The sequence below is a fragment of the Shewanella sp. UCD-KL21 genome (assembly GCF_001957135.1).
GTDB lineage: Bacteria > Pseudomonadota > Gammaproteobacteria > Enterobacterales > Shewanellaceae > Shewanella.
In genome coordinates this window covers 57,672-115,342 of record NZ_MPHK01000010.1, presented here as the reverse complement: position 1 = coordinate 115,342, position 57,671 = coordinate 57,672, and the positions used below count along the sequence as shown (strand labels likewise).

45 protein-coding genes, 1 tRNA gene and 1 riboswitch (2 of these 47 cut by a window edge) are annotated in these 57,671 nt (G+C 42.1%); of the genes, 28 read left to right on the top strand and 18 right to left on the bottom strand.

What is annotated here, in order from left to right:
• Positions 1-55: the end of a thiopurine S-methyltransferase gene (locus BM739_RS11090; RefSeq protein WP_076540592.1), read on the top strand. The gene continues 608 nt to the left of window position 1, outside the view; only the last 55 of its 663 coding nucleotides appear in the window; its start codon lies beyond the left edge, outside the window; it ends in the stop codon at positions 53-55.
• Positions 56-138: 83 nt separating this feature from the next.
• On the opposite strand, the gene BM739_RS11085 is transcribed toward BM739_RS11090, so the two are convergent.
• Together BM739_RS11085 and BM739_RS11080 are read right to left on the bottom strand one after the other, a co-directional pair.
• Positions 139-1,182 carry a porin gene (locus BM739_RS11085; RefSeq protein ID WP_076540590.1) on the bottom strand — a complete coding sequence of 348 codons (1,044 nt, stop codon included), beginning with the start codon at positions 1,180-1,182 and terminating at the stop codon, positions 139-141.
• Positions 1,183-1,625: 443 nt separating this feature from the next.
• Positions 1,626-2,663, bottom strand: a complete 1,038-nt coding sequence (locus BM739_RS11080; protein WP_076540667.1) for a porin — start codon at positions 2,661-2,663, stop codon at positions 1,626-1,628.
• Between the two features lie 398 nt (positions 2,664-3,061).
• Here BM739_RS11080 and tcdA point away from each other — a divergent pair, with 398 nt between their 5' ends.
• Together tcdA and BM739_RS11070 are read left to right on the top strand one after the other, a co-directional pair.
• Positions 3,062-3,856, top strand: coding sequence for a tRNA cyclic N6-threonylcarbamoyladenosine(37) synthase TcdA (gene tcdA, locus BM739_RS11075; RefSeq protein ID WP_076540665.1), 795 nt, complete (start codon positions 3,062-3,064; stop codon positions 3,854-3,856).
• A gap of 278 nt (positions 3,857-4,134) precedes the next feature.
• Complete coding sequence (locus BM739_RS11070) at positions 4,135-4,746, top strand: superinfection exclusion B family protein (protein ID WP_076540588.1); 612 nt, start codon at positions 4,135-4,137, stop codon at positions 4,744-4,746.
• 95 nt (positions 4,747-4,841) lie between these two features.
• Here BM739_RS11070 and BM739_RS11065 read toward each other — a convergent pair whose 3' ends face one another.
• A complete protein-coding gene (locus BM739_RS11065; protein ID WP_076540587.1) occupies positions 4,842-4,973 on the bottom strand; it encodes a DUF3149 domain-containing protein in 132 nt (43 codons plus the stop codon).
• 262 nt (positions 4,974-5,235) lie between these two features.
• On the opposite strand from BM739_RS11065, the gene BM739_RS11060 reads away from it, so the two are divergent.
• Positions 5,236-5,320: transfer RNA gene (locus tag BM739_RS11060), tRNA-Leu, on the top strand.
• A gap of 221 nt (positions 5,321-5,541) precedes the next feature.
• Here BM739_RS11060 and BM739_RS11055 read toward each other — a convergent pair.
• The gene (locus BM739_RS11055) at positions 5,542-7,506 is read right to left on the bottom strand and encodes a beta-galactosidase (protein ID WP_083698131.1); all 1,965 of its coding nucleotides are present in this window, start codon (positions 7,504-7,506) and stop codon (positions 5,542-5,544) included.
• 213 nt (positions 7,507-7,719) lie between these two features.
• Here BM739_RS11055 and BM739_RS11050 point away from each other — a divergent pair, with 213 nt between their 5' ends.
• Positions 7,720-9,849 (top strand): alpha-galactosidase, encoded by a 2,130-nt coding sequence (locus BM739_RS11050; protein WP_076540585.1) that lies wholly within the window; start codon positions 7,720-7,722, stop codon positions 9,847-9,849.
• A gap of 107 nt (positions 9,850-9,956) precedes the next feature.
• Here BM739_RS11050 and BM739_RS11045 read toward each other — a convergent pair whose 3' ends face one another.
• Complete coding sequence (locus BM739_RS11045) at positions 9,957-10,655, bottom strand: FadR/GntR family transcriptional regulator (RefSeq protein WP_076540583.1); 699 nt, start codon at positions 10,653-10,655, stop codon at positions 9,957-9,959.
• A gap of 204 nt (positions 10,656-10,859) precedes the next feature.
• Between BM739_RS11045 and BM739_RS11040 the strand changes: the two genes are divergently transcribed.
• Positions 10,860-11,639, top strand: coding sequence for an SDR family NAD(P)-dependent oxidoreductase (locus BM739_RS11040; protein ID WP_076540581.1), 780 nt, complete (start codon positions 10,860-10,862; stop codon positions 11,637-11,639).
• A gap of 3 nt (positions 11,640-11,642) precedes the next feature.
• Positions 11,643-12,596, top strand: coding sequence for a 2-dehydro-3-deoxygalactonokinase (locus BM739_RS11035; RefSeq protein ID WP_076540579.1), 954 nt, complete (start codon positions 11,643-11,645; stop codon positions 12,594-12,596).
• Between the two features lie 6 nt (positions 12,597-12,602).
• Here BM739_RS11035 and glpD read toward each other — a convergent pair whose 3' ends face one another.
• Positions 12,603-14,183 (bottom strand): glycerol-3-phosphate dehydrogenase, encoded by a 1,581-nt coding sequence (gene glpD, locus BM739_RS11030; RefSeq protein WP_076540577.1) that lies wholly within the window; start codon positions 14,181-14,183, stop codon positions 12,603-12,605.
• 320 nt (positions 14,184-14,503) lie between these two features.
• Here glpD and BM739_RS11025 point away from each other — a divergent pair, with 320 nt between their 5' ends.
• The 7 genes from BM739_RS11025 (at position 14,504) to BM739_RS10995 (ending at position 25,151) form a co-directional block, all read left to right on the top strand.
• Positions 14,504-15,553 carry a UDP-glucose--hexose-1-phosphate uridylyltransferase gene (locus BM739_RS11025; protein WP_076540575.1) on the top strand — a complete coding sequence of 350 codons (1,050 nt, stop codon included), beginning with the start codon at positions 14,504-14,506 and terminating at the stop codon, positions 15,551-15,553.
• Positions 15,546-16,697, top strand: coding sequence for a galactokinase (galK, locus tag BM739_RS11020; RefSeq protein WP_076540573.1), 1,152 nt, complete (start codon positions 15,546-15,548; stop codon positions 16,695-16,697). Before BM739_RS11025 ends, galK begins: the two co-directional genes overlap by 8 nt.
• A gap of 42 nt (positions 16,698-16,739) precedes the next feature.
• Entirely contained in the window at positions 16,740-18,080 is a 1,341-nt protein-coding gene (locus BM739_RS11015) for an acetylhydrolase (protein ID WP_076540570.1), read from the top strand.
• Positions 18,081-18,476: 396 nt separating this feature from the next.
• Positions 18,477-21,218 (top strand): TonB-dependent receptor, encoded by a 2,742-nt coding sequence (locus tag BM739_RS11010; protein WP_076540661.1) that lies wholly within the window; start codon positions 18,477-18,479, stop codon positions 21,216-21,218.
• Between the two features lie 142 nt (positions 21,219-21,360).
• Positions 21,361-22,881, top strand: a complete 1,521-nt coding sequence (locus BM739_RS11005) for a tryptophan halogenase family protein (protein ID WP_076540568.1) — start codon at positions 21,361-21,363, stop codon at positions 22,879-22,881.
• 13 nt (positions 22,882-22,894) lie between these two features.
• Positions 22,895-23,647, top strand: a complete 753-nt coding sequence (locus BM739_RS11000; protein ID WP_076540566.1) for a SapC family protein — start codon at positions 22,895-22,897, stop codon at positions 23,645-23,647.
• Between the two features lie 40 nt (positions 23,648-23,687).
• Positions 23,688-25,151, top strand: coding sequence for an SLC5 family protein (locus BM739_RS10995; RefSeq protein ID WP_076540564.1), 1,464 nt, complete (start codon positions 23,688-23,690; stop codon positions 25,149-25,151).
• Positions 25,152-25,334: 183 nt separating this feature from the next.
• Here BM739_RS10995 and BM739_RS10990 read toward each other — a convergent pair whose 3' ends face one another.
• The 3 genes from BM739_RS10990 to BM739_RS10980 form a co-directional block, all read right to left on the bottom strand.
• Positions 25,335-27,071 carry an ATP-binding protein gene (locus BM739_RS10990; RefSeq protein ID WP_076540561.1) on the bottom strand — a complete coding sequence of 579 codons (1,737 nt, stop codon included), beginning with the start codon at positions 27,069-27,071 and terminating at the stop codon, positions 25,335-25,337.
• A 9-nt stretch (positions 27,072-27,080) separates the two neighbouring features.
• On the bottom strand, positions 27,081-27,614 hold the full coding sequence (locus BM739_RS10985) for a heme NO-binding domain-containing protein (RefSeq protein ID WP_076540558.1): 534 nt from the start codon (positions 27,612-27,614) through the stop codon (positions 27,081-27,083).
• Positions 27,615-27,958: 344 nt separating this feature from the next.
• Complete coding sequence (locus BM739_RS10980) at positions 27,959-28,525, bottom strand: outer membrane beta-barrel protein (RefSeq protein WP_076540556.1); 567 nt, start codon at positions 28,523-28,525, stop codon at positions 27,959-27,961.
• A 540-nt stretch (positions 28,526-29,065) separates the two neighbouring features.
• Between BM739_RS10980 and BM739_RS10975 the strand changes: the two genes are divergently transcribed.
• Positions 29,066-30,388: an anaerobic C4-dicarboxylate transporter gene (locus tag BM739_RS10975; RefSeq protein ID WP_076540555.1), complete on the top strand. Its 1,323-nt coding sequence runs from the start codon at positions 29,066-29,068 to the stop codon at positions 30,386-30,388.
• A gap of 69 nt (positions 30,389-30,457) precedes the next feature.
• Here the strand turns inward: BM739_RS10975 and asnC are convergent, their stop codons facing one another.
• From asnC to BM739_RS10955, 4 genes are all read right to left on the bottom strand, one after another.
• A complete protein-coding gene (asnC, locus tag BM739_RS10970; RefSeq protein ID WP_076540553.1) occupies positions 30,458-30,919 on the bottom strand; it encodes a transcriptional regulator AsnC in 462 nt (153 codons plus the stop codon).
• A gap of 120 nt (positions 30,920-31,039) precedes the next feature.
• Positions 31,040-31,717, bottom strand: coding sequence for a bifunctional tRNA pseudouridine(32) synthase/23S rRNA pseudouridine(746) synthase RluA (gene rluA / locus BM739_RS10965; protein WP_076540552.1), 678 nt, complete (start codon positions 31,715-31,717; stop codon positions 31,040-31,042).
• 135 nt (positions 31,718-31,852) lie between these two features.
• Positions 31,853-32,143 (bottom strand): hypothetical protein, encoded by a 291-nt coding sequence (locus BM739_RS10960; RefSeq protein ID WP_076540550.1) that lies wholly within the window; start codon positions 32,141-32,143, stop codon positions 31,853-31,855.
• Positions 32,144-32,179: 36 nt separating this feature from the next.
• Positions 32,180-32,599 (bottom strand): hypothetical protein, encoded by a 420-nt coding sequence (locus BM739_RS10955; protein WP_076540548.1) that lies wholly within the window; start codon positions 32,597-32,599, stop codon positions 32,180-32,182.
• Between the two features lie 179 nt (positions 32,600-32,778).
• Here BM739_RS10955 and BM739_RS10950 point away from each other — a divergent pair, with 179 nt between their 5' ends.
• On the top strand, positions 32,779-33,771 hold the full coding sequence (locus BM739_RS10950; protein WP_076540546.1) for a 2-hydroxyacid dehydrogenase: 993 nt from the start codon (positions 32,779-32,781) through the stop codon (positions 33,769-33,771).
• An 82-nt stretch (positions 33,772-33,853) separates the two neighbouring features.
• Positions 33,854-34,591 carry a dienelactone hydrolase family protein gene (locus BM739_RS10945; RefSeq protein ID WP_076540545.1) on the top strand — a complete coding sequence of 246 codons (738 nt, stop codon included), beginning with the start codon at positions 33,854-33,856 and terminating at the stop codon, positions 34,589-34,591.
• Between the two features lie 85 nt (positions 34,592-34,676).
• On the opposite strand, the gene BM739_RS10940 is transcribed toward BM739_RS10945, so the two are convergent.
• Complete coding sequence (locus BM739_RS10940) at positions 34,677-35,192, bottom strand: DUF3332 domain-containing protein (protein WP_076540543.1); 516 nt, start codon at positions 35,190-35,192, stop codon at positions 34,677-34,679.
• Positions 35,193-35,479: 287 nt separating this feature from the next.
• On the opposite strand from BM739_RS10940, the gene BM739_RS10935 reads away from it, so the two are divergent.
• From BM739_RS10935 to BM739_RS10905, 7 genes are all read left to right on the top strand, one after another.
• A complete protein-coding gene (locus tag BM739_RS10935) occupies positions 35,480-36,223 on the top strand; it encodes a spermidine synthase (protein WP_076540542.1) in 744 nt (247 codons plus the stop codon).
• 407 nt (positions 36,224-36,630) lie between these two features.
• Complete coding sequence (gene ahpC / locus BM739_RS10930; protein ID WP_076540540.1) at positions 36,631-37,200, top strand: alkyl hydroperoxide reductase subunit C; 570 nt, start codon at positions 36,631-36,633, stop codon at positions 37,198-37,200.
• Positions 37,201-37,362: 162 nt separating this feature from the next.
• Positions 37,363-38,970 (top strand): alkyl hydroperoxide reductase subunit F, encoded by a 1,608-nt coding sequence (gene ahpF, locus BM739_RS10925; protein ID WP_076540539.1) that lies wholly within the window; start codon positions 37,363-37,365, stop codon positions 38,968-38,970.
• 606 nt (positions 38,971-39,576) lie between these two features.
• Positions 39,577-43,251, top strand: a complete 3,675-nt coding sequence (locus tag BM739_RS10920) for an ATP-binding protein (RefSeq protein ID WP_076540537.1) — start codon at positions 39,577-39,579, stop codon at positions 43,249-43,251.
• Entirely contained in the window at positions 43,251-43,913 is a 663-nt protein-coding gene (locus BM739_RS10915) for a hypothetical protein (protein ID WP_076540535.1), read from the top strand. The genes BM739_RS10920 and BM739_RS10915 overlap by 1 nt, the downstream gene beginning before the upstream one ends.
• Positions 43,910-45,130 carry a phosphoenolpyruvate carboxylase gene (locus tag BM739_RS10910; protein ID WP_076540534.1) on the top strand — a complete coding sequence of 407 codons (1,221 nt, stop codon included), beginning with the start codon at positions 43,910-43,912 and terminating at the stop codon, positions 45,128-45,130. The genes BM739_RS10915 and BM739_RS10910 overlap by 4 nt, the downstream gene beginning before the upstream one ends.
• Positions 45,131-45,777: 647 nt before the next feature.
• Positions 45,778-47,019: a dicarboxylate/amino acid:cation symporter gene (locus tag BM739_RS10905; RefSeq protein WP_076540532.1), complete on the top strand. Its 1,242-nt coding sequence runs from the start codon at positions 45,778-45,780 to the stop codon at positions 47,017-47,019.
• Between the two features lie 157 nt (positions 47,020-47,176).
• Here BM739_RS10905 and BM739_RS10900 read toward each other — a convergent pair whose 3' ends face one another.
• Positions 47,177-48,169 (bottom strand): class 1 fructose-bisphosphatase, encoded by a 993-nt coding sequence (locus BM739_RS10900; protein ID WP_076540531.1) that lies wholly within the window; start codon positions 48,167-48,169, stop codon positions 47,177-47,179.
• A 250-nt stretch (positions 48,170-48,419) separates the two neighbouring features.
• On the opposite strand from BM739_RS10900, the gene BM739_RS10895 reads away from it, so the two are divergent.
• Positions 48,420-50,696: a S9 family peptidase gene (locus BM739_RS10895; RefSeq protein WP_076540529.1), complete on the top strand. Its 2,277-nt coding sequence runs from the start codon at positions 48,420-48,422 to the stop codon at positions 50,694-50,696.
• Positions 50,697-50,878: 182 nt separating this feature from the next.
• On the opposite strand, the gene arcA is transcribed toward BM739_RS10895, so the two are convergent.
• Positions 50,879-51,595, bottom strand: a complete 717-nt coding sequence (gene arcA, locus BM739_RS10890) for a two-component system response regulator ArcA (RefSeq protein WP_076540527.1) — start codon at positions 51,593-51,595, stop codon at positions 50,879-50,881.
• 703 nt (positions 51,596-52,298) lie between these two features.
• Here arcA and BM739_RS10885 point away from each other — a divergent pair.
• From BM739_RS10885 to BM739_RS10875, 3 genes are all read left to right on the top strand, one after another.
• Positions 52,299-52,736, top strand: a complete 438-nt coding sequence (locus BM739_RS10885; protein ID WP_076540659.1) for a DUF3293 domain-containing protein — start codon at positions 52,299-52,301, stop codon at positions 52,734-52,736.
• A 419-nt stretch (positions 52,737-53,155) separates the two neighbouring features.
• Positions 53,156-53,333, top strand: a riboswitch (Lysine riboswitch).
• Between the two features lie 188 nt (positions 53,334-53,521).
• Entirely contained in the window at positions 53,522-54,871 is a 1,350-nt protein-coding gene (lysC, locus tag BM739_RS10880; RefSeq protein WP_076540526.1) for a lysine-sensitive aspartokinase 3, read from the top strand.
• 17 nt (positions 54,872-54,888) lie between these two features.
• Positions 54,889-56,046: a succinylglutamate desuccinylase/aspartoacylase family protein gene (locus BM739_RS10875; RefSeq protein WP_076540524.1), complete on the top strand. Its 1,158-nt coding sequence runs from the start codon at positions 54,889-54,891 to the stop codon at positions 56,044-56,046.
• Between the two features lie 148 nt (positions 56,047-56,194).
• Here the strand turns inward: BM739_RS10875 and BM739_RS10870 are convergent, their stop codons facing one another.
• Together BM739_RS10870 and BM739_RS10865 are read right to left on the bottom strand one after the other, a co-directional pair.
• Positions 56,195-57,325: a site-2 protease family protein gene (locus tag BM739_RS10870; protein WP_076540522.1), complete on the bottom strand. Its 1,131-nt coding sequence runs from the start codon at positions 57,323-57,325 to the stop codon at positions 56,195-56,197.
• Positions 57,326-57,388: 63 nt separating this feature from the next.
• On the bottom strand, positions 57,389-57,671 hold the 3' portion of the coding sequence (locus BM739_RS10865; protein WP_076540657.1) for a DUF4144 family protein. The gene runs 95 nt beyond the window's last position; 283 of the gene's 378 nt are visible here — the last part of the coding sequence; the start codon falls outside the window, past its right edge; its stop codon occupies positions 57,389-57,391.

Sequence of the window (57,671 nt, the reverse complement as noted above, 5' to 3'; positions counted from 1 at the left end):
AAATGTTGCTTGGTTAAATGAAGCGGCTTATTTGTTAACCCGCAAGTCATCATAAAGTTTTCTCTATTGTTTTTTTGAGCGGCAGACAATAAAAAAGCGACCATCAGGTCGCTTTTTCAGTTGTAGACTCAATAACGATTAGAAGTCGTAACGCATACCAACACTGAAGACATTGTCGTCTTCGAGATCTGTTTTAGCATTAGCCACTGTGTAATCACCTTCATACATAGCGTAATGGGCAAACACTAAGGTTGATTTAGCAACGCGGTAATCAGCACCAATAGTGATATTTTGCACATTGACATCATCAGGCATTACACCGGCAGTATCTTTTGTTAGGTTCTTGTAATAGTTACCAAAACCTGCTTCATCAGCACCGTATTCTACTTTTAAGTTTACGCCATTTAAGTTGTAAGCCAGATTAATAAAGTAAGTATTGCCGTCTTGATCTGAATTGGTCACACTTTCTGAGTTTTGGAATAAACCACCAATTTTAAAATCACCGGCTTTAAATTGTGCTACTGCGCGGTATGCGTCAATTCCACCAATGGCTTTGTTATAAGCACCCGCGACATAGTAATTGTGTTTTTTAAGGCCTTTGTCACCAAAGGTCACGCTTAAGGCATATTGAGAATCATCAGAGGCTTGATTATCTTCCATTAAATAGGTGGCATTAATGGTAAACATGTCAGCAATAAGTGGTGAGTAGTACCAAAAACCATCGGCACTACGAGTTTGTCCGCCAACTAAACGGTCGATATCGGCATTGGTATTACCAAAAATATCCACACCACCTTCAGCAGCTTTAAATACGGTATCGTTACGGCCGACTAGCACTGAGCCGCCTTCCGTTTTAATTCCTAAGTAAGTGTTACGCGCTTTGAAAACATCACCTTTGCCAGACGTGTTTTCTACTTGAAATTCCATTTGGTACAGCACTTCAACGCCATCAGTAATTTTTTCGCTGCCCTTCACACCCAGTAGTGAGAAGTTATTTTCAATGAAAGTACCACTTTCACCAAGGGTTACACCGTTAGTGCCGCTTTGCAGGGTTGCGCCGGTTTCAGAGTTGGTGATAGATAAATCTAAGCGACCGTAAAAATCAGGACCGTCGGCTAGCGCTGCGAACGAAGTGAGGGTTAAAACAGATACAACTGATGCAGATAATAAAGTCTTTTTCATCTTTCATACTCCCTTTAGAACGTGATGTTCTCTACCCATTTAATATGGGATTGTTTTAGTGGCATTTCTAGCAGAATAGTCTGCGTAACAAACTTGTAGCAATATTTGCAGCTTTAAGGTTAAAAAGTTGTGGGCTAGATCAAGTTTTTTGTTTTGAAGTGATTTTTATGTATTAAAGATGTGATGCATTCGGTGTATTTGGGTTTTGTTTAACAATTTTATCGCGTTATACCTATTTAGGGAGGTTCACAACTAATGAAAAATGCGTTAGTTCAGTAAATGATGGGATCTGTATCAAATTAAGCAGTTGCTTAAGTGCGGGTTATGACGTGTTGTTATTGTAGTTTTTTTAGTTATTAGCTTATTAAAATCAGCCTTTGGTTGTTAAAAACAAAAAAAACGGCCTAATTAGACCGTTTTTCATCATCATTTAGACCGCTAAATTAGAAGTCGTAACGTAAACCAACAGTCACGATATCATCATTTAAGCTTTGGCTAGTTTGGTTTAATACCATGTCGCCATCATACTTAGTGTAGTGACCGTAAACTAGGGTACTTGGGCTAACGCGGTAATCTGCACCAACACTGAACTGGTTGATTTCGAAATCGCTCATTTGCTCTAAGCTGCCAGTATCGCTTCCGCTAACAAAACGGCTAGCGTACTTACCTAGGCCTGAATCATCATAACCGTAAGCAGCTTTAAGCTTAAGGTTACCCATTAAGTAAGCTAGGTTTACATAGTAGCTATCACCTTCAAGGTGGTCTAACTCAGCTTTTTGGCTTTTACTGTTTTGGTATAAACCGCCAACAATAAAGTTACCGAATTTAGCTTGAACCACACCACGGTATGCTTCTACATCGCTGATACCATCTTGGTAAGCTGCAGCGGCATAAAAGTTATGTGATTTAAGGGCTTTATCACCAACAGTGGCGCTTAACGCATACATAGAGCTACTGGTAGATTCGTGATTGTCGTCCATTAAGTAAGTGGCATTTAATGTAACTAAATCAGCAATTTTTGGTGAGTAGTAGCTAAAGCCATCCGCTTCACGGTTTTGGCCAACAACCAGTAAATCGATATCAGAGTTAGTGTTACCGAATAAATCAAACCCACCTTCAGCAGCTTTAAAAACAGTGTCATTACGACCAACTAAAGCGGTACCAGCAACGGTTTTAATACCTAAAAAGCTGTTACGAGCGGCAAAAGTGTTACCAGAGTTATCGAAGTTAGAAACGCCGAACTCCATTTGATATAAGATTTCTACGTCATCACTGATTTTTTCAGAACCTTTAACGCCTAACCATGAAAAGTTATTTTCAATGACAGTGCCATCTTTTTGGTTTTGAGTTGCAATGCCTTCACTAGAATTAGTGATTGCAAGGTCGGCGCGGCCATAAAAATTTGGGCCATCAGCTAGAGCAGTAAAAGAGGTCATTGCAGTGCAAGATAAAATTGCTGCAGTGATCAGGTTTTTTTTCATCATCTTAATCTTCCTTTGGTAAGGGCTTGATTTTTATCAGCTATGCTTGCTGATATTGATAGAAAATAACAACTGGGTTATCAACCTTATCGTTATTCATAGTAATTCCTGTTCTGTGGAGGATATTGCCACAAAAAGTTCATACAAAAGTGTGATCCGCATCACTTTAGGTTGGATTTAATTTGTGCGTATCATTATGATTTACAATGAATTAAATGCTGATTAACAGTTTTGCTGGTATAGTTAACTAGCTTTCTTTGTTTTTGCTGCGCATTGGTGGTTTTATTAATAGGTGTTTCAATGTGTAACTAAGGTTTAATTGAGGAATACATTCAGATCTGAGTGGATTTCGTATAAAATACCGCCCCCCACATTGAGAGTTTAAAGAGCAATACATGTTGTCTGAATCATACTTAAATCGTTTTGGTGGTATAGGTCGACTATACGGTCAAGCGGCATTGGAAAACTTTGCTAATGCACATGTCGTGATCATCGGTATTGGTGGGGTAGGGACTTGGGTCGCCGAATCGCTGGCACGTAGTGGTATAGGGCAAATAACACTGATTGATTTAGATGACATATGTGTCACAAATACCAATCGTCAATCTCACGCTATAGCATCCACCATCGGCCAGTCCAAAGTTGAAGTAATGGCGCAGCGTATTATTGAAATCAATCCTGAGTGCGTGGTCAATGAAGTTGAAGACTTTATCACTGTCGATAATTTGGCGGAGTATTTGGGCAGTAAAACGAACCCGTTAGCGATTGATTATGTGGTTGACTGTATTGATGCCGTTAAACAAAAAGCTGCGTTAATTGCCTGGTGTAAAAGAAATAAGCTGAAAATTGTCACCGTAGGCGGCGCAGGTGGTCAAACCGATCCTACTCAAATTCAATTAACCGATTTAGCTAAAACCTATCAAGATCCGTTATTAGCGAAAGTTAGAAACATTTTGCGTAGAGAATATAACTTCTCAAAAAATGTTGCCCGCAGATTTGCCGTTGACGCAGTGTTTTCAACGCAACAGCTGGTCTACCCTCAACATGATGGTAGCGTCTGCAGTACTAAAAATAGCGCCGATGGCAGTATGAGAATGGATTGTGCGTCAGGGTTTGGCGCAGTGACTATGGTTACAGGCACCTTTGGTTTTATTGCTGCAAGTCGAGTATTAGCCAAATTGGCGGCCAAATAATCTAGTGCAGCATGCCAAGATTTATAAGCTAAACCTTTAGCTTATAAATCTAGCTAAACCTCTAGCTTATAACGCTAGCCAAGCCTCTAGCCAAACTTCTAGCATAGCTTCGATCTTCATGGCGCATTAAACAACTTATTTGATGCGCCTAACTGCCGTTGTTTGCTCTTCCGCTAAATAAGTCATCGCGTTAACTACTTTTAGTCATTTCCATTTTATTGGCATTGAAATTGCTTTACTAAGTTTAGATTCAAAAATCTGACACTGTGGAAAGCATGATGATGAAAATGAAATTAAAGGCTGTAAATTTAGTGAATATCAAACGAGTTTTAGTCAGCACTATGCTGTGGTTAGTGATCGCTTGTGCAGTGTTATTAGTTGCACCTCAGCACGTGCTGGAGACGCTTTCTTTGTCGGCACTGGTGTCAGATTATGGCCACTTTATTGGCTTAGGGCTCATTGTTGGTGCCGCTTTCTTCTTGAGCCAGTTATTCACCTTTGTGGTTGACGAGACGATTGGGATTTTAAAAGAAAAACGCGCTGTTGAAACCATAGAAGCCAAAGTTAAGTTACTTGATCCCGCTGAGCGAGCGTTACTGCGAGAGTTCTTTTTACAGGGAGCGACAATTTTGGCGCTACCGCAAAACGAATTGGCGGTTAAAGGTTTAGTGGACAGTAATATTTTAGAGTTAGTGGGTAATGAGCGTCACTATGCGATTCAAGGGCCGACTGCTGAGTATAAAATTTCAATGAAAGCGCGATTGTATTTAAATCGTGAAGTATTGAGATTACCCGCAGGCGAGCCAAGTAAGGAAGAGCTTAATCACCTTATTAAAGCACGCCCGCAGTTTGTAAATGGTCTCGTGCAACCTAGAAAGCATGCCGCGTAATCTAGAGATTGAGTCGGATAAACATAAAAATGGGGGCGAAAGCCCCCTAAAGAAACAAATAACAAATAACAAAAATTATAGAAGGAGGGTAGTAACTATTCCTTAGGAGCAGATTTCACAATAAACATCCACATCATGTAAGACATGATCCCCATGGTGCAGAAGATAACAATCATTGACAGCAATCCGATTGCGTTACCAAACATTAAATCTAACCAAAAAGCCATAATCATTATCCTTTCATTGTAAAACCATCTTTAACATACTATTTTCATTTTTTAACATTTATGATCTCGATCAATAAAGTCACTGCTTTTTAATGGGGAAGATTTATTAATGTCGATTAGCGCAAATTTGCCCTACTTGAATGAGATTTAAGCTATTGAGATTGATTTGATCATTTTGCTTATGAAAGGGCTTGCCATTGTCATTGGCCTAGGTATAATTCCGTCACTCAATTGAGCCAAGCTTGATTGACTACAATATGATGCCAGCGTGATGAAATTGGTATACATGGGGGATTCAAAATCCCCTGTCGAAAGACGTGTCGGTTCGAGTCCGACCGCTGGTACCATCTCCTCTTTGAGGATAAAGCCGACGTAAGTCGGTTTTTTTGTGCCTGAAATTTATATTTGCTGTTGTTTGTAGTTGATATTGTGGTGGCTTTGCACTGCTCCCAATTAATAGCTGACTTAAATTGCAACCGGTTTTAACGCAATGAGCTCTAACGCCAGTATGTGTATTTGGTTAGTGAAAAAAATCCCATTCAGATGAATGGGATTTATGGTTAACTCATTATAAAGCCTGTTTAATTACCGCAACATCATAAGGCGCTAAGTCGGCACTACCCAGCACAAACTCACCTTGTATCACTTTAGGCAATTGCTTTGCTTTAGCGCCATAGTTAAACACAAAGGCATATTGACCTCGATGAACTATGCGCACATCTTTGGGCAATTCGGTCATGACAATATCCAGTTGCTGACACAAGTTGGCAAAATAGGTCTTCAAAAATGCTTCGCAGGTGAGTGAGGCGATATAACTGGTTTTATCAAATCGTGCTACCGCGGGTAAGCCGTCGTGATAAAAGGCTTCGGTTATCACATCTTCACTTAGCTCAAGCTCTTCTCGCCAGCAGTGACTTTCAAACGACTCTCCATGGTAAGTCATTACTTCACTGCAATCGGGGCGAATGGTTTCAGTTGACAGTACTTTAATTGGAATTAACTGCTGCAATAATCCCGGGCCTAAATTATCCACCAATGATAACTCGGGGGTTTTCGCGCCGCTGCGAGGGCCAAATACGATATGCGCATCTGCGCGCTGACACTTAGCCACAAATTCAGCCGAAACAATCGGTAAACACGGGGCAACCACTAAACTGTAGGGGCTTAAATCATGGTCAACGGAGATAAAATCAACCGCTAAGCCTAATTGACGTAATGCGGTGTAATAACCAAATTCGACTCGTTGATGGTTGTAACTGTCGCCCTGGCGTTCAATCTCAGTTACCCATTGGCTGTGGGCGCCAGTGACAATGGCGACTTTAGCTGCAACGTTTTCTTCAATAGAGAAGTTTACTTTGGCCAGTTCATCACGCATTTGACTCACTTCATTCCACGCGGCGGCTTTAGAATTATCATTGCGCTTAATGCCTGCATGCATTTGCTCCTGAGCAAAGGGCACTTGGCGCCATCTAAAGTAACAAACACAATCTGCGCCATGGGCAAAGGCTTGCCATGACCATAAACGCACCATGCCTTTTTCTGGGCGAGGGTTATGATGGGCCCAATTCACAGGCCCTGGTTGCTGCTCCATTACCCAAAAGTTGTTTTGACTAACACCACGGCTTTGATCAAATGAATAGCTTGAAAAATCAGGATGACCAGTGCGCATATACGGCTTGTATTGCTCTGCAGGCATGTGTTTAAAGAACATGTCTGAGCGGCCTAACGGATAATTATCGTAACTAACAAAGTCTAAATCTTTGGCTAAGGCAAAGTTATCGGTTTGGGTATCTACCAATGGAATAAAGTTATGGGTAACAAAGCGGTTCGGCGCATGTTTACGGATAACCTTAACCATTTCATCGTGAAATTTAATCACCTGATCTGAGCTAAAACGACGATAAGCCAATTGATGGCTAGGATTGGTTTCGGTTACCGCTAAAATAGGCAGTTCTATTTGGCTAAAATCTTGGTATTCCATAGACCAAAATATGTTGCCCCATGCGGTGTTTAAGCTATCGATATCAGCATATTGCTGTTGACACCAAAGCTGAAAAGCCTGTTTTGCCACTAATGAGCCACTGTGAGTGGTGTCATGACAGGCAATTTCATTATCGGTTTGCCAGCCGCACACATCAGGGTGCTGGCCATAACGCTTGGCGACCACTTCAGAAATACGCATCGCTTGGTTGAAATAGTTTTCACTAGAAAAATCATAATGGCGGCGCGAACCAAAGCCACGAGTCACTCCGGTGTGAATATCAACCGGTAAAATGTCAGGGTGTTTATCAATTAACCATTTGGGCGGTGTAGCTGTTGGGGTACACATGATCACTTGCAAGCCTTCTGCCGCAAGGGTAGCAATGGCTTTATCTAACCAAGCAAAATCAAATTCGCCATCACGAGGCTCAATTTTAGACCATGCAAACTCACCAATTCTGACGTACTTTAAACCCAATTGACGCATTTCTTGGGCATCTTGTTGCCAGATAGATTCAGGCCAATGTTCTGGGTAATAGCATACACCTAACATGATTTTCTCCATTAAAATAACCGCAATCCTAGTTAAGCGGTTAATGTACAATTTGTGTTAGCCCAACTTGGTTTGTTGCCAAATTAATGCCTGCTGTTTAATGGCCAATATACTAACTCAGCATTTATATGATATATAGTATTTTTGTTGCAAAAAGATTATCATTTCGTGCATTAGTTAGCGTTTGGCTCGTTCAAAAAGGAAATTGAATTCATGTTATCGTTTGCCTCTTCTGTTGTATTGCATAGCCTTAATAGCAGTTTAATCATTGATTGCCAGAGCAATACCCCGGCTATTGCCTACTTTGGAAAAAAATTATCCAATACCACCACTAGCGGGATGATCGACCAATTATCGACTCGTCAAGAGGCCAAATGCTCGGTTGTGACTGAAGCGCCCATTGCGCTATCTCCGTTAATGGGCCAAGGGTTTACTGGGGCGCCAGGGATTGAAATTAGCAATGATGCAGATGCTTGGTCTCTAGGCGGCAAGCTCACTCAGGTTAAGCAACAAGATAATCAGGTGGTATTCACTAGTAAAGATGAGCTACGCCAAATCAGCGTAATTCATAGCCTTAAACTTGACCCTCTTACCGATGTGCTAAGTGCTGAGACTCAGTTAATTAATGACAGCTCACAAGCCATGCAGCTAAATTGGTGCGCAGCGCCCACCATGCCGCTACCGCTGCATATTAATCAAATCATGTCTTTTGAGGGCCGTTGGTCAAATGAGTTTCAGCGTCATTCGTTTGATTTGTTCCTTGGCAGCTATGTACGAGAAAACCGCAAGGGTAAAACCTCCCACGATAACTTCCCCGGCTTAGTCATGCACAACAAGCTTACCCATGAGCAAGGCGGCGAGTGTTATGGGTTTCATTTAGGCTGGAGCGGTAACCACAAAATGCGCGCAGAATTACTGGCAGAAGGTCGCAGTTATGTGCAAATGGGTGAGCTACTCATGCCCGGTGAATTGTCATTGCCGCCGCAGCAGCGCTATCAAAGTCCAACGCTGTATATGGCCTATTCTGATCAAGGTTTTAGTGGTTTATCGGCTTGTTATCATCAATTTATTCGTCAGCAATTTATTCGTGAGCCAGTTAAACAAAAGCCGCGGCCAATTCATTACAACACTTGGGAAGGGATTTATTTTGACCATGATGTTGATACCTTAAAGTCGTTAGCTTCACAAGCGGCAGACATTGGCGCTGAGCGTTTTGTTCTTGATGATGGTTGGTTTAAAGGACGTCGTGGTGACTTTGCTGGTTTGGGCGATTGGACGGTGGACGAAGGCATTTATCCTCAGGGGCTTCAGCCATTAATTGATCATGTCAATCATGTAGGGATGGAATTTGGCTTATGGTTTGAGCCCGAAATGGTTAATCCAGACAGCGACTTATACCGCGCCCACCCTGATTGGGTATTACAAACCCGTGGTAATGAACAGCTCAAGTTTAGGAAACAACTGGTACTTGATTTAACTCGCAAACAAGTGACTGATTACTTATTTAACGCCATCAACGACATCTTGCTTGAGTACCCTCAAATTGTGTATATCAAATGGGACATGAACCGTGATTTAAACCATGCGGGTAACGCAATAGGCAAGCCTGCGGTACACCAGCAAACCTTGGCGGCTTATCAATTAATTGCCGATTTAAAGCAGGCGCATCCCCATGTTGAAATTGAAAGCTGCTCCTCAGGCGGCGCAAGAATTGATTTAGGCGTGTTACAGCATACTGACCGAGTATGGACATCGGATTCTAATGATGCGCTCGACAGATTACACATTCAACGTGGCTGCTCGTTCTTTTTTCCTGCTGAAATTATGGGCGCCCATGTTGGCCCGCGCGATTGTCATATTACCGGTCGCCACATCAGCATTGCGACCCGCGCCGCGGTGGCATTTTTCGGTCATATGGGCATTGAGATGGACCCAAGGGAATTAACCGACAATGAGCGTGAGCAATTACAGCAGATCATTAAATTGCATAAGCAACATCGTCAGTTAATCCACTCGGGTAAGTTAGTGCGTCTAGACAGTGATGGTTTATCGATAGATTTTGGGGTGGTTAATGCTGATGCAACTCAGGCGTTATTTGCCTATAACAGCATCAAAGAAACGCCACGCACTACTCCGCCTAAATACCGCTTTGCAGGGTTAAGTCCACAGGCGAAATATAAAATCACTACATTGTGGCCGACGCAGTTATTTGAGTATTCAGATAATGTTTTAGGTGTGATTGATGGCCAAGTATTTACTGGTGAGGCATTAATGTTTATTGGTATGCAGTTACCGGTCACCTTTCCGCAAACCTCATTAATCTTTGAATTGAATCAAGTTTGAACCGATAATTCACCTGCTAGTTAATGCAAAAATGCACCTCATTTGAGGTGCATTTTTATTGAATGCCAATATAAGCGACTTTCAATATGTAATTACAAAATATGTGATTAAAGCTTAGACTCAATCAACTCTAACGCTTCTTGTAAAATCATGGTCACTGCCGCTTGAGCTAATACCGGATTACGCATTTTTATCGCATTATAAATTTCTGCGTGCTTAGACACATCGGCTCCTGCGACACCTTTTATTTTGTTGGTATAGCGAATGCTCACTCGTAAAGCGGTTCCAATGAAGTCAGTTAACTGCACAAAAAAGCGGTTGCCACTGGCAATTAAAATACTGGTATGAAAAGCGATATCGGCTTCGAGCGGATCATCTAAGCCTTGTTCGGCTTCAGCCATGCGCTCTAAGGCTTTAGCAATATCATCTAGCTGTGCTTGGGTTGCATTCACTGATGCTAAGGCTGCCGCTTGTGGCTCCAGTGCCACGCGCACTTGAGTAAATTCTTTTAGTAATGACAAAGACGGTTTACTGCTTAATATCCAACGTAGTACATCGGTATCAAACATATTCCAGTGGCTTTCAGGCATGACTCTGATCCCTTGCTTAGGGCGTGAAGTAATTAAGCCTTTAGCTGATAGCATTTTTACCGCTTCACGGGTCGAACTACGACTGACATCGTATTCAATACATAAATCTGCTTCTGAGGGTAATCCCTCACCAATTGGGTAAACCCCTTTCACTATCGCAACACCAAGATCATGGGTTAATTGATGGGTTAAATTCTGTCGTGGTGTATTAGCCATGCCGATAAAGATCCAATTGTTGGTACATTAATCTGTTATATCATATTTAAATGCAAAGATGATATAACTTTGTTTTGCAGTAAATTAATGATAAAAGATTGATATAGAGCGGGTTTACACATTCATTTGGGGTCTGGTGTTCTATGTTATCAAGATGCATAACCCGCTCAATAAACAACATATCATTAAGTAAAATAATAATGGATGGAACCTAGGGTGAATGACTCAACTCAATACCAACAACTCAAAGAGAAAGTGATTTTCATTACAGGTGGTGCAAGTGGCATAGGTGCTGCCATGGTGAGCGCTTTTTTACAGCAAGAGGCCAAAGTCGCTTTGGTTGATATTGATGCCCAGACGGCGGATCTGCTCATCAGTCAATTACCTAGCAATGTTTGCCAGTCAATTTGGTTTAAAGCCGTTGATGTCACCGATATCAAAGCATTACAAGACGCTATTATAGAGGCCACCGCTCATTTTGGTCGGCTTGATGTGTTGATTAACAATGTCGCAGATGATACCCGTCATGAGGTTGAACACATATCGCCTGAGTCTTGGCATAAGTGTATGCAAGTTAATTTAGACCCGACATTTTTTGCCTCCCAAGCAGCCTTTAACGTCATGAAACAGCACAGATGTGGCAGTATCATTAATTTCAGTTCCATTACAGCCTTATTAGGCTCACAACAAATGACAGGTTATGTGACGGCTAAAGCGGGAATTATTGGCATGACTCGCGCCCTTGCAAAAGAGTTTGGCGAATATGGGGTACGAGTTAATGCCATTTTACCCGGTTGGGTGGCGACGGAAAAACAACTGTCGAGCTGGCTAACAAAAGAAGAAGAACAAAAGTGGACTGAATCAATGGCGATTAAACGTCGAATCACTCCTGAAGATGTGGCAGCGCTTGCGTTATTTTTAGCTTCAGATAACAGCCAAATGATCACCGGTCAGTGCATTAATATTGATGGCGGGAGAGCGTAAATCGTGGTCGGGAAAGCTCATTTTATTGCAATTGATTGGGGCACCAGCCATTTACGGGCTTATTTATGCCACATCAGTGTCAAGCAGCCCATTCAAGTGATTGAACGGGTTAACAGTTTAGGGGTACAGAAAATCCAAAGTGATTTTCAAACCACCTTATTAGAAACCATAAGCCCTTGGGTTGAACGATACGGGGTGCTAGATATTTTAATGATAGGCCAAATAGGCTCCAGTATCGGCTGGAAAGAAACCCCTTATCTGCCTTGCCCTATTGCTCCTGAACAAATTATTTATGCTGGTATGAGTTTTTGTTGTCACGGTAATCCTATTACTATTTTCCCCGGTCTTAGTTGCCAAATAGCGCCGCATCATTTTGATGCTATGCGCGGCGAAGAATGTCAGTTACTGGGCTGGTTAAACTTATCTGCAGCAAACAAACAAGGGCGACATCTTGTTTGTTTGCCGGGCACTCATACTAAGTGGGTACTCATTGAAGACGGTGTGGTACAGCTCTTTAAAACGGCTTTAACCGGTGAGTTATACGACTTACTATCAAATCAAAGCGTCCTTATCCAAGATAAAGCCACTGAAACAGACTTTGATTTTGACGCATTTACCCAAGGTGCTAAGTTCATTTTAGACAGTGAGATAGATAACTTTAGCCACGGCTTGTTTAGCGTCAGAAGCCAGCAATTGTTTAACAATACCAGCCCTAAACAAGCTCATTGTTACCTGTCGGGATTATTAATTGCCCATGATGTTAAGGCGGCAATAAACGCTAAAGAATGGGATTTTAGCGGTTTACCACCCATCACCATTATTGGCCCTGAGCATCTCAGTCAATGCTTTGCGAATGTATTGAGTCGTTGTCAAATTAACACGCAATTGGTTAGTGTGAACCAAGCAACCTTAAAAGGTTTTGAGGTGGTGTATCAGAAAATGAGTCAATACCATTAACGGCCGTTAACCTGTATCGGCCATTGACGTTAAGTTTTGTGTATCGCAAACTTGATTGCCAATCGTGGCTTGGCAATGCTTTGTTCGTCGACTCATTAGATAAGATTGCAACACTTGGGTTTGCTGTGCATTAAAACGTAATCCCACCTTGGTTCGGCGCCATAAAATATCACTGGCATCCTGTGCCCATTCATTGGCAATAAGGTAGTCGACTTCAGCTGCATATAATCCATGGCCAAAGTCTTGCCCTAACTGTGCCTCGCAAGTTGCTGAGCCAATAACATCCATCGTTAAAGTGCCGTAACTTCTTGCCCAGCGGTGGATAAGTTGCTGGGGCATATTTGGGTACAGGGCTTTTAACTGTGCTAACAAGGTGGTAATTGAAGAAATATTACCACCGGGTAAAGGTTGATTGGCGGTGTTGCTTGGGGCTAATTGCGGAAAATAAGCGGCTAATTGATTAACCGCAGCTTCAGACAATTTACGATAGGTAGTAATTTTGCCACCAAAAGCAGACAGTAAGACTGCAGCTTGCTGGCCATCATCAAGCTTTGGGGCGTCAATTTCAAATCGATAATCACGACTTACTTTCTGGGCGGATTCAGCTTCGTCATCAATTAAAGGCCTCACACCAGAAAAGGTATGCAATACGTCATTACGGCTAATCTGCTGCTTAAAATAACTGTTGGTGATATCAATCAGGTAGTCAATTTCTTCATCGTTAATCTGTACTTGCCCAGGATCGCCTTGATAATCCATATCTGTGGTACCAATTAATGAATAATCATCTTCAAAAGGCAGAATAAATACGATGCGCTGATCTTCATTTTGCAAGATATAAGCTTGGGGCTGTGAATGAATACGAGGCACGACAATGTGGCTGCCTCTGACCAAACGGATGTTTTGTGGACTAGTGAAGGGCAATACATCATCAAACAATTTCGCCACCCATGGGCCAGAGGCATTCACTAGCGCTTTTGATTTAACCGAAAATTGCTTGCCTGTTTGCTGGCATTCCAAAGTGACAAGCCAGTGTTGCTGTTCACGTTTAGCGTTAACGCAGCGGGTGCGAGTATAAATCTGGGCACCCAGTTGCTTGGCCTGCAATGCATTTAGCACCACCATTCGAGAGTCATCAACCCAAGCATCGGCATAACTAAAGCCTTTGGTTATTTCTGATTTTAGCGGATTATCTGCTGAGAACTTAATGGATTTTGATTTTGGTAAGGTAATTCTTTTCGCCAAGTTGTCATACATCATCAGCCCAAGGCGGATCATCCAGGCCGGGCGCAAGTGATCTTGATGAGGTAAATGAAACGTTAACGGCTTAATAATATGAGGCGCATTTCTTAATAGCACTTCGCGCTCAGCTAATGCCTCTTTGACTAATCTAAATTCATAATGCTCAAGGTAGCGCAATCCACCATGGATCAATTTGCTACTATTTGATGAGGTAGCAGATGCCAAGTCATTTTGTTCACATAACAATATTTTTAAACCGCGACTAGCAGCATCGGCAGCGATACCAACACCATTAATGCCGCCGCCAATCACCACAATATCGTACATTTCTGAAGCGGTTCTCATTACCGTCTATCCTTGTTTACTGCGCTACACTCTGTGTATTTAACCTATTAAAAGTAAGATAAATACAAATTCAATATATTATATGATAAATACTATATATTGTTTTTTATCATAGCGAAAGCGCGTACTTAAGCGCAAGCAACAGCCATTGCTGTTTTAAATATAACCCGTTTGAGTAAACTTGACAGTCTGACTATTTTAGTCACATTAAGTTAACAACTTACGTTGCTGTGACTTGTACAAATAAAAAATCAATAGTAGTATTTATCATATAAATACTAAAAATCACTTATGATATTGCATTTTAGCTAGAGGATTGCATGGCTGATCTTGAATTTACTCACCGTCGAAAGAACCCATTAAGCGGTGATTGGGTGTTAGTGTCACCCCAGAGGAATAATCGCCCATGGCAAGGGGCGACAGAGGCAAGTGAACAAACCAGTTTGCCTAGCTATGATGCTAATTGCCCACTATGTTCAGGTAATCAGCGTGCAAACAATGTAACTAACCCTGAATATCAAGGCACCTTTGTATTTACTAATGACTTTGGGGCGCTCAACCCAACTCACCAAGCTGTTGCACAAGATAGCAAACAGCCACTATTTATGGCGGAAGCTGCTAGCGGTGAATGTCGGGTAATTTGTTTTTCTGATCAGCATAATGTCACCTTGCCAGAACTGCCACTGACGGCCATAGAACAGCTCGTCAACACCTGGCAGTTAAACTATCAAGAGTTGGCTAAGCAGTATCGCTGCGTACATATTTTCGAAAATAAAGGTGCGGTAATGGGTTGCTCTCAACCTCATCCTCACGGACAAATTTGGGCACACGATCATCTTTCCAGTGAAATAGCACTAGAAGATGTCAATCAGCAAGCCTATTTTGCCAAACATGGTCGCGCACTGCTGGGCGATTATGTGGATCATGAAATTGAGGCCAAGCAACGTATCGTGTTCGAAAATCAACATTGGTTGGTCGTAGTGCCTTATTGGGCTGCATGGCCATTTGAAACCTTGGTGGTAGCCAAAGAGGATATTCGCCACTTTGGGCAAATGACCCAAGCACATAAAGCTTCTCTTGCTGAAGCGATTAAAGTGTTAACAACCAAATATGACAATCTATTCAATTGCAGTTTTCCATACTCAATGGGCTGGCACAATGCACCGTCACAGCCAACACAAGATGATAGTCATTGGCGATTACATGGCCATTTTTACCCGCCACTGCTTCGTTCTGCAACAGTCAAAAAACATATGGTTGGCTATGAGATGCTGGCTGAAAGTCAACGAGATTTAACGGCTGAAACCGCAGCAACACTACTGCAGCAAGCCAGTAGCATTCATTACAAGCAAGGAAGCCCTAATGAGTAACCCAACACTTGCTCAGCGTTTTGAGCAAATCTATCACACCAAAGCACAAGGTATTGCCAGCGCACCAGGGCGAGTCAACATTATTGGTGAATTTACCGATTATAATGATGGCTTTGTCTTGCCTAGTGCACTGACATTCTTAACCCAAGTGGCTTACCGCCAACGCGATGATAACCAAGTGGTTGTTCGCTCTAGTATGTACCCGAATGAGGTCGAGTCTTTTTCGCTGTCCGCGCCGATTACGCAGGGGAACTCGCAATGGGGCAACTATATACGTGCAGTGGCATTTGTATTGCAACGTGCTGGGCATAAGCTTCAAGGCGTTGACTTATTAATTGAAAGTGATGTCCCGCAAGGTAGCGGGCTTTCATCTTCAGCGGCACTTGAAGTGGCGATTGCTGGCATGTTTAATCAGCTTAGCCAACTGGGATTATCATTAGAGCAAATCGCTGTTTTTGGTCAGCAAGCAGAAAATGATTTTATGGATTGCCAATGTGGCATCATGGATCAATTAATTTCGGCCAAAGGTGTGCCGCAACACGCTTTATTGATTGATTGCCAGCACCTACAAACGAAAGCGATTCAAATACCAGCAGATTTAAATCTGGTCATCGTTAACTCCAACTACCCGCGCAAACTTGTTGACAGTGAATACAATCAACGCCGTATAGATTGCGAACAAGCCGCCAGCAAAATGGGGGTAAGCAGTTTACGTTTAGCAGACGTGGCGCTACTACAAACCCATAAAGATCAACTCACAGCAACCGAATTTAAACGAGCTCATCACGTGATCAGTGAAAACGCTCGCGTGTTAGCGGCAACCAAAGCCTTAGCGGCTAATGATATGGATCATCTTCGTCAACTGATGACAGCATCACATCAATCATTAAAATTCGATTTTGAAGTCACAGTTCCTGCTACAGACGGTTTGGTTGAGATTTGCCAGCAAGCGTTAGGCGATCGCGGCGCAGTCAGAATGACTGGTGGCGGCTTTGGTGGTGCAATTGTGTGCCTATGTCGTGAGCAAGATGTCGATATCATTAGGCAAGCTATTGATAATCAATACCAAAGCCGTTTTGGCTTGCAAGCGGATGTGTATGTCTGCCAAGCTGGCAGCGGTTTAACCATTACCCCTGTACAGTAACCTGATCACAGGTTAATCAATAATAATAGAAGGGATATCTATATGATTGTTAGTAATAAAATACCTACAGGTATTATGAGCGTTCTTGCATCTACTTGTTTACTAATAAATATGGCTCAGGCTGCTGAGCAGCTTTATCCAGTCGCCTTACCAATAAAGGTGGCACCTGCTTTATCTGCTGCAGGGCAAGCTGAAAACTCACTTTACCCAGTAGGGGTAAAAACGGTGACGATAACCCATAAAAACCAATTTGACGTGATGAGTCAAAGCGTGACAGATAGACAGCTAACACTGGAGGTTTGGTACCCTGCTAACGTCACAGACAAACAGCTAAAAGACCATAGCACTAAAACCAGCTACGCCAATCAAACCCGATTAGGTCAGCCTTTTGAGATGGCTGCCAACGCTTATCGTGATGCTGAAATTAGGGTGGAACCAAAGCAATCCTTTCCCGTTATCGTGCTATCTCATGGCTATACAGGTTACCGCACTATTATGTTTTATCTTGGCGAGCATCTTGCTGCCAACGGTTATGTTGTTGCCGCTATCGACCATACAGATTCAACAAATGCTGAAGTTGATATGGTAAATACCCCCTTTAGCGGCTTTTTTAGTACCTTGTTAAATCGCGCTCGCGATCAACAATTTACCTTAGATTACCTGACGGCCCAAACTCATTTTGCCAGCAGTGTCATTGATAAAAATCATGCCGGTTTGCTGGGGTATTCAATGGGAGGTTATGGCGCAATTAATACAGTTGGCGGCTGTTATCAGTTTAATGAAAAGACCACTGCGCAATTTACTGGGACAGATAACCCTCAGGTGATCCAGCAGGCAATGGCATTATTAAATACTTGCACAGCCGGTAAAGCCGATGTTCAAACCGATCCTAAATGGCAAGCTGCGGTAGCCATAGCACCATGGGGAGCGCAGCATCAGTTATTTGCGCCTAAATCACTGCAAAACATTGACGTACCCATGCTATATATTGCGGGTGACTTAGATGATGTTTCTGGCTATGAGGGCATTGAAGATGCTTATCAGCAAACAGGATCGCCAAGTTATTTACTTACCTACCATAATGCACGGCATAATATTGCGCCGCATCCCGCCCCTAAAGTAGCCTTTAATAATGACTTGGATTTAGGTCATTATTTTGAGCCAGCGTGGGACAGTCGTCAGTTAAATGCGATAAACGAACATTTTGTCTTAGCCATGATGGACTGTCATGTGAAGAAACAAGCTAAGCAATGTGAGTTCCTGCAACTTGAAGGTTCGTCAAACCAACAAAATGTTGAAGGTAAGCCTACACCTGCCTGGAAAGGCTTTCCTGCACGTTTTGCCACAGGTATGAGCTGGAAAAGTAACTCTTCGCAGCATTAAAGCTGAAAGTGACTACGGCAAAAATTACGTAATTGTTCTAATTATGTAATTTTTGCTGAAGGTGAATATTGAAGATTTCAGCGGCTTTCACCTCCAAACATTAGGCTCTGCTAAATAACTAGCTTTGCTTGCTCTCATGAGTGAATGTAAGCAAGTCTATGATTAATAATGTATAAAATATAAAAATAAGCTATAACCATTCCTCGCTTAAATGTGAAAAAATCACCGCGTTTGTTGCAATAAACCACCAGTATTCTAAAGCCAGTTGTTAAGAAAAGGTTGATATTCAACCCTAATTAATATATTTATAAGATAAATACGTTTTAATTATAAGATCAGACTTTTTCAAAAAAGCAACAAACACAAACAGGGGAGATAGAAATGCATACAAAAGGAATGTCTACACTGGGAAAAAGGACCAGCATTGCACTTGCAATTGCAGGTGCTTTGGGCAGCATGGGAGCTGTCGCTGCAGAAGCAGATCAAGGTGCAGATCAAATTGAAGTCATTGCGGTAACAGGGATACGTAGTAGTTTAAAAAACTCAATGCTTGATAAGAAATCAGCAGACGTGGTTTCTGATGGTATTTCAGCAGAAGATTTAGGTAAATTTCCTGATTTAAACGTAGCTGAATCATTACAGCGTATTACTGGGGTTTCTATCGATCGTAGCGGCGGGGAAGGCCAAGCGGTCACTGTACGTGGTTTTGGCCCTCAGTTTAACACTGTGTTGGTTAATGGTCGTCAGGTAGCAACAGATAGTGCTGGCCGCGAATTTAACTTTGATATTCTGGCCGCAGATCAAATTACTGGGGCCAATGTTTACAAAACCACCAATGCCACCATGCAAGAGGGTGGTATTGGTGGCACGATTGATATATCAACGGCAAAACCATTCGACTATGAAGGTTTCCAGTTGGTAGGTTCAATTAAAGGTATGTATGAAAGTCTTTCAGAAGAGGTTTCACCTTCTGCATCAGCTTTGATCAGTAATACTTTTAACGATGATAAAATGGGCGTGTTATTGGCCGTGAGTCATCAAGAACGTAAAGTTCAAATTAATCAAATTGCCACAGCCGGTTGGCGTTCAGGGCAAACCATTTCTAACAGTCGCGATGGCGTGTTGTTTACCAATGCTTATATTCCACGTAACTGGGATCAAATAGTTGATGAGCAAGACCGCACTAGAACTAACGGCAGTTTAGTTTTGCAATACGCCCCCTCTGAAGATGTGAGTATTACCTTAGATGGTTTTATCTCTAAATTTGAAGTGGATTCACAAGTTACTGATTTAGCATCTTGGTTTGAACCAGATCGTGTAGGCAACGCAACAATTGATCCTGCAACAGGTACCTTACTTACCTTCAGCCAAGATATTGGTTTGAGTAGCGGTAGTGGCGATCCTGCAACGGATTTCGTTTCTCACACCCGTAACTCTCGTGACGTCACTAACCAAGGTTACGGCTTAAATGTAAAGTGGGATATTAACGATCAATTAAAAGCTGACTTTGATGTGTCAACCTCAACGGCTGAAAACGACCGTGCAGGCCGTGACCGCTTCAACGTTGTGGGTATGATCAATAATTATGCCTTTGATGGTACAGGTAGCACTCCGACGGTTGAGCATGACGGTTTTGGTGGCGGCAACTTACCAGATCCTAACTTATCTCGTATGCACTACAACGAGAAAGGTAACCAGTTTACTGATGAAGACGAAATTACTGAATACAAAGCGGATTTTGAATATACCCCTGACTCTATTGTATTTACTAAGGCAAATTTTGGTATATACCGTCAAGAGCGTGAAAAATCATCATTCCAAGTTTATGGTAACCAATGTGCATTCTGCGGTTATGGTCAAGCAGCACCTAACGATGTTATTGATTTCCGCCCATTTACCGCCAATAACTTTTTCCCTGGATTAATCGATACCTTCTATACCTATGATGGTGACGCAGTCATCGATTATTTAGCGGATACAGGTAACCCAATTGTACCGACCCTACAAAATAACCGTTACACCATTAATGAAGATATCAATAGCTTGTATATGAATTTTACCTTTGTATATGATGTTGCTGATATGCCATTAACGGTTGATTTAGGTGCTCGTTATTCAACTACTGATGTTGAAGTTTCTGCGATACAAAGTTTTGTTACCGATATTGTGCCTACCTCAGATGCGACGTTATTTGCCAATGTATACGGCCCTGCAACTAACATCACTGATGGCGGCAGTTATTCAAACTTGCTACCTAGCCTGAATGTTAAGTTAGATGTGCAAGATGACATGGTGTTACGTTTTGCGGTTTATGATTCATTAACCCGTCCAACAATGTCGCAGATGTCACCATCTACGACATTCAATGAGCCTCGCCGTCAAAATTTAACCGCAAGTGGTGGTAACCCTTCACTTGAACCTTTTAGAGCTCAAAACTGGGATATTTCCTACGAGTGGTATTACAACGATGCCAGCTTATTCAGTTTTGCCTTTTTCAGTAAAGAAGTAGAAGACTTCATCGTGACCTTAACGGGTGAAGAAAGCTATAACATGACTGATCGTGAGCCGACTGACTTTTTGTGTAATACCAATAATTCTGAGCTATGTTCATCTGACTTAGTGCCAGTGACAGAAGAATTAAATGGTGCGCAAGAGACTTACACTGTGACAAGACCAAGAAACGGTGAGTCAGCTCGAATCACCGGTTATGAGATCGCTTTAACTCATATGTTTGATAATGGTTTTGGTATTACAGCTAATGCCACAGTGGTAGATAGCAATGTAAAAGTTGATGCGAATACTACCCAAAGCTTTGCTTTAGAAGGCTTGGGTGATTCACAAAACCTTATTTTGTTCTATGAGCAAGACAGCTGGCAAGCGCGTGTAGCCTTTAACAATCGTGAAGGCTTCTTACGTCAGTTAGATAATGGATTTAACGGCGAACCTGTTAATACTGAAACCTTTGGTCAGTGGGATATTAGCGCAAGCTACGATATTAACGAGCATGTATCTGTGTTTGTTGAAGGGATTAATATTACTGAAGAAGAATTAGTGCAAACCGGACGCTTTGGTAATCAAATCTACTCAGTTGAAGACAATGGTTCACGCTATGCTGTTGGCTTTAGAGGTAAGTTCTAACGCTTAAAAGTGATATAAGACAGGTGCTTGCACCTGTCTTTTTTTCAATAGTCTTTTGTTAAGCCTTACTCTATTAGGGTTTAGCAAATGATTATTTCAAATGATATATTGTGTCTTCGATTTAAACAGGAAGTATAAATCTATGCCGAAATCAATAACAAAAATCGCCATCGTAGGCGGCGGCACAGCGGGTTGGTTAACTGCAGCAATCCTCGCATCTCAGCATAAAAATCATCACATGAGCGGTATAGAAATCACCCTCATTGAATCATCAGATATTCCAACTGTAGGGGTAGGCGAGGGGACTTGGCCGACCATGAAAAACACCCTACAACAAATTGGTCTAAAAGAAAGTGATGTTTTTAAAGCTTGTCATGCCACTTTTAAGCAAGGCGGAAAGTTTGTCAATTGGGTGCATGGAAATGGCGACTTTTACTACCACCCCTTTACTGTACCGCTAGGTTATGGCCGTATCGACCTTGCCCCGTATGTTGACGATATTAAAGACTATGCGCCTGAATCTAATTTTCAGCATGCTATCTGCGAAGCGGGCTTAGCGCCGCGGGGCATGGCTGAAGGTGAATACCAAGGCAGCTGTAACTATGCTTACCACCTTGATGCTGGCGCTTTTGCTGAAGTACTCAAGCAGCACTGTAAAACCAACTTAAACGTTAATCATCTGATTGATACCGTCGCCACGGTTAACCAAGATGAGCAGGGTGATATTGTCAGCCTTTCGTTAACCGATAACCCAGATTTTTATGCTGATTTATTTATTGATTGTACTGGCCTTGCCGCTTTATTAATCGGTAAAACCTTAAAAGTGCCGTTCATAAAACAAGATAAAGTATTGTTTAATGACCGCGCTCTAGCGATGCAAGTGCCTTACGAGCACGATCGCAGTCCTATTGCTTCTCACACCATTGCCACCGCCCAAGATGCTGGTTGGATATGGGATATTGGCTTAACCCATCGCCGTGGTGTTGGTCATGTGTATTCCAGTCAGTATCTAACGGACGAGCAAGCCGAGCAAAACCTGCGTAATTATATTGGTCCTGCCGCTGAAGGATTAGCGGTTAAAAAGATCAGTTATCAAAGCGGTCACCGCGAACGCTTTTGGCAGAATAACTGTGTCGCAGTCGGCATGGCTGGCGGGTTTGTTGAGCCACTAGAAGCCACGGCGATTATGTTGATTGAAATGTCGGCTCGATTTATTGCCGAAAACTTACCGGTTAATCGATCCGTCATGGCGATTACCGCCAAGCGATTTAATCAGCAGATGAGTTACCGCTGGCGTCGCATTATTGATTTTTTAAAGCTGCATTATATGCTCACTAAGCGCAAAGAGCCCTATTGGCAAGCCCATTGCGACATTGAATCTATTCCACAATCCTTGCAAGAGGATCTGGCTATTTGGGCATTTCGTGGCCCAACAAGTCATGATTTTAATGGCCCAATTGAGCTATTTCCTGCGGCTAGCTACCAGTATGTGCTGTACGGCATGGAGTTTAAACCTGACTTTAGCCAGCAAGCTCACCTTTACCAGCAACAAGCACAAGCTCAGTCAATACTGCAGCGTAATCAACAGCTCACTCAGCAAATGCTAAGTAACTTACCCCCTCATCGTGATTTTATAACCAAATGGTTAGCAAGCACTTACTAAAAGAATAATAACAATGAAAACATTAGTCGAACTGTCACCAGAACTTCATCAACAGCTATATGTAGTGCCTCACAGTGGCGCTAAAAATGCCGCCAAGCAAAACCTTGTTAATTTGCGGGTAACGGAAGTGGCCAAAGCGGCCTGTAGCATGGCTATCTTTTTTGTACGTGATAATCAAACTGGCCAGCAAGTGCTTACAGGTTTTACCAGTTTTGAACAAGGTAACAATTTATTTGTTACTGATAGCCAATGGCAAGGCTCATATCCCCCCACGAGCTTACAGACCTTTCCATTTTATTTGATGCAATCGCCTGATAATCCACAGCAGTACACCATTGGGATCGATGCGGATGACAGCGCACTCTCAGCTGAGTCCGGACAAGCTATTTTTGAACAAGATGGCAGCGCCAGTTTGTACCTTAGCAATATTAAAAATCTGATCGAAGCAGATATGCATAACGACATGCTAACCCAAAGGTTTAGCCAAAAAATATCTGAATTAGGCCTAATGAAATACATCACCATTGTGGTTAACCATCAAGATGGTTTGCCACAAAATCTAACCGGTTTAATCACGATTAATGAAGAGAAATTACAACAACTAGACAGTGAAACCTTGGCTGAACTCAACAAGCTAGGCTATCTGTCGCCGCTGTATGCCATGTTGATGTCGCTATATCAGCTCAATAGCCTCATTCAGCTTCATAATAAAACCTTGGCGGGTAACAAAATTAGTAACATCAAATTAGAAGTCAGCAAAAGCTAGACATTGTGCTGAAAATAACAATAAACACTGGGGATATACAATGTCAGACAACACTATTCAAATTATAGTATTCGTGGTTGTCACCGCAATAATTGGCTTAATGACCTATTTGAAATGCCGTGGCTCTAACAGATTAAAAACAAATCAAAATAAAGAGTACTTTCTCGCTGGTGGCGGCTTAAGTTGGATGTTTGTCGCCGGCTCTATCACCTTAACTAACTTGAGCACAGATCAGCTCGTAGGCATGAATGGTAATCAAATGGCGCTGCTGGCTTGGTGGGAGTTTGCCGCGGTCATTGGCTTAATTATTTTAGCCAAAGTGTTTTTACCGGTTTATTACCGCTATAACTGCACCACCACCACAGAACTTTTAGAAAAACGTTATAACAATAAACACATACGTGCGGTTATTGGTGGCTTATTTTTACTGGGTAATGCGTTTATTTACATGCCAGCGGTTATCTACTCAGGTTCGCTATTTATGCAAACTATGTTTAATGTCGATATCCCTTTGATGTATATCGCAATCGCATTTGCTAGCTTAGGTGCTATCTATGCTTTTTTTGGTGGACTGCGCGCAGTTGCGGTATCAGATACCTACTCAGGTGTGCTACTTCTTACCATGGCCATTTTAGTGGTCTTTATGGCACTGCAGGCCATCAATTTTGATTTTAGTGATATCCCTGCCGAGCGCTTAACTCTGATTGGTGATACTGACTCGCCGTTACCGTGGCAAACCTTATTCACCGGGATGATCTTTATTCAAATGTATTACTGGGGCACAAACCAAACCATTACCCAAAGAGCCATGGCGGCCCCCAATGTGAAAGAAGCGCAAAAAGGGGTATTGGTCGCTGCTGGTATTCGCTTATTGATTGTACCAGCCATTGTTGTTTTGCCTGGCATCATCTCATACAAATTGTATGGCGATATTGGTGATACTGCATATGGCCGCATTGTTGGTGATGTAATGCCAACATGGTTAACAGGTGTATTTGCTGCCGCTATGGCTGCTGCTGTGCTATCAACCTACAACTCTCTGCTTAACTCTGCTACTGCATTATATGTTTGCGATATCCATGAAACCTACATTAAAGCCGATCCTAATGTGGTGCATTTAAGTGGTTGGGTGACCTTACTATTAAGTGCCCTAACGTTGACTTTAGTGCCTATTTACCAGCAAGCAGAAAGCATTATTAATCTATTGCAGCAGCTAAACGGCTTACTAAGCATGCCTATTTTATCTATCTTTATTGTCGGTTTAGTTTTTAAAAATGTCGATGCTCGTGCCGGTATTGGTGCAGTGATTTTTGGGGTGTTGCTATATGCCTCATTAACATTTGAGTTCTCGCCGTTATTTTCGAGCTGGCACTATATTCACTTGATGCCAATAACCTTAATTGCCTGTATCAGTTTTGCGTTATTAGCTAATCGTTTTATTTTTAAAAATAGTGTGTCTTTTTCGGATAAAAGCGCTGATAAAGAGGCTGCTACAGTAGCCTGATAAGTTTCCCCTAAGCAAAATGGCTAATACTGAAAGGTATTAGCCATTTTTTTTGAAGTTATATTGGATTAAGAGCGCTTCTTAAGCAAAACTGTCATTTTTATCAGTATGATGCAGGTCATTAAAGGGCGTACTTTTACATAAATAGGAAAATTAGCATTTTACCAAAGGTCATCTGATGAGCTAAATATCATAGTTTTGTAGCCCATAGCTCCATTTTTTTAACGCAGCCTCTAACTCTTTTAGTTTATAAGGTTTGTGTAAAATGTCATTCATGCCTGATTCAACGCATTCAGCTACTTCTGTGGATGTGGTGCCTGCCGTTAGTGCAATAATCGGTTTAGTGTAACCCTGCTCACGTAGGTGTTTGGTGGTTTGAAAACCGTCTAAAATGGGCATGCGGCAATCCATTAAGATGATATCAAATTCATTATTTTTTAAGACTTCAAGGGCGAGTTCTCCATTATCTGCGAACTGATAGTTTATGTTAAATTTATCTAGCATCATGCCTAAAATAACTTGATTGGTCTTGATGTCTTCTACGGCTAAAATGTGTAGATGATTGATACTGTGAGTATTATTGTTTACCTCAATAACACTTTGATTATTCTCTACGGCAAGTTCAAGGGGAAGCTTAACGGTAAACTCTGTCCCTTTATCAAGGGTACTGACTAAGCTGACTTCACCATTCATTAATTCAATCAACTGCTTACAAATGGATAGCCCTAAACCAGTTCCCTCAAACTTTCTTTGGCTAGAGTTATCGACTTGGGTGAAGGGCTCAAATAAGCTTGCTTGCTTATTTTTGGGGATACCGCAGCCAGTGTCAGAGATAATAAAAATCAATGACGTGTCTTGCCATGATGTGTGTAGATGAATCGATCCTTGATTGGTAAATTTAACTGAATTGCCGATTAGGTTGATTAGGATTTGTTTAATCCTGTCTGCATCCCCAAGTAGAGTGGTAGGTATTGATTGGTCCATTTTGCAAGCAAATGTCAGTCCCTTGGCTTTGATTTTTTCAGCAAAAATTTGTTCTATGGTATCAATTAGGGTTTGAGGACTGAATGTGGTTAATTTCAGCTCAAGCATACCAGCGTTCATTTTACTGATATCAAGTAAGTCATTAATGATAACTCGAAGCATTTCTCCCGCTTGATGTACGCTCATGAGTAATTTTTTTTGGTAGCTGGTAATGGAGGTGTCTTCCATGAGTTCAGCTGCCCCAAGTAAGCCATTTAAGGGGGTTCTTAATTCATGGTTAATCATTGCCACAAAGTCACGGGTGGACTTTTCTGAGTGTTCAGCTCTGATCTTTTCTTTAATGGTCTTGTTAAGTAATAATTGGCGTTGAAAAGAGGCACTTATCATATCGGCAATTAAACAGTATTGTTTTTCAATCACGCGATGCCAGCTTTCTTGAGGGCAGGTATGGAAAATAAAATGTAATCGGCCCACTTTTTTAGGTCCAAACTGCAGATATACCACAAGCTCGGTTTTATCTTGATTCCATTGGAAATTATCTTTTGTGGTTGGAAACTCATCGAAGGTGGATTCTTCACCGGATTGTAAGTGTTTATGTTCTAATATATCCAAGCTGGAAGACAAGCGGATTGCTTTAATATTGGCAGTATCCATTAGATCTTCAAGTAATTGTTGGATCACCAGATCACTGGGAGGGACTTGTAATAACTGCGAGTTATAATGTGACAGGGTAGATTCTAATTTATTGATGAAGATCAGCAGTTGTTCATCTTGTTCAGCTTGTTTTTTCGCAACAACTAAAGAGTCTTCCACAAGTAATTTTGCGAAATAGAGTTCGGTACTTTTTTCTTCCAATAGCGATTCAGCAGCTTTGCGAATTTTAGTTTCTCGTTGAATCTTTTTCTTCAGCAGCTCTATTGTTTTTTCACTATCCATTTATAAAGCCTAAACTTTGCTCAATGTAAAGCGAACCTGAGAACCGTCCGCTTGAATCGGTTTCATTTGGATATCAATTTTTTCATTAAAATATTCAGCGCAGCCTTCAATGAGACCAAAACAAACATGAGAAAAACAACGGGCAGAAATATAATCTAACACCATGTCATATTCACTGCTGGAAATAAGGTCAAACTTGGGGGGCTTTGCATCGCCGTAAAGCTTTTTAACTTCAAGATGAATATATTCTTCGACTTGGGTAATAAATTGAAAAGTCGAGGTCGAGTTAATTTTAAGCTCTGGCATACTGCCTAATAAATTAGTGAATACTGATTTACCATATACAGTCTGTAATTCTTCAATACTAATACTTGTTATTTTACTTAAAGAGATAATCAGTTTGACTAAATCCTTATGATCGTAGGTGCCAGCGGAGGTATACACCCCTTCATCTCCATTTTCATCAAGTATTTCTTGGCATACTTCTAAACCAAATGTTGTTTCAACAAGTTCTAAAAACTCAGAAAAAATAATACCCTTCATAATCATCCTTAATTAATGTCTTTGTATTGAGTATAGCCATAAAACGACATTACTCTGCAGTAAATAGCAGTTTTTTTAGACAAACTGGAATGTTGTAAAACTATTCTGATACTCGGGCAAACAGATATCGTCAGCGATGAAAGCGAGCAAGGTTAGTTATTATTGAGGTGATTGCTCAGACAAGCTCTGAGTCTTTAATGCCTCAACTAATGCCCTATGTGGAATGGGTTTGAGCGCGCAAACAAAGCTGAATAATAGTGTTCTTATTTTCAGCTAATGAAAAAGGATGCCAAGGCATCCTTATTTGTTTCATTGGGTATTGAGACTTTAAATTGGCGTTAAGCTTAGAACTTATAATCAATAGCCAAATACACTTGCTGTGTATCATTTAATGAGAAGCTGGCACTATTCGCCCCATTAGATGCGTTCACATCATAATCTTGTTTTAAGTAGCGATAGCCCACTTCAGTCGACCAGCTGTCATTAATGTCATACATCAAACCTGTTTGACCACCCCATACAAAGGTATTTTTAGAGTCAAAGCCACTGTCTTTAATCCCGTTATGTGTCATACCTGCCGTAGCACCAACAAACCAGTTCACTTTATTACTGTCACCTAAGCCAACAAGGTAATCGTATGATAATAAGAAGGTTTGTTGTCTTACCAGATCATCAGAGTTATAGCCGTAGGTCGCATAGATACGATTGTTGTCATTGAGGTAGTTACCCACTCTAAATTGGTAGCTTATATCTTCTTCTTGATTTTTTTGGTTACCTTCTAAGCTAGATTTCATTTTATAGGTATCTTGCTGATAACCTGCTGCGCCACCCACAAACCAATCTGATGCCATGGCTGGCACTGACATTACTGATGAGATTAAACCCGCTAGAACAAGATGCTTTGTTTTCATTTTTTACTCCAAGTATAAATAATTTGTCACTGTGTTTTTGCTTGAAGTCATCATAGTTGGCGCTAGCTGAATCATTACTGAATGAATTTGTTGACGTTTTTTCTGATGATTTAGTCTGCTATGGATTGTGTGCAAGCTAGGCTTGAAAAGTTAACTCAATTATCGCGGTGGGCTTTTAAGCAATAAGCTTGAATTTGAAGGGGCTGTCTTATGGATTTTTTTAATCTAGGTGCTGTATTTCAAAAGGCTGAATTATAGCTAGATCACAAATATGGCAGATAGTAATGAGATTGTATGCGCTTGGTCACCTTATCGTTTTTTATCAGCCTTTTGAGGATGATGTTTCATGTATAACCTTGTATGTGGCTAAATAAGAAGGATAACTAAAATTTAAGCCATAAATTCAGATAATTGAAACAAATTTTGAAATTGTATCGGTTTGCTTTTGTCGATAATTAACGCTGTTGCTGAGTTAGCTAATTGCTTAGTTGTCCCAAGTCAGGCTCGAAAACGATAGGGTTTTACTAAGGAGGTTGGCTGGTGTTTTATGTTCATATGTTGTTATTGCTTGCGGTGATCTTTGTGGGGATCCGCCATGGCGGGGTCGCATTTGGGTTATTAGGGGGCTTAGGGGTTTCCGTATTAGCGTTTGCCTTCGGAATCGCACCCGGTTCACCGCCAGTGAGCGTGATGTTGATTATCTTAGCGGTTGTTGCGGCATCTGCAACCTTAGAGGCCACAGGTGGCCTAAAATTACTGGTTAAATACGCGGAAAAACTATTAAGAAAACATCCCAATCAAATTACCTTTTTAGGGCCATTATGTACCTATTCATTAACTGTGTTAGTGGGTACGGGGCATTCAGTTTATCCATTATTACCGGTTATTTATGATGTAGCCTATAAAAAAGGTATCCGCCCTGAGCGTCCTTTAGCCATGGCTACCGTGGCATCACAAATGGGCATTACTGCCAGCCCAATTGCCGCAGCCGCCGCCGTGGTGATGGCAACGGCAATGGATAATCAGCTTGATATTAGCTTAATCAATGTTTTATCTGTCACTATCCCAGCGACCTTAGTAGGGGTATTAGCAGGTTGTGCTTGGAGCTTAAATCGCGGTAAAGATCTTGATAAAGATGAAGACTTTCAAGCGCGTTTAAAAGATGACGAGTTTAAAAACAACTTAATTGACCCAGAAATTGAAACAGATGATCAAGTTCAAAGCGATACCATAGCAAAAAGAGGCTTAATGCTGTTTTTAGGCGGTATTTTATCTGTGATCATGTTGGCAATGTTCAGCAAAGAATTACTGCCTGAAGGCGTAAAAATGTCGGTAGCCATTCAGTTTATGATGCTATCCGTTGGCGCAATAATTTTGCTGGCAACTAAAGTCTCGCCGCAAAAAATCGTTAACAGTAATGTGTTTACAGCCGGTATGACCGCGGTGGTGATTATCTTTGGTATTGCATGGTTAAGTGACACCATTATTGGCCATCATAAGAGTTACTTAGTGAGCTCATTGAGTGATTTGGTCAGTGCTTACCCTTGGTCGTTTGCCATTGCGATGTTTATGGCATCAATATTCTTAAAAAGTCAGGCAGCCGTGCTAACCATTATGTTCCCACTGGGGTTTGCATTAGGCATTCCAGCGCCTGTGCTGATTGGGGTTATTCCAGCCTGTTACGCTTATTTCTTCTTTCCGTTTTATCCAAGTGATTTAGCAGCGATCAGTTTTGACCGCTCTGGTACCACTAATATTGGTAAGTACGTCCTCAATCACAGCTTTATTGTTCCTGGATTTATTGGGGTGAGCACCGCAACCGTACTGGGCTACTTCCTATCAACAGTGGTGATAAACCATTAGGCTATCGCAACATTAACTTAATAAAATGCCCAGCAATTGCTGGGCATTTTTGTATCGATAATTCAGTGTTTAAGGCTTAACACCGCGAACGATAGGGTTTTGCAGGCTTATTAAGGTTTCTGTCGATTGAATTTCATCGATCGATTGAATGCGATTAATTAACACGTGCTGTAAGCCATCGATTGACTGGCACATCACTTTGACAAAAACGCTGTAGTTACCTGTGGTGTAATAGGCTTCTACCACTTCTTCAAGGGCGTTGAGTTTTGAGATAGCAGCAGGGTAATCGCCGGCACTTTTTAAGTTAATCCCAATAAAACAGCACACATCATAACCTAGGGCTTTAGGGTCTACTGTAATGCGCGCGCCGGTGATAATCCCAGCTTGCTTCATTTTTTCCACTCGCACATGAATGGTGCCGGCACTTACTGCAAAACGCTTTGCCAGCTCTGCAAATGGGGTTCTGGCCTCTTGCATTAATGCTTCTAAGATCTGGTTATCTAGCTGGTCACGCTGAAATGGAGTTTCCATAGTAAAATGCCTAATTAAATTATAATTAGGCATTAATTTACGGATAAATGTGATGATTGGCTATCAAAAAGTTCTCATGATTAGTTTTTTACTAAGCAGTTATCGTCAATTATGCTGAGATTATTGCGTCTCTAAGGGCAATATAAACGGCACTTCAGCATTAAAGGTTAATGGCGTTTGATGATAAGGATGCTTTATGGTCAATTCCGCCGCATGGAGTAACAGCCTGCTTGATAGACTTTTTGCCCAGGGATCAGCATAAAAGCCATCACCTAAAATTGGATGGCCAATTGCCATCATATGGACTCTAAGTTGATGGGAGCGACCTGTAATAGGAGTTAGCTTAACCAGTGTCGATTTTTTAGCGTAACTCACCACTTCAACATGGGTTAAAGACGGTTTACCAACAAGGTGGTCGACTTTCTGTTTAGGCCTATTAGGCCAGTCACAAATTAAGGGGTAATTAACTTGCTTAACTGCCGGGCTGACATGGCCTGCGACTCTGGCATAGTATGTTTTGGCGGTTTCACGATCGCGAAATTGGCGTTTCAGTTCACGTTCGGCGTTACGCCTTAACGCCACCACAATGACCCCAGAGGTCGCCATATCAAGTCGGTGGACTATGTGTGAATTAGGAAAGCGTTCAAGTACTCGGCTATAGATACTGTCATGATATTGAGCTTGGCGGCCAGGAATAGACAGTAATCCAGATGGCTTATTCAAAACGATAATATCTTTATCTTCATGAATAATATCTAACCAAGGATCGGTTGGGGGAGTATAGATAAAGTCTGCCATGTGTTGCGCCTAGCCTTAATAGAGAATGCGCGGCAAAGATACCTATCCCTTGGCGTGAGTGCAAGTCATCTGAGCCTATTTGAGAAGGTTATAGCTTTTATACAAAGCTTGAACTCATGGTTTATTAAAAAGCTTTTATGAAAACGCATTGCCGTTGACGTGCATGATAGTGAATGTCCACACCACAAAGGCTAGCGGAATATGGACTAAGGCATAAAAACCTTGGTCTAAACGGGTTAACCCTTGGGCGTTCCAAATTAAAAACACATGACTGAACACCACTAGCGGAAATAACGCCAGTAAAGGGTAGAGTGCAAATGGGCTCGCATCAGCAAAAATACTGTGGCTGAATAAAGCCCAAAAAACCATAAAACTTGTGGTTAAAGGCGGTGTTGCTAATCGATATTGTTCTGGGTAAGGGAACATCTGTTAACCTTAAGTTTGACATGTTGTAACTCTAGGTTAACCTTTTATTTCCTTTTTGCCATGTATTACTTTTCTATGAATGACTGAATAATGCCTTAAACCCGCGGGACCATGGGATACGATGACAGATAATAGGATGATAAAAATAGTAATTTCAGGTTTCCAGTTGGCCATAGGGATAAACAGCAGTAATAGCAGTACCTTAAAAATAGTCAGTACCCCTTTAAGCTGGATAAGCCAGCGCCAATCTCTGATGACTTCCCATAGCAGTAAAGCAAGGCCACTGGCCATGGCTAAGATCCAGTAATTGAGCCAAAGTGATTGCTCTAAGCCAAGCAAAATTCCACCGCCAGCGCCGACCACACCGACAATATGTAATGCTCTCAGGCTGGTTTTTCCTAGACGTTGAATCCAAAAATGAACTTCTGATACTTGCTGTTGCTGCTTTTTTGACATGTCTATACACATATTCCTGTGAGTAATGTCTCAGCTTAACAAGAAGATCTAAAATGATCAGCGATCTGTAGCAAAAACTCAATTATTGTTATGCTTTAACCAAAGGCTCAATCGCGCTGACTGAGTAACATCGGGCAACAGGCTTTTGATGAGCCAATTAAACAACACAGGAGTTGATTATGAAAATCGGGTTCTTTAGTGCTAAGCACTACGATATTCAGCATTTTGATGCCATGAATACAGGCTTTAACGCAGAGATTGAATATTTCGATTATCGACTTTGTATGCAAACAGTAAAATTGGCTGATGGCTTTGAAGTGGTGTGTGCCTTTGTCAATGACTCCTTATGTGAAGAAGTATTGGTTGAGCTGGCCAGTGGCGGCACTAAGATCATCGCCATGCGCTGTGCAGGTTTTAACAATGTCGATTTAGCTGCCGCAAAGCGATTAGGTATTAAAGTGGTTAACGTGCCGGCGTATTCACCAGAGTCAGTGGCTGAACACACTATTGCCTTAATGTTGACCCTCAATCGCAAAATTCATAAAGCATATCAGCGCACCAGAGACGCGAACTTTGCCTTAACTGGGCTGGTGGGCTTTAATATGCAAGGTAAGACGGTTGGGGTTATTGGCACCGGTAAAATCGGTCTGGCGACCATTAAAATCTTACAAGGTTTTGGCTGTAAAGTGGTAGCTTACGATCCGTACCCTAATCCTGCAGTTGAAGCATTAGGCGTTGAGTATATTGACTTAGAAGCACTCTATCCTCAATGTGATGTGATCAGTTTGCATTGCCCATTAACACCTGAAAACCATCACCTATTATCAGCAAAGACATTTGCGAAAATGAAAACCGGTGTGATGGTGGTTAATACCAGTCGTGGCGGCTTGCTTAATGCCATTGATGCCATGGAAGCGTTAAAAACCGGTAAAATAGGTTCATTGGCGTTAGATGTTTATGAAAATGAGAAAGAGTTATTTTTCCAAGACAATTCCAATGAATTTATTCAAGATGATGTCTTTAGAAGGCTTTCTGCTTGTCATAATGTTATTTTTACCGGACATCAGGCTTTCTTAACCGTTGAAGCGCTTAATGCAATTGCCCAAACGACGCTGCAAAATGTCACCGATTTACTTGGTGGTCAGCGCTGCGTTAATGAACTTACCGTCTAGTTCAGTTGCCAATTGCATTAGTAAAGGATAGAGAAAAATCGACTTAGCCCAAGCTTAGGTTACTTAACAAGGAATCAGCAATATGATCATTACTAAAGAAGTCCACGATATTGAAACCCCAACAGGTACGATGCGGACTTATGTGTATCGGCCAGATGCCCCAGGGCAATTTGCCAGTATCATATTCTATTCTGAGATTTTTCAACAAACTGCGCCTATTGCCAGAAGTGCTGCCATTTTAGCGGGGCATGGCTTTGTGGTATTAGTACCTGAAGTGTTTCATGAATTGAACCCACTGGGCACGGTACTTGAATATGATGATGTGGGTAAAGATAAGGGCAATGCAGATAAATTTGCTAAGCCCTTAGAGCAACATGATAGCGATACCCAAGCGCTTATCGACTTTGCCCGCAGCCAAGCATACTGCAGCTGTAAAGTGGGCGCTATGGGGGTGTGTATTGGTGGCCATCTGGCTTATCGTGCGGCATTAAACCCCGATATCAGTGGCGCTTTTTGTTTATATCCCACTGACATTCATTCAAATACCTTGCCCTGTGAGCCAGAGAATGATTCATTAACTCGCAGTGGTGATATTAATGGTGAGCTGGTATTAGTCTTTGGCAAGCAAGATCCCCATGTTTCTAAAGCAGGCCGAAAAGTCATATATCACAAGTTAGAGCAGCTTGACGCTAACTTTAGCTGGTTAGAGGTGAATGCTCAGCATGCCTTTATGCGTGATGAAGGCGAGCGTTATGATGCGGCGTTAGCACTGCAAATGTATTTGCAAGCGGTGAGCTTTTTTCAGCGCACTTTAAAGTAAAACCTTGTTAGGCTGAATTAAAAAAAAGCCCCGAGTGTTACTCAGGGCTTATCAATTCACGATATAATCGCAAACCAATTATGGCTTAAGCCGCTTGTTGGTATTGTGCTAATTCAGCAAGGCTTACTTGAGCAACAAGCATGTCATCAAGGTAAAAATCGATAAACTCTTCACCTTTGCTACCCACTAATTCCTGCTTAGAACCATCTTCATAGGCCAAGGTCATTACCAAAGTACGCTCATCCTGTTGGCTGATTTGGGCATTTGAAAGTTTAATTGGCGCTGTTTTAAAGTCTTCACCGATGTGCTTGTTCATTTTGAAAATAGCATCAGTTGGTAAATCAACTACGGCTTCTTTGTCAGTTAATGGGTTGGTACCGGTCCAGAACTCAATGCTGTTAAATACAAAAAGATCAGCAGTCGCCGCCAAACCATAAACAGGTGACAATAATGCGAATAAACCCGCACGGCCATAACGGTTGTCGACGGTATCTAAGTTTAGCTTAGTGACCATTTGGCTTACGCCCATTTGCCCCATACAGCCAGATAGTTGGCTACAAGTTAGGATCATTGCTGCAGTCGCTAAAAATTTCTTTTTCATTTCATCAATCTCTTATTTTTTTATCAGCTGCGGATTATAGGCATTTCTCCCTTAGAGTATGTGATGGCTGTCACGTCAGTGTGTTGGGTTATTTACGGCTAAGTATCTGAAATGTTGAACTAGTTTGTTTACTGTGCGCAGGTTGGTTAACTGTTGCTATTGCTTGGTTGTTTTTAACGATTGGTAAGCTAAATGTTGGGGCGTTAGGGGCAATAAAAACTGCTTAAAAGATCTATTTATGCGGTATAATTTTGCCGAATATCCTGCCTATAAACCATGAGAACTCCATGTCAGAGTACCAGCAGTTACACCATGTCAGTGATGACATCGGCCCCATCTACGTATTAGATGATGGCGATTTTCGCGTGTTATCTTTTGGTGACAATGACGAGCAGAGTAAAATACTGAAAGCGGCGCCACATATTCCTCAGCATACCTATGTTCAGGCTATGTTAGCAGTGCTGTTATTTAGTAAACCTAAAAGCGCCATCATATTTGGTTTAGGTGGCGGCGGACTGGTGCATGCACTAAGGCGCTTTGATGCCGGGATTAAGCTTACTGCCGTTGAATTGCGCGCTGATGTGATTGAGATTGCTAAACGCTATTTTCAATTACCTGTTGGCAAAAAGCTTAACATTGAACTTGATGATGGCGGCACATTTTTAGCTCGAGCAGAACACAAAAAAGTCGATATCATTTTTGCTGATATGTATATCGAGCAAGGGGTTGATGAAAAGCAATTAACCAGCGACTTTATTGGCACTTGTCATAAAGGCCTTAAAGCGGAAGGTTTTTTAGTGCTTAACTGCTGGAAAGAGCACAGTAAAAGTGAGCTGCTAAAGCAAGTGTTATCAGCGCACTTTGCCAATGTTTATGCCACCTTAACCGGCGGTGGAAATTGGGTGGTTTACGCCAGTAAGCAGCCACACTCTTTTAGCGCAGCCTATAACAAACAGCAATTACAGCAATTATCGCAACAGCTTGATTACCCAGTAGGGCGTTCACTGACACGCTTTACGCAGTGGGAATAGTTTTCGCAAATAAATGATAGCGCAACTTATCGCACTGCCTATAAATAAGAAATCGTTTAACCCTAGCTATTATCACAATAACTTGCATTGCAACAGCGTGTATCACAACCGCTAGACTAGCCAGTAGGGCGTTCACTGACAGGTTTTACTCAGTAAAAATAAGCATATCAAAATTTTAGCAACCTGCTTATTTAGCTGTAACTGCTCACCTTTACAGCAATAAATGGGCGCTTATCGAGCATTTCGATTGCCAACGTTTATTTAGTGTTCACTTTCTAAAAAACCGATTAGGGTGATAGTTTTTACCCGTTATATTTAATTCTAACTTGTCGCTATTATCTATTCCATCAAACAGATACAGCTACACACTAAATTAGAATTTACTTTAAATATAACGGAGCACACCCATGACTCAATCAATTATTAATTCAACTATCAAGCCATTTTCTGCAACTGCTTTTCACAATGGTGACTTTGTTTCAGTAACTGAACAAGATTTACTGGGCAAATGGTCTGTAGTATTTTTCTACCCAGCTGATTTCACTTTTGTATGTCCTACTGAATTAGGCGACATGGCTGACCATTACGCTAAGTTACAAGAAATGGGTGTTGAAGTTTACTCAGTATCAACAGATACCCACTTCACTCATAAAGCATGGCATTCAAGTTCAGACACTATCGGTAAAATTAACTACCCAATGATTGGTGACCCAACTGGCGCAATTACTCGCAACTTCGGTGTGATGATTGAAGAAGACGGTTTAGCACTTCGCGGTACGTTCGTAATGAACCCAGAAGGCGAAGTTAAAGTTGCTGAAATTCATGACCTAGGTATTGGCCGTAGCGCAGCTGAATTAGTTCGTAAAATTCAAGCAGCACAATATGTTGCATCACATGATGGCGAAGTATGTCCAGCAGCATGGCAGCCAGGTGAAGACACATTAGCACCATCAATTGACCTAGTAGGTAAAATCTAAACCACTGGCGTTAATACTCTCCAATAGCTGAGTCGCCTCATCCACGGTTCAGCTAAGTTTCATCACTCTCCAATCTGCCTGGTTCTTTGTTAATGCTAAATGGATTTAGCGTTTATGAACTAGGCTTTTTTTTGGCTCAACTTCATTACTAGGAGCACACGTATGTTAGATGCGAATATTAAAAATCAACTGAAAACTTATCTGCAAAACCTTAAACGACCAGTTGAACTTGTCGTGTCAGCAGACGATAGCCCGAAAGCCAAAGAATTGAGCTCTTTAGCCAATGATATTGTTGGTTTATCAAACCTTGTAAGCCTTAAAGAGCAGCAAGGGATCAGAACCCCATCAATGAGTATCATTAACCCAGAACTGGGTAGCAACATTAGCTTTGCTGGTTTACCTATGGGCCATGAATTTACTTCATTAGTATTAGCATTACTGCACTCTGGTGGTCACCCCATTAAATTAACCGATGAAGTTATTGGGCAAATTAAAGATCTGCCCGGTGAGTTTAAGTTTGAAACCTACGTATCACTAAGCTGTCAAACGTGCCCTGAAGTGGTTCAAGCACTAAATATGATGGCAGCGATTAACCCCAATATTACTAACGTGATGATTGATGGCGCATTATTTCAAGATGAAATTAATCAGCGCAACATCATGTCGGTACCTACTGTATATATGAATGGCGAGCCTTTTTCTGTTGGCGCCATTAGCGTCGTCGAAATTTTAAATAAGCTCGATGTGAATGCGATTGCTAGAAAAGCAGAGCAGCTTAATAACAAGCAAAGTTTTGATGTATTAGTGGTTGGCGGCGGCCCAGCAGGTGCATCAGCTGCCATTTACGCGGCGCGAAAAGGCCTGCGCACTGGCATAGTGGCAGATAAGTTTGGTGGCCAAGTGGCAGAAACTGTCGGCATTGAAAATTTTATCTCAGTGTCAAAAACCGAAGGACCAAAATTGGTTGCCAATCTTGAAGCCCACGTAAAAGATTACGATGTAGATGTCATGGACAACCAACGGGCGCTATCTCTTAAATCAGGTGAGCGTTTTGAAATCGAACTTGAAAGCGGCGCGATTCTATCAAGTAAGACCATATTGTTAGCAACTGGCGCGCGCTGGCGTGAAATGAATGTCCCTGGTGAGCAAGAATACCGTGGCAGCGGCGTAGCTTATTGCCCACATTGTGATGGGCCGTTATTTAAAGGCAAGCGTGTAGCTGTGATTGGCGGCGGTAATTCTGGTATTGAAGCGGCTATCGATTTAGCCAATATCGTTGAGCACGTGACTGTACTTGAGTTTGATACTAGCCTTCGCGCTGATGAAGTCTTGCAACGTAAAGCGCACTCAATGGGCAATATCGATATTATTACCCAAGCGATGACCACTGAAGTGGTCGGTGATGGCAAACGCGTCACAGGGCTAACTTATACCGATCGCGCCAGCAACGAATCACATCAGCTTGAGCTTGCGGGCATCTTTGTGCAAATCGGCTTAGTGCCAAATAGCGAATGGTTAAAAGACACTGTAGAGTTAACTAATCGCGGTGAAATTATAGTTGATGGCAAAGGCCAAACATCAATCCCTGGGGTATTTGCTGCAGGTGATGTCACTAACTCAGCCTATAAACAAATCATTATTGCCATGGGCAGCGGCGCAACCGCCTCACTGGGTGCCTTTGATTATCTGATTAGACACAGCGAAGCTGAAACGACAGATGCAGAGCAAGTTAAACTTGAGTCTGAAAAAAGTGAGACAGAAGCGGCTTAATTAGTCGCAATGACACTATCCCTATGACACTGCAGGAATGACAGGGTTGCAATGACAGGGTTGTAACGAAAACGAATCACTTTGTGCGTGCTCTTAATAGAAACGCGCTGAAAGAAAAGTGCTGATAGAAAAGCGTTTATAAAGTGCTTAGCGCACTATAAAGTTTTGACAAAACAGCCAGCTTATTTAAATAAGCTGGCTGTTTTTTTGTTTAGCGCTGTTAAAAATAACGCGCTGGAATGGTTATTAGAGGGGGCTGTATAAGTAAAAAGGGCTTACAGCTGCTGACTAATAGTGAATTTTATTTGGTGATATCCATTTTTAACGCCACCGCAAAGGTGTTTTTTTTATCTCTGGATCAGCTTATCGGTCTTAGCTGCGCATAAAACCTAACTGATATCCCACAACTTCATGCTGGTAAAAACAATATACTGGCCGTTTGCTGCTTTGTTAGGCGAGTAAAGCAGCCTTTATCGGTTATTATTTCACGCTTTGTTATCAGCTAAATTGCTTCATTCAGCGCTTTGATTTAACTTATAGCTCATTAAAATAAATTCCCTAAAATCTTGTTTTTAGCCGTTGCGGAAAGTACGCAAAAGGATGCCAATGCCAAGCTTGATCAGAATAGTGTTAATTAATACTCACCTTCCTGGAGTGGTGGAACTGCAGTTAGATGGACACACCAACATTTGTGGTACCAATGCTTCAGGTAAAACCACACTGCAGCGATTAGTCCCAGTGTTTTATGGTGAGTACCCTAGCCGAGTCGTGCCTTCAACCCGTGATAGTTTTGAGCGTTGGTATCTGCCCCATGATTCAAGCTACATCATCTATGAATATCAAAAGAGTGACGGCCAGCTTTATCAAGCGTTAATGGCATCCGCCGGTGACGGTAAAGGGGTAAATTACCGCTTTATTGCCAAAGGTTTCGAGCTTGATGATTACGTTAAAAATCGTAATGGCGATACCATCATTTGCCATACCATGGCGGAATTAGGCCGTGAAATGAAGCGCCAGTCGGTGCCGCATACTAACTTGCTGAACACCCGTGAATATCGCGCCATCATTCAACATGATCGCAGTTTATTATCCACCGGCGGCAATAAAAGCGAGCTGCGTAATTATGCCCATCAGTTCTCATTATGTGATAGCGAATACTCGCTACGTCATATCGAAAAACTGGCTAAAGCGGTGCATTCTAAAGAAGGCAAAATGGAAACCGTTAAGTCGATGGTGGCCGCTATTTTAGAAGAAGATGGTGTTAACCCGCCAACCTCACGCTTAAACCCACAGCGAGTTGAAATCTGGATCCGTGAAAGTCAGTTAGTGCAAGGCTTTGAGCAAATTCGCCCTGAATTTGAAAAACTAGAACAAGAGTTTAATCAGTTACTGAGCGCCGAATTGCGCTTAGGCAGTTTAGCTAAAGGCTATCGCGGCGATGAAACCCTTGAAGTCGAGCGCCAAGAGCGCAGTGAAAACCAGTCAAAAGAGACCAGTTTACAACTGCGTCTTCTGGACGAAGAATGGAAAGAAGCCCGCGATGAGATAAGCCAAGAATTGTCATTCGCCCAAGGTGATATCCGCAAATATGAAGTCGAGCTCGATGGCATCGAAGATCAATATGAAGGCTTTTTAAATGCCAATATTGAACAAGCTAAAGCCGACTTAGACAGTTTAGATAATTGGCGCAGTGATTTAGAAAACTTATCAGAGCGCCATAAGTTACAAACTGAAAAGCACCAAGACATTGAAGCAGCGTACAGTACCCGCCGCAGTAAAATTGCTGAGCAGTTACACCGTGAGCTTGAGTCACTGCATCAAGAGCAAGATGCCATTCGTGAAACTCGTGATGCTCAGCGTGAGTCAGCCAATGATGATTTAACTCAACTCGACAGCTTATGGCGCGAAAAAACCGATGCCGGTAAAGCGCAGTTTGCAGAGCAAGAATTTAAACTTAAGCTCAGCCAAGGCGAGCTGAAACATCAAATCGACGGTGTCAGCTACACCGAAGAAGAGAAAATGAGCTTAGCGGTGTTCGATGAGCGCATTAGCCGCGCTGATGAAGAGCAAGAAAGCTGTAATCAAAAAGTCGATCGCTTATCAATAGAAGAAAGAAAACTGCGCGCCAAACGCGATCAAGTCTCTGAAGCGCTGCGCATTGCCAGTGTGAGAGTGAATGAGCGCTTAGCTGATGTTGATGATGTCAAAGGAATTTTATTTCCGCAATCGCATACTCTATTAGAGTTTTTGCGTAAAGAGTCCTCTGGTTGGGAGCAAAGCTTTGGTAAGGTTATTGCCCCTGAGCTATTACACCGCACCGATCTCCATCCCCATGTTGCAGACAGTAATGGCGAGGTTTTATTTGGTATCGGCTTAGATCTTAAAGCCATTGATGTGCCTGATTATGCTGCCTCAGAGCAAGACTTACGCCTGCGCTTAGCTAAAGCTGAAGAAGCCTTAACCCAAGCGGAAGCGCTAAAATCGGAAAACGAAGATCAACTGGTTGCCATTAACGATCAATTAGACACGCTTAATAAAGCGCTGACCTTTGCCCGCACAGCTTATAAAAATAGCCGTGAAGATGTGCGGCGTTTATTTGATGAAAAGCGCAGCTCTCAGCAGCAAATCAATCAAGCATTAGCTGAGCGTAAAGCCCATGCCAGCAAGCGTCTTATTCAGTTAGAAAACGAGCTAAAACAGCAACACAATAAGCACCTAGAGTGGCTTAGTGAGCAAAAAGAGCTAGCCCTTGAAGCCCGCATGGAAAAAAATGCCTATTGGCAAGATGTGGTCGGTGCGCTAGATAATCAGCTCGGGCAAATTAAAGCCAATATCGACACCCGCCGCAGCAATGCCAAGCAAGAGCAAAAAGCTTGTGAGTCATGGTATAAAAACGAGCTTAAATCTCGCGGGGTTGATGAAGCCGCTATCGTGGCGCTAAAAGGGCAAATTCGCGATCTTGAAACCCAAATCAGTAATGCGGAAAAGCGTCGCAGCGATGTATTGCGATATGAGCACTGGTATCAAAATGCTTGGCTAACTGCCAAGCCGAAATTGCAAACCGATTTATCCAAAGTTAAGCAAGCAGCCCTTGAGTTAGAGCAGCAACTTGCCAATAAAACTGCTGATGTGAAGCAGCGTAAACAACACTTTGAAAGCTTGAAAAAAGCCTCAGACGCAGCGCAAGTTGATGCTTCTGAAAACCTCACCAAACTGCGCTCGGTGATGCGAAAACTGGCTGAGCTTAAATTGCCGCCAACTAAAGATGAAGCAGCCGGTGGCATCGGTGAGCGTTTAAGACAAGGTGAAGAGCTATTACTACAGCGTGATTATTTACTGGGCTCAGTAAAACAATACGTTGAGCATTTTGATTCGGTTATTGCCAGTAAGTCAGGCTCGAGCTTAGCTGAGTTTTGGGAACGCGCCCGTGATGAATCAAGCTTTAGCAATGATAAAGGTATCCGCCTACTGGATTACCGCAAGTTAGTGCCACAACTTGAACAGCTATTGAATGTGATGGTGCCGCAATCCTTGATGGCCATTCGCGAGCAAGGACGTATTTTTGGTATCGACTTAACTGCTTATTACGATGTATTAGCAGATATTGACCGCCGCATCGCCTCCCAAAGCACGCGTATTACCCGCGAAGTGGGTGAAGAGTTATTCCTTGATGGCGTATCAGAATCAGCAGTAAAAATTCGTTCACGCATTAGCGAGTTAGAGTTTTGGCCTGAGCTTGAAGTGTTTGTTAAAGCCTTTAAACAGTGGAAAGCCGATGGCTTTAGTGAGCTGCCTGATGAGCATTACACCTCAAGTATGCGCCGCGCCTTAGATATTATTGGCCGCTCGGCGTTAAGTGGCGGCATTGCGAAACTGCTGGAAATTGAGCTGCGCTTAAAAGAAGGCAACAGCGACTTAATCATTCGCACCGATAGACAGCTTAATGAATCTTCAAGTCATGGTATGGCTTATCTGATTTTATGTAAGTTCTTATTGGCCTTTACTCGCCTATTACGGGGTAAAGCCGATGTCACCATTCATTGGCCTATTGATGAGTTAGGTACCTTGCATCACACCAACGTGAAGAAGATATTCGATGCCTGCGTCAATAACAATATCAGCGTATTAGGGGCGTTCCCTAACCCTGAATCTGAAGTGCTGAACTTGTTTGCTAATCGCTACATTATCAATAAGCAAACCCGTAAATTACAAGTGGTGAAACCTAAAGCCAACCCACTGGCTGCACGCTTAAGTCAACATGCCAATAAGGAGGCTATTTAATGTCTGAGGTTACGGCAAGTACCGAAACAACACTGGTTGGCACTGGCATGCTGATTGAGCAACTGCTTCGTGGTGAGTTTATTTGTCGCACCACCAATGAAGATGGCTGGCGCGCCCTTAAAAGTAGTGCCACCTTTGACAAAGTGGAGCAGTATTTAAATCAAATCAACCGCACGATTTCTTCTGCGGCTGAGGGCGATGTGTTCTTTTGCGGTTACCAGCAACTGGGTGAGCAAGAGCGTAAAGTGATTTCTAGCCAGTTTAAAGATATTTGTTCGGCGCTTATTCCGCTGGTGGAATGGTTAGTGTTAGTGCAAGAAAGTAGCGGCCAAGATGCGCCTTTAAGTGAAGGCGCGCCAATACGCTTAACTGAGCTGCAAGCGCGTATTGAAGACACCCCTGCGTTTATGGAGCAGCTCGCTAAGTTGAGCCAATATCGCTTATTTGGCTCAACCAGTAGCAATGCCGATAATCAAATTAAATTGGTGTTTAAACGCTTAGTGGAGTTGGGTTATTTGGTTAAACCTAATAGCGAGAAACAAATTTATATTGCCACTGGTAAGCTTGATTATTTGTACGAAGTGATCCGCTTTATTGATGAAACTGAAGGGTTAAGCCTTGAAGCGCAAGCTGAAACGGCCACCCAAAAGGATTTATTATGAGCAATAATTTACATCAAGCGGGGGTTAAGCTACTAAAACAGCTGAGTCGCCATTCTGATGTGGTTATGGATGCCTATCTTGCTGGCTCAGTGAATGAGCAAACCCATGACGCAGCAGTGATTGAGAAACTCAGAAAAAGTGGCATTTTATGGCGCCCAGAGCCCGATGAAGAGCTACGCTTAAAGCGCTCGGTACGGGCGTTACTTGAAGAAGCCTTAAGTGATGAGCGTAATCGGCAAATTGATGCCAATGTTGGCTCGGCGTTTAGCACCATTAAAACACTGGCTGATCATTACAAAGAAGCAAGGCACAATATTGATTATGGCGCAGCAGAGGCATATTTAGCTGACTTAAACGAGCACGTTTACAGCTTTACCGACAGCCTGCGCTACTCCATTCGGGTATTGTGGGGCCGTATTAATAATGAATTTGGTTACGTTGGTAGTATTAGCGCCAAAATTCGTGAAAATGAATTAGCCCAAAGTCAGGTGTCTGAATTACTCAACGGCTTAGAAATGTTCCAGTTTAGTGAGCTTAGTGATACCGCCGGTGATATTCGCGAGCTAAGACGCTTACTGGTGACCAATCTGCAAGAAACCCTCAGTCAGTGCATTCAAGAAATTAGTGCAGTGCAGGGCCGCTTGTTAGAGCTACTGGGGCGTTTTCGTCAAATTCAGGGGCGCACTCGATTATTAAAAGGCTTTTTACTGCACACTGATTTACATCCTGATTATCAACCTGATGATCATGTGGCGCATAAGTTTGTGCCGAAATTGTTTAACTGCGCTGAAGCCATCATTAAGCCTGCCAGTGTCGACGTTAATAACGCCAGCCATGAGCTTATTTTGCTTGATACAGTGGCGAGAATTAAAACCATTAGCCGCGACTTATTGCCGACTAAAGTGCGCGAGCACGATGTGTCCATGACCATGACTGCAGTGGAGGATTTTGATATTCCTGATAATCCATTAAAGCTAGCGGTAGATGAATACTTCTGCGCCGTGATTGATTCAGGGGTTCGTCAATCAGCACTGGAATACTTAGAAGAGCATAAGTTGCACTGGGCATCTGAGAATTGGCTTTATCAGGTGATTGGCGGCTACGAAGGGTTGCCCGATGAGCATAAAGCCTATTTTGAACTTGAGCCCATAGGTCATCCCGATCCTGTTTATAACGGTAATTTTATGATCCATGATGTGGAGTTATGGCTGGCTTAAGTCTAATAAGTTAATCATCCCAGGGCTGATTTACAAAAAAGCTGTTTGGTGCCAACCAAGCAGCTTTTTTTTATGTCATTTCATTAGCGCCATAGCCATAGCCAGAGCTTCGGCGCTACAGTCACAGCTTCAAAGCAGCATTAACCGATAATAGAACAAGCTGTAATGTTGTGGTAATTAAGCGCCTTGTTTACATTTATGTTGCCTTTGTTGGGCACTGGTTAATGCTGCCGACAGGGGCTAAATAGAAACAAATGTTGCGGTTTTATAAAACACTGGTGGTTAGCTTAAATTGTCGTCAGATTAATAGTGATCTCAACTTATTAGTACTCTTGCGGTAGTGTATAACACTGTTAGCGTTGTGTTTTTTAGTTTTGAATCCTGTAAAAAATATTTATTATCTCAGTTTTTGCTTAAAGTTGTTTTAATACAGTTGTTTATGTGTAGTTGTAAATTCTGCTACTCAGTAGCAGCTAAAACAAATCGATCGATAGCATTGAATTAAATTGCTTCTTGTCCCAGTATCCTTGTCGTTAAAAATAATTAAAACAAATTTTCAGTCGAATTAACCTCAGTATTGAAGCTGTGTAAGTAGTTACAACAGCGAAATCAGCGTTAATTTGACTTTTATTAGGAACGTTCGCGATATGACCAAATCATTATCAAGCCGCATTTTTATCGGATTATTCTTTGGGCTAGTATTGGGCAGTATTGTCCAATTTGCCCTCAATGATGTCAGCTTCTTCTCAGGCACCTTAGTCAATGCTGCCAGCGGTATTGGTACCATGTTCGTCAATATGATCATGATGCTAGTGGTGCCACTGGTATTTGTCAGTATTGTTTGCGGCGTGTGTGAACTGCAAGATTTAAAGAGCTTTGGTCGCTTGGGCGGTAAAACCTTTAGCTTTTATATTATTAATACCTTGGTGGCTATCACAGCAGCATTTTTAGTGGCCATGTTACTGGAGCCAGGTAAAGGCGTTGATATGTCTAGCGATGGCGGCGTGAGCATTACTGCAACTGAGTTACCTAACTTAATGCAGCTGATTGTCAGTATCGTGCCTAACAATCCATTTGCGGCATTTACCTCAGGTAACATGCTACAAGTGATTTTCATGGCCTTGTTGTTGGGCGGCGTGATTAAATCAATGGGTGAGAGCGTAAGCGGCGCAGTGCAAGGTTTTCAAACAGCCAATAAAATCATGATGCGCTTAATCACTGTAGTAATGAGCCTTGCGCCAATTGGTGTGTTTGCCTTGATGTTTAAATTAGCGGCAACCCTTGAGCCAGCTATTTTTGTCAGCGTGGTTGAATATCTGGTTATCATCTTAGCATTGCTGTTGTTATGGATTTTTGTGGTTTACCCTACAGCAGTGTCAATTTTCACTCCGGTGTCAGCCTCGAGCTTTCGTGAAAAAACCAAAGAGCAGATTTTATTCTCGCTTTCTACCGCCAGTTCAAATGCGACTATCCCTGTGACCATGCGCACCTTAACCGAAAAGTTAGCGGTTAGCCGCGCTGTCGCTGGATTCGGGGTGCCACTCGGGGCGACGATGAATATGGGCGGGGTGTCAATTTACATTACCATCGCGATTTTCTTTGTCGCCAATGCTTTTGGCATGCCGATTACTGCAGAGCAAATTCCAGCACTGCTATTTAGTGTGTTTTTATTGTCAGTGGGCGCTGGTGGGGTACCTGGTGGCGGGATGGTGATGATTGGTGTGCTTATCTACCAATTGGGTTTACCAGTAGAAGCCTTTGCCATTGTGGCAGCACTTGACCGTATTATTGATATGGTACTGACGTCTTGTAACGTAGTGGGAGATACTGCGGTGCTAACCATAGTGGATCAAACTGAAAAACCACATCAGCTTAATGCAGAGGCATAAGCTCGCGATTTAATCGCAGCTAAAGCGCTGACATTACAAAGCCTGCATTTGCAGGCTTTGTTGTGTTTAAAACTGAGTTCTCTATGAGCTCAATTATCGCTAGCAAGATCAAAAAAACCGCCAGCAGGCGGTTTTTTAATCGCAGCGAAAAGCGCAATTAATCAATTGTCGGCTCTTGGCTGTAATCAACATCATGGTAGCTTAAGCAAGTATCCACTTCGTTGGCGCTACCAAGAATAACCGCAACACGCTGATGGATAGCTGTTGGTTCGATATCTAGGATATCACCATAGCCAGTAGAGGCTTTACCACCGGCTTGTTCAACCAATAAAGCCATAGGGTTAGCTTCATACATTAAACGCAGCTTATACGGCTTTTCAGGGTTCTTATTATCGGTTGGGTAAGCAAAGATACCGCCACGACATAATACGCGGTGAACATCGCCCACCATTGCAGCAATCCAGCGCATATTGAATGACTTTTCACGCGGCCCAATAGTGCCTAATACTAAGTCAGCAATGTAAGTTTGCATTGGAGCTTCCCAAAAGCGCTGATTAGACATATTAATCGCAAATTCAGCCGTATCTTTACTGATACTTACTTCAGGTGTGGTGAGTAGGAACTCGTTAGTGTCAGGATCTAAGGTATAAAGTTGAGTACCTTGACCTGTGGTGAGCGCCATCATGGTTGACGGGCCATAAAGCACATAACCTGCGGCAACTTGTTTGCGGCCACTTTGTAAAAAGCTTTGCTCGTTAAACTCGCCTTCGCCAGCAGGAAGCACTGAGAAAATCGTCCCAACTAGTGAGTTGATATCGATATTTGATGAACCGTCTAGGGGATCAAAACAGACTAAATATTCGCCGTCTTGATTGACTTCAACAACATAATCTTCTTCTTCAGATGCAAGGCCGCGAACATTGCCTTCAGCTTTAAGTGCATCTTTGAGCATGTCATTGGTAATCACGTCGAGTTTCTTTTGGGTTTCGCCTTGAACATTTTCTTGTTCAGTAGCACCTAAAACGCCAGCTAATGCACCATGTTGTACTGCTTTACTGATTGCTTTTGAGCAATCGGCAAGACTAAGTACTAACTGTGAAAGCGAAGCTGATACTGCTTGGTTGGTCAGGGTTTGTGTCAAAGTTTGCATGCTTGTTCCTAAGACAGTAGAGGTTAAGGTCGGTAACCAGTGGTTAATGTTCTATTTTATTACCAATGATAATACCTCAGATTTGTCCATATTACAGCGTGAAAAAAGATGAGCAATATATGACTTGCAGTAGATTTGTTATAAACTCGCTGGTAATTAATGCTTTCAGTTGATTTTTGGTTAAATTAATATTGGCTGCAAAAATAATAATAACGATAAATACAAATATATGGCTTCCCAAGGATTGATAATGACTAACAAATGGAAATCGACCGCGGCGTTGATGCTGTCGGCAATTCCGCTAGTGTTTACTGGCGCTCTTATTTCAGATCATGCAATGGCCTCTACCATGAAAATATCCGGCAATACCACTCCACTGACCATAGAAAGAATTCATGCATCACCTGCTTTGGCTGGCGCTAGCCCTCGGGGCTTAAAGCTGTCTCCCGATGGTAGCCGAGTAACGTATTTAGCTAGCCGTGAAGATAACCAGCATTTTTATGACTTATGGCAAATGGATATCAGCACAGCAAAGCGCAGTATGTTGCTTAATGCCGATAAGCTGGCTGGAGGCGAATTATCTGATGAGGAAAAAGCTCGCCGTGAACGGCAGCGTATTTATGGTCAAGGGATCATGGAGTACTTTTGGGCCGATGATGGTCAAGCGTTATTAATTCCTGCCGCAGGCAAACTGTATTTTTATACCTTAGCGGATCAAAAGGCGCAGGCATTAAATACCGGTGAAGGCTTTGTCACTGATGCGCGTTTGTCCCCTAAAGGCCGTTATGTGTCATTTGTGCGTGAGCAAAATATTTTTGTACTGGAACTGGCAACAGAAAAGCTAACTCAACTGACGTTTGATGGTAAAGGGCCGATTAAAAACGGCATGGCAGAGTTTGTCGCCCAAGAAGAAATGGGCCGAATGACAGGTTACTGGTGGTCGCCAGATGAATCAGCTATCGCCTTTACCCGTATTGATGAGTCTGGTGTTGAATTGGTCACCCGTAATGAGATTTATGCAGACGGCATCAAACTGACAGAGCAGCGTTATCCTTATGCGGGTAAAGCCAATGTTGAGATAGAACTCGGCGTGATTGAGCTTGCCAGTAAAGCTGTGCAGTGGATTGATTTGGGTAAAGATAAGGATATTTATTTACCGCGAGTAAAATGGTTGCCTGATAGCAAGCAGTTATCATTTCAATGGCAAAGCCGTGATCAGCAAGCATTGGATTTACGCATCATTGACCTTGATGTAAAAGCAGGTTCAGATGCTAAAGCTAACACGGTTGTTAAAGAGCGCAGCCAAGCATGGATAAACCTTCACGATGACTTACATTTTTTAAAGCAGCAACAAGCATTTATTTGGGCCTCAGAGCGTGATGGTTTTAAGCATCTGTATTTATTTGACCTATCAGGTAAACAAATAAAGCAATTAACCACGGGGCAGTGGGCGGTTGATGATCTGGAGTTTGTGGATGAGCAGGCGGGCTGGGTGTATTTTTCAGGCCGAAAAGACACGGTTATTGAGCGCCATTTATATCGGGTGTCACTAACCAGTGACAAGATTGAAAAACTATCAACCAAAGCCGGCATGCACTCAGCGGTCTTTGCGGATAAAAAACCAATCTATTTAGATTACTTCAATAGTTTAATTCAGCCACCACAGGTGAGTTTGCACAGTGACACTGGCGAGCATTTAATGTGGGTGGAACAAAATGAAATTAACCAAGCCCATCCTTTGTATGACGTTGCCGGTTTATGGCAAATACCAGAGTTTGGCCAGTTAAAGGCTGAAGACGGTCAAGCGCTGCAGTATCGATTATTTAAACCCACTGATTTTGATGCCAGCAAAAAATACCCAGTGGTTGTTCGAGTTTATGGCGGCCCTCATGCGCAACTAGTGGTTAATAGCTGGAGTGAAGCGGATTACTTTAGCCAGTATCTATTGCAACAAGGCTTTGCTGTATTTCAATTAGACAACCGCGGCTCAGCCCATCGTGGTACTCAGTTTGAATACGTTATTTATCAGAATATGGGTGATGCAGAAGTCAAGGATCAAAAAGTGGGGGCTTCTTACTTAAGAAGCCTGCCATTTATTGATGGCGATAATATCGCTATTTATGGCCATAGTTATGGCGGCTATATGGCGTTAATGAGCCAGTTTAAAGCCCCTGATTATTTTAAAGCGGCAATTTCTGGTGCGCCCGTGACCGATTGGCGTTTGTATGACACCCATTATACCGAGCGCTATATGGGTAATCCTGATAGTAATAAACAAGGTTACGATGCCAGCAGCATTACCCCTTATGTGGAAAATTATCAGTCTGGTTTGCTGATGTATCACGGCATGGCTGACGATAATGTGTTGTTTGAAAATAGCACCCGCGTTTATAAAGCGCTGCAAGATGAAGGCAAGTTATTTCAAATGATGGACTACCCAGGTTCAAAGCATTCTATGCGCGGTGAAAAGGTGAGGAATCATTTGTATAAATCCTTAGCTGCCTTTTTAGAACGCGAGCTTAAGTAGCCATGTTTATAGTAAATGGGTAATAACTAATGGGTTAGCAATAATAGTCCATGAGTCATAGTTCATGAGCCATAGCCCATTTTTAATCGCCCATAAAAAAAGCCAAGTCATCGACTTGGCTTTTTATTTTCATTTGCTATCTAATGAGCCTAATCAAATAAGCACATTAATTGCAGACGAAATTAATCTTCTAAATTACCACAAAAACGGTAACCTTCACCGTGGATAGTTGCGATGATTTCTGGCGTGTCTGGTAAGCTTTCGAAGTGCTTACGGATACGACGGATAGTCACGTCAACAGTACGGTCATGTGGCTTAAGCTCACGGCCAGTCATTTTCATTAACAAGTCTGCACGAGTTAAGATTTTTCCTGGGTTTTCTACAAAGTGAAGCATCGCACGGAATTCACTGCGAGGTAATTTGTAAGACTCACCTTGTGGGCTAACTAAAGAACGGCTGTTGATTTCTAAGCTCCAACCGTTGAAACGGTAAAACTCAACAGAACCTTTTTCTTCGGTTTCAGCGCCAGCGCTGTTTACACGAGTTAATAGGTTGCGAGCACGGATAGTTAATTCACGTGGGTTAAATGGCTTAGTGATGTAGTCATCAGCGCCAATTTCTAAACCAAGGATCTTATCAACTTCGTTATCACGGCCAGTAAGGAAAATAAGGCCAATGTTATTGATTTCACGAAGTTCACGGGCTAATAATAAACCGTTTTTACCAGGAAGGTTGATATCCATAACAACAAGATTAATCTTATTATCCTGCATGGCTTTATGCATTTCTGCGCCATCGTTTGCTTCAGTTACTACATACCCTTCAGCTTCAAAAATACTACGTAGAGTATTACGGGTTACAGCTTCATCTTCAACAATAAGAATGTGTGGGTTTTGCATGTTATTTACCTAAATTAAAAACAATTCGATTCTAGTCATGTTGCACTAGGGCTGTGGCGTTATATAGCTAAGAAAACGCCGATAATTTATAAATTCACGATAGGTGTTTATCTATGTCTGCCCTGAACAAAACACGCTTCATGACTAACTACAATATATAAACCAGTTTAAGGTACTAATATTTATCGCACTTCTATAAAAGAGTTATACGTGACGTAAATTTTGATCATAAAAAATCAATATTCAGATCGTATGCTGAGCTTGAATAAGCTCACAATCTGTCAAAATATCTGTAAAACCGATGATTCATATAAACTAAGAGATTAAATTGCTGATTAAAGTTCCTTCGCAACCTAATTTTGTCCTACATTTATATTCAGTCTTTTAAAATGTAGAACACATTTTAAAAGCTTGAACACTTTACCAAGATTTAATTTCAGTAAATGTAGTCGCTTGTGTCACAACTTAGCGTTATGTAGCAAAATCTAGCTAGTGTGGGATATTGTACTCGTTTTAGGCATTTGTTAACAAATGAAATGTTAACAAATTTACGGGGTAGATTTGTTACAAAAATGGTTTTTGAAGTAAGTTGATGATTTTTATATTAAATATAATTATTGTTCTTGTGACTTACATCACACAGGGTGTTGGCCCAAGTCTTGATTTGCTACACTGAATTGGTCTTAATTGAGAAAAATAAATGATGAATAATTCAATAGATAAGCTTTGGTTTAAATATCAAGGCACCCAATTTCTACTTACTCAGCGCCTTTCTTATGCTGTGCCTTTCGCTATAGTCACCGCCCATAACCCCTTAGGAAGCCAATTGAACCCGTGTCAAAATCGTTTGTTAGATAGGCGACTTCAGCGGAAAATTCAGCAATTTAATAGCCCCTATCGTTGCTTAATTGGGGCGGCACCAGACTTATCTCATATGGAAAAAAGCTGGGCTGTATTCATTGAAAAAGACCAAGCGTTAGAGTTAGGTCGAGAGTTTAAACAGCTGGCGATTTACTATGTTGATAATGGGGTGTTGTCATTACTGGCCTGTGGTGAAGCACCTGACAAGGAAGTGTTAATTGGCGAGTTTGGCCCACGAACCGTTTTAGTTAATGAATTACCTGATTTGCACGATGAATAACATGATTGGCGATGTAAGTGACATTTGTATCAGTTATCGAGGATGTTTAATATCAGTAGCTTCTTCTATAGGTACTTAGTTAAGTGCCTTTTTTTATTGTTATTTTTAAATTTTTATTAGAACGATGGCTATTTATATGCTGTTGAAACTTGATTGTTAATATTGAAGCTTAATTGTGCAGTTTAGTTGAAGGTTTTAACTCAATAACCTCGAATTTACATCGAGTAAATTACTTTTTATTTTTTAATTTCTATTGTTTTATATCACTTTTTTATTTCAAATTATAAATAATAGCTTAGATGATACTATTTTGAGTTCAGTGTCTCTATTTACGTATTGTGTTATTTGACGACTTTATGGCATATCCCAATTGACTTGGGTTGTTATTTATTGGTATTTTTCATGCTCTTCCTGTGGGAAGAAACAGAAGAGGAGCGTTAGCTAGGTAGTAAGTTCGAGGAAAACCAATTCCTATGACAGCTTATGAGGGAGATTAGCGCCGAGGTACTAGGTATGTTTGGTTGGCATCTGGTATCGGTCGTTTAGGTTGAATCCTAGCGATTGTCACCTATTTTTTGGTGGAGAGCTTCTGGTGAAAGATTGCTGTTTCCCTTCTTTAAGGGTGCGTTATCACTGCACCAGGCTCTTCGAACGAAGTAAGTTCGGAGTGTAATCATGTTTTTACGTATTAAATTTCAATGTGTTCCAATACTGTCTACTCAGTTTATGTCCAGTCAATGTTTGCCTACTAACAGTGCGTCTGCGAATGTCGTGGAGGTATTAGCATGAGTTTAGTTGTTGCTAAGTTCGGTGGCACCTCTGTTGCTGATTTTGACGCCATGAACCGCTGTGCGGACATTATTTTAGCCAATGCCAATACCCGCGTCGTTGTTGTTAGCGCTTCTAGCGGTGTCACTAATTTATTAGTTGAGTTAACTCAAGCCAATGTAAACGATCAACGCCGCTTAAGTTTAGTCACTCAAATTGCCAAAATTCAATATGACATTGTTGATAAGCTGGCGCGTCCACAAGATGTCGCAGCTACGATTGATAAGCTATTAAGCAGAATGGCAGTGCTTAGCGATAAGTTAGTGCTCGATAGAAGCAAAGCCATCATTGATGAGCTGTTATCCATGGGCGAGCAATGCTCATCTTTACTGTTCTCTGCGGTTATTCGCCAAAAAGGCACGCCATCAAGTTCATTTGATGTGCGCCAAGTATTAAGAACCGATAGCCACTTTGGTAAAGCAGAGCCGCAAATTGAGCAAATTGCGCTGTTAGCCGCTGAGCATTTACAGCCGTTACTCGCTCAGCAAGTTATCGTGACTCAAGGGTTTATTGGCGCCGATGAAGCAGGTAATACCACCACCCTAGGCCGCGGCGGCAGTGATTACTCAGCTGCGTTATTAGCCGAAGCCCTAAAAGCTGATGCGGTTGAAATTTGGACCGATGTGGCGGGAATTTATACCACTGACCCACGTTTAGCGCCTAATGCGAGGCCTATCCCTGAAATTAGCTTTAATGAAGCGGCTGAAATGGCCACTTTTGGCGCCAAAGTGTTGCACCCTGCAACGATACTGCCGGCCGTGCGCCAACAAATTCAGGTGTTTGTTGGTTCAAGTAAAGCGCCTGAGCAAGGTGGAACTTGGATCCGTCATCAAGTAGAAGATGCCCCGGTTTATCGAGCGGTGGCTCTAAGACGAGATCAAACCTTATTAAACCTGCATAGCTTGCAAATGCTCCATGCGCAGGGCTTTTTAGCGCATACCTTTGCCACTTTAGCTAAGCATAAAATTTCAGTTGATTTGATTACCACCTCAGAAGTAAATGTGTCACTTACCCTTGATAAAACCGGCTCTGACTCTAGCGGGCAGGGGTTATTAAGTGAATCATTACTACAAGAGCTATCACAAAATTGCCGCGTAAGAGTGGAAGATAAATTAGCGCTAGTCGCAATCATTGGTAATCAGATAGCGTCAACAGCAGGTATTTGTAGCCGAGTTTTCGGGGTACTTGAACAACATAATGTGCGCATGATTTGCCAAGGGGCTAGCCCACATAACTTATGTGTTCTCGTCGCTGAGTCTGAAGCCGCAGATGTGGTTAACTCTTTGCACCAAAACTTATTTGAATAATAGCTAACGTGGCAGGTATGACATCAGTGAACTCTATTACAGCACAGGCTAACGATTCTTCACCCACACTGTCTCATGTTGAAGTGGGAGAACTTGCCACCGGCCAAGCGTTAACCGCGCCACTGTTTAGCTTTAAAGGCTCAGATGACGCCGCGCCCAGTGTTTATATACAGGCCAATGTTCATGGGGCTGAAGTACAGGGCAACGCGGTGATACATCAACTGATGACCTTGCTACAAGACTACAGTGTATTAGGTGATATTCACTGCGTGCCCTTAGCCAACCCGTTAGGTATTAATCAAAAAAGTGGCGAGTTTACTTTAGGGCGATTTGATCCTATTACAGGGGTGAATTGGAACCGTGAGTATTACGACCATGGAATTGATATTGCTAACTGGTTTACTGAGCATCAACAGCTTGCTGACAAGGACTTGTTTAGTGCTTTTAGGCAAACCTTAGTCAATAATTGCCAGCAACGTTTAGCCAACCCTTGGGGTATTAGCACTGGTCATCGCTTAGCGGTGACATTACAACATATGGCCCATGGCGCTGATATCGTGCTTGATTTACATACCGGGCCCAAATCTGCAAAGCACCTTTATTGCCCTGAGTATGATGCAGCCGCGGCGGCGTTTTTCTCGATCCCCTTATCGTTAATTATCCCCAATGAATTTGGCGGCGCCATGGATGAAGCGGTTTTTTGTCCATGGTGGCAATTAACTGAATATGCAGCGTTAAAAGGGCGCATATTCGATGTGCCTGTGGCGGCTTTTACCTTAGAGCTGGCAAGCCAAGAACGCATTGATATGGCAGATGCTAAAAATGATGCCCTCGGTATTTTGGCCTATTTGAGCCATCGCGGGGTGATCAAAGAGCATGTTGCACCTGCCAACATTAAACGCTGGGGCTGTTACTTAAAGGATTATAAAAAGTTTCATGCCCCTAAAGCGGGATTAGTGGAATACTGCGCAGCGGTTGGTGAGCCGTTAGCTGCTGGCGAGCCTTTAGTGACCCTATTAAGGTTAGATCAGTACGGCAGCGATAATGCCGTCACTTCGGTGAGTTTGCCGATAGATTGTGTGCCAGTGCTGCATTTTGCTTCAGCCTCTGTTCATCAAGGCACTGAGCTGTATAAAGTCATGACTAAGGTATTCGAAATTTCACCAGCTAAATAGATAAGTTAATTGAGAATATTTTTCGAAAAGTTAAGCCCGTAGCTAGTTCTTACGGGCTTAGTTTTTACGAGCTTAGTTATCACAGGCTAGTTATTACGGTCTTAGTTCTTGCTAGCTTAGTTAATGTTAAGCACTGCTATTTAGTTGACTAGCTTTTTAATATTTCTAATGGCATCGACAGCATTTCATCGCCAGATGCTGCAAAATACCAAATAATAGCAATCAGTAAGCCAACCGTAATGAAGTACCACAAGGTCGAGAAGATTTGCCCATAACGGTCAAGGGGCAGTAAATGGCTTTGATGACGACTTTTCCATTCAAATACAATCTCAAGACTACCAATTAATAATAAGAAACCCAGTAAAGCCAGCCCAAGACTGTAGCTAATGAATACCCCAGCGGCTGCGCCGGCGATACAGGCGATTAGACCCACCATGCTATTCATGGAAAAGGTGATACTTTTTAAAATATGACCGCCATCTAAAGGCAGTATCGGCAATAAATTAAAGAGATTTAATAGGGCGTTAAAGCTGGCCAGTCCGGCAAAAAAGATATTACCCGTCAGCCAATAAGCCAGCATACAACCGATGGACATAAACAGGCCAAAAGTCGGCCCCATAATAGAGATCACCACGTTCTGCCAACGGGTATTAATACGCTCGTCACTGACAGCAAGGCCGCCCATAAATGGGATCAAATAAATACCTTTGGTTTTCATGCCGAAGTGTTTCATTGCTTTGATATGACCATATTCATGGATAACCAAACAAGCAATCAAGGCTAAAGCAAACTCAATTGAAAATAACCAAGAGTAGGCGGCCACACTGGCCGCAGCAAGCATAGCTTTAATCACTTTGGCGCTTTTAAGCAGCTTAAACCCTAATGAGGCTAAGCCAACAAAACTGAATTTTTGTTGTTTAACTGGGGCCACTTCAGGGGTTTGTCGTTCTATGTCCTTGCTGTTGCGCTGACCATCGGCAATGGGGTTATTGTCCACCAAAACCGTGTAGTTAATGATAAATGGTTGCCACTGCACATCAGACTCTAATCGCACTTTCATGACTTGGCGGCTGGTTTGGGTGATGACATCATCATGACTGGGTTCTGCTAGTGAACTCGGTCTAGACAGCTCAAATTCGTGGATAGTAAAGCTTTGATTATCAGCAGATGCCGACTTTTGTGAAACCAGTTGATTATCCCAATAGAGCTGTTGCCAGCCAGCCATGGAGCCCTCTAATCGTAGGCGTTTTCCTAGGCATTCGATGTTTAACAGTTCCATGCTTGATACTCGTATTACGGGATAAAATGTGGAACAGCATTTTGCCTGAGTAGCGATGCTGACTCAAGAAAATTCAGACTCAAGAAATTCAACCGTTTCAATTCCTTGTCTAATAGTAGTGAAAATAAGCTTTGCGCTGCAGCAATGACCATTTAACTGGGCATGTTGGCGAACATAGCGAATGAATGTCACTAAGTCGATAGCCTGCGTGCTTAAGGCTAATTGAGGCAGTTCGGCTACGGTTATAGGTTGGCAGGTATCAGTTGTTGAGTTAATGGAAATATCGAAAATATGACCTTCACTGTCGAGTAACTTATCTGTTGTATCGGTAATATGAGCTGCTAAG

Bases quoted from the DNA above. Each gene is read 5' to 3' on its own strand.
- BM739_RS11050 (WP_076540585.1), top strand. From the start codon at position 7,720: ATGTTATCGTTTGCCTCTTCTGTTGTATTGCATAGCCTTAATAGCAGT.
- BM739_RS10875 (WP_076540524.1), top strand. From the start codon at position 54,889: ATGACATCAGTGAACTCTATTACAGCACAGGCTAACGATTCTTCACCC.
- arcA (WP_076540527.1), bottom strand. From the start codon at position 51,595: ATGCAAAACCCACACATTCTTATTGTTGAAGATGAAGCTGTAACCCGT.
- BM739_RS10985 (WP_076540558.1), bottom strand. From the start codon at position 27,614: ATGAAGGGTATTATTTTTTCTGAGTTTTTAGAACTTGTTGAAACAACA.
- glpD (WP_076540577.1), bottom strand. From the start codon at position 14,183: ATGAGAACCGCTTCAGAAATGTACGATATTGTGGTGATTGGCGGCGGC.
- rluA (WP_076540552.1), bottom strand. From the start codon at position 31,717: ATGGCAGACTTTATCTATACTCCCCCAACCGATCCTTGGTTAGATATT.
- BM739_RS11040 (WP_076540581.1), top strand. From the start codon at position 10,860: ATGGAACCTAGGGTGAATGACTCAACTCAATACCAACAACTCAAAGAG.
- BM739_RS11070 (WP_076540588.1), top strand. From the start codon at position 4,135: ATGATGAAAATGAAATTAAAGGCTGTAAATTTAGTGAATATCAAACGA.
- BM739_RS11055 (WP_083698131.1), bottom strand. From the start codon at position 7,506: ATGTTAGGTGTATGCTATTACCCAGAACATTGGCCTGAATCTATCTGG.
- BM739_RS10920 (WP_076540537.1), top strand. From the start codon at position 39,577: ATGCCAAGCTTGATCAGAATAGTGTTAATTAATACTCACCTTCCTGGA.
- BM739_RS11015 (WP_076540570.1), top strand. From the start codon at position 16,740: ATGATTGTTAGTAATAAAATACCTACAGGTATTATGAGCGTTCTTGCA.
- BM739_RS10885 (WP_076540659.1), top strand. From the start codon at position 52,299: ATGAATAATTCAATAGATAAGCTTTGGTTTAAATATCAAGGCACCCAA.
- ahpC (WP_076540540.1), top strand. From the start codon at position 36,631: ATGACTCAATCAATTATTAATTCAACTATCAAGCCATTTTCTGCAACT.
- lysC (WP_076540526.1), top strand. From the start codon at position 53,522: ATGAGTTTAGTTGTTGCTAAGTTCGGTGGCACCTCTGTTGCTGATTTT.
- BM739_RS10980 (WP_076540556.1), bottom strand. From the start codon at position 28,525: ATGAAAACAAAGCATCTTGTTCTAGCGGGTTTAATCTCATCAGTAATG.
- BM739_RS11025 (WP_076540575.1), top strand. From the start codon at position 14,504: ATGGCTGATCTTGAATTTACTCACCGTCGAAAGAACCCATTAAGCGGT.
- BM739_RS10960 (WP_076540550.1), bottom strand. From the start codon at position 32,143: ATGTTCCCTTACCCAGAACAATATCGATTAGCAACACCGCCTTTAACC.
- BM739_RS10955 (WP_076540548.1), bottom strand. From the start codon at position 32,599: ATGTCAAAAAAGCAGCAACAGCAAGTATCAGAAGTTCATTTTTGGATT.
- galK (WP_076540573.1), top strand. From the start codon at position 15,546: ATGAGTAACCCAACACTTGCTCAGCGTTTTGAGCAAATCTATCACACC.
- BM739_RS11045 (WP_076540583.1), bottom strand. From the start codon at position 10,655: ATGGCTAATACACCACGACAGAATTTAACCCATCAATTAACCCATGAT.
- BM739_RS10945 (WP_076540545.1), top strand. From the start codon at position 33,854: ATGATCATTACTAAAGAAGTCCACGATATTGAAACCCCAACAGGTACG.
- asnC (WP_076540553.1), bottom strand. From the start codon at position 30,919: ATGGAAACTCCATTTCAGCGTGACCAGCTAGATAACCAGATCTTAGAA.
- BM739_RS10910 (WP_076540534.1), top strand. From the start codon at position 43,910: ATGAGCAATAATTTACATCAAGCGGGGGTTAAGCTACTAAAACAGCTG.
- ahpF (WP_076540539.1), top strand. From the start codon at position 37,363: ATGTTAGATGCGAATATTAAAAATCAACTGAAAACTTATCTGCAAAAC.
- BM739_RS11000 (WP_076540566.1), top strand. From the start codon at position 22,895: ATGAAAACATTAGTCGAACTGTCACCAGAACTTCATCAACAGCTATAT.
- BM739_RS10935 (WP_076540542.1), top strand. From the start codon at position 35,480: ATGTCAGAGTACCAGCAGTTACACCATGTCAGTGATGACATCGGCCCC.
- BM739_RS11010 (WP_076540661.1), top strand. From the start codon at position 18,477: ATGTCTACACTGGGAAAAAGGACCAGCATTGCACTTGCAATTGCAGGT.
- BM739_RS11085 (WP_076540590.1), bottom strand. From the start codon at position 1,182: ATGAAAAAGACTTTATTATCTGCATCAGTTGTATCTGTTTTAACCCTC.
- BM739_RS10990 (WP_076540561.1), bottom strand. From the start codon at position 27,071: ATGGATAGTGAAAAAACAATAGAGCTGCTGAAGAAAAAGATTCAACGA.
- BM739_RS11005 (WP_076540568.1), top strand. From the start codon at position 21,361: ATGCCGAAATCAATAACAAAAATCGCCATCGTAGGCGGCGGCACAGCG.
- BM739_RS10895 (WP_076540529.1), top strand. From the start codon at position 48,420: ATGACTAACAAATGGAAATCGACCGCGGCGTTGATGCTGTCGGCAATT.
- BM739_RS10905 (WP_076540532.1), top strand. From the start codon at position 45,778: ATGACCAAATCATTATCAAGCCGCATTTTTATCGGATTATTCTTTGGG.
- BM739_RS10900 (WP_076540531.1), bottom strand. From the start codon at position 48,169: ATGCAAACTTTGACACAAACCCTGACCAACCAAGCAGTATCAGCTTCG.
- BM739_RS10940 (WP_076540543.1), bottom strand. From the start codon at position 35,192: ATGAAAAAGAAATTTTTAGCGACTGCAGCAATGATCCTAACTTGTAGC.
- BM739_RS10915 (WP_076540535.1), top strand. From the start codon at position 43,251: ATGTCTGAGGTTACGGCAAGTACCGAAACAACACTGGTTGGCACTGGC.
- BM739_RS11065 (WP_076540587.1), bottom strand. From the start codon at position 4,973: ATGGCTTTTTGGTTAGATTTAATGTTTGGTAACGCAATCGGATTGCTG.
- BM739_RS11080 (WP_076540667.1), bottom strand. From the start codon at position 2,663: ATGAAAAAAAACCTGATCACTGCAGCAATTTTATCTTGCACTGCAATG.
- BM739_RS10870 (WP_076540522.1), bottom strand. From the start codon at position 57,325: ATGGAACTGTTAAACATCGAATGCCTAGGAAAACGCCTACGATTAGAG.
- BM739_RS10950 (WP_076540546.1), top strand. From the start codon at position 32,779: ATGAAAATCGGGTTCTTTAGTGCTAAGCACTACGATATTCAGCATTTT.
- BM739_RS10995 (WP_076540564.1), top strand. From the start codon at position 23,688: ATGTCAGACAACACTATTCAAATTATAGTATTCGTGGTTGTCACCGCA.